Here is a 52,801-nt window from a genome sequence, read left to right on the forward strand (position 1 = left end):
GTGGGGGCACCCCGAAGCTGATTGTGACGACGGACGGCGGGTGCTTGTCAAGGCGGGAAAGATGCCTTGACAAGCACCCGCCGTCCGCGTTTTTGGCTTCGTATCGGGGTGCGGGGGAGTGTGGGTGCGCTGGCGGGTTTGGGTGCGCGGGTGCGGTTGGGCAGGTGGGGCGCGGGGCTTGGATGAGCTGGTGGGTTTGGGTGCGCGGGTGCGGTTGAGGTGGTGGGGCGCGGGGCTTGAGTGTGGTGGGGAGTTGGGGTCGCGGGCTGCGGTGGGGTGGTGGGTGCGGCGGCTTGGGTGCGCTGGCGGGGTGGGGTCGCGGGTGGCGGGTGGGTGAGGGGCGGGGCTAGCGCCCCAATGTGGCGTTGGGTGCATGTGACGCACCGAATGTGGCGTTGGGTGCGTGGGATGCACCGAATGCCACATTGGGTGCGTAGGCCGTTGGGGGCGGTGTGGCGGGCTGGGGGCGGGCCGTGAAAGGGCCCTTGAGGGAGTCCGTGCAGGGGTTCCTCACGGACTTGCGCGGGTAGTGAGGGGAACCCTGGGGGAATCAGAGTCTGTGAAGGTGGCCCTCACGGACGGTGCGCGGGTAGTGAGGGAAACAGTGGGGAATCCGGGGCCGTGAAGCTTCCCCTCGCGGGCAATCGCGGCGCGGGCTTAGCGGGGGCGGGGCAGGTCGCCGAACAGGGAGCCTTGTTCGCCCAGGGTGCGGGCACGGCCGTTCGGGCGGCCCAGGCCTGCGGCCATGGCCACGGCGTTGTCCCACTCCGGGTCGGCCAGGTATTCGGTGTGTTTGAGGACTCCGGGGGCCCAGCGGCGGCGGCCGTCGGGGGCTCGCAGGGGGTCGGGCACCCAGTGGTCGCCGCCCAGGATGAGGACTCCGGCGTCGTCTGGGGTGGCTTCCAGTGCGCCCCATTTGCCTTCGGGCAGGTAGCCCTCGCCCAGCAGGTGGCCGCCGCTCGTTTGGTGTCGCCAGGTTGTCACGCCGCCGCCGAAGATGTCGGTGCCTCGGCATAGTGCGCGCCAGCGGCCGTCTAGCGAAGCGAACAACTCTGCCAGCGACTCTTGCGGCAGGACGGCGGGGAAGGCGCGTTGATAACCCCACTGCAGGGGTGATCCGGCGGTGAGCAGGCCGACTCGGTCGCGTTCGTCCGGAGGGAGTTCGGCGCACAGTTGAGCGGCGGTGAGCACGGTGAGGATGCTGCCCAGATTCAGGCCGGACAGCACGACTCGCGTGCCGGGTTCAGCTAGGTGTTCCTTGACCCGCGCTGCCAGTTCGGGCACGACCTTCAGCGCGTAGCAGGGCGGGATGCCGGGGTGCGCTGCGCGTGGCCAGAAGGAAACGAGATCCGACAGAGCACCCAGGTGCCGGCTTCGTTGCGGGGAGCGGGCCGCGGAGTAGACCACTCGCAGGAGTCCGGCGGCTAGCGCGCCTAGGGCGAACACGCCGAGCGCGCCGACGGGGGTGAACCAGCCGGGCTGCAGGTTGAAACCGAACCGCACGACCAGCAGTGCGATCGCGCCGACGCAGAGGCCCAGCGCGACGATCAAGGCCAGGTGGTGCAGGTGACGGCGTTCCCAGGCGGAGCGTGCCCAGGCCCGTGCGGCGTCTTGTTCTTGCTGCTCGTCGTGTTCCATCAGTTCGACGATGGGCGGGATGCCGCGCCGGCGGCGGCGCAGCGGGATGGCGATGGCGTAACCCGCGATGGCGAGCAATGCCATCAGGCCTAGTCCGCCGCCCCACAGGACGGTGACGAGGTCGTACGTCGTGGGCAGGGAAAGCTTTTCGGCGCGGAGCAGTTTTCGGACGGCGATCGCCAGCCCGGCGCCGAAACCTCCGCCGAGCAGTCCGGCGAGTGCGAGTACCGGGGCCGCGGCCCAGCCTCCGAGCCACGGCCGGAGCCGGCGTGGGCGGTCGCGCCAGGCTGGGCGGGCCAGCAGTGCCGACGGAATCAGCGCGAGTGCGAACAGCAAAGTGACTACGAGCAGAGAGCCGCCGAGGCCTTCGACGGTGTTGTCGACGCCGGGCAACCGGTTGTCCACCGGCCTGGCCAGCACGGCGGCGAAGATGACCAGCAGCGTCGCGAAGGTGATCAGGCTCCGGCGGGCGATGGTGCCGGTGTCGCTGCCGATCGCGCCTCCGACCAGAACCGCGAGGACCAGTGCGAGGGTGCAGATCCACCCGATCAACTGCGGGATCTGGGTGGGCACGTGGAATGGTCCGCCCAGCAAGAGCAAGGAGATGCAGGCGAGTGCGGCCACCGCGTGTGTCGCGGACATCCCGGGCGCTTCCGGATCGGCGCGCAACCGCATCGGGACGCCTTTGCGGGCGGGATGTCCGGCCTGGCGCACCCGCCAGTTCGTGGACGAGATCCGGTGCAGGGCGTAGACCAGCGCCAGAAGCACTGCCACGCCTACGCCGATCCGCAGCGGTCCCTTGCGCAGTTCCGGGGTCACCCAGGTGAGGCAGGCCCGTCCGGGGGCGAGGCATTGCGTCGCGACGAGGTCCAGCACCGCGGCCGCGACCTGGCTGACCAGCAGCATGGTGAGCAGCACCGAGGCGATCCGCAGCAGGCCGCGGCACACGCCGCCGAGCCAGCGGCCGCGATGCACCGGCGGCAGCATCCAGAACGCGACGTTCGCCAGCGAGAACGGGAACAGCAGCGCCCAAACGGCCTTCGCGACGCCCCCGGACGTCATGCCGCTCCACAGGTAACCTTCGACAGTGCGCGGGATCGACCGGCCGAGCGCGGGCACCACCGGCCCCGGAGCCGGACGCCGCAGCCGGTCGGCCGGGCGCACCACGCGGCCGAGGTCGTCGCCGGCGACGTCGACGGTCTGGACCGTGTCGAGGAGCGTCTCGCCGCTCGTGCCCACGAGTCCGGACACCCTCATTTCGACGATGCGGGTGTCATGGCCGGGGAGCGGGGCGGGCACGGTGATTCTCTCCTCATCCGTTCGAGTCAGGGTCGAGCCGACAACGGTACTGTTCAGGTGCCATCAAACCTTGGAGGAACCGCACTATGACCCCCGAAAGCGTTGTCAAGCGGCACGACACCCGGGGCGGCATCGAATTCGCCGTCGCCGATCTCGAGGCCGCCGAGTTCGGCCGGAAGGAGATCCGGCTCGCCGAGCACGAGATGCCAGGGCTGATGGCGCTGCGTCGCGAATACTCTGAGGTTTACCCGCTGCGCGGGGCGCGAATCGCCGGGTCGCTGCACATGACCGTGCAGACCGCGGTGCTGATCGAGACGCTGGTGGCGCTGGGCGCGGAGGTGCGCTGGGCCTCGTGCAACATTTTCTCCACCCAGGACCACGCCGCGGCCGCGGTGGTCGTCGGACCGCACGGCACGCCCGAGGAGCCCAAGGGCGTCCCGGTGTTCGCGTGGAAGGGCGAGACGCTCGAGGAATACTGGTGGTGCACTGAGCGGATGCTCACGTGGGAGGGCGAAGGCCCGAACATGATCCTCGACGACGGCGGCGACGCCACCATGCTGGTGCACAAGGGCACCGAGTACGAGAAGGCGGGCGTGGTTCCGTCCGCCGACGACGAGGACCCCGAGGAGTGGAAGGTCTTCCTGGAGCTGCTGCGCGCTTCGGTCGCGGCGGACAAGGGCAAGTGGACCGCCATCGGGCAGAGCGTCAAGGGCGTCACCGAGGAGACCACCACCGGCGTGCTGCGGCTGTACCAGCTGGCGGCCGCGGGCGAGCTGCTGTTCCCGGCGATCAACGTGAACGACTCGGTGACCAAGTCGAAGTTCGACAACCGCTACGGCATCCGGCACTCGCTGATCGACGGCATCAACCGCGGCACCGACGTGCTGATCGGCGGCAAGGTCGCGGTGGTCTGCGGCTACGGCGACGTCGGCAAGGGCGCGGCGGAATCGCTGCGCGGCCAGGGCGCGCGGGTGATCATCACCGAGATCGACCCGATCTGCGCGCTGCAGGCGATGATGGACGGCTACGAGGTCAAGCGCCTGGAGACGGTGCTGGACGAGGGCGACATCTACGTGACCACCACCGGCAACAAGAACGTCGTGATGGTCGAGCACATGGCGCGGATGAAGCACCAGGCGATCGTCGGCAACATCGGCCACTTCGACAACGAGCTGGACATGGCGGGTCTCGCGCGCTACCCGGGCGTGCGGCGGGTGAACATCAAGCCGCAGGTCGACGAATGGGTCTTCCCGGACGGCAAGAGCATCCTCGTGCTGTCCGAGGGACGGCTGCTGAACCTGGGCAACGCGACCGGGCACCCGAGCTTCGTGATGTCGAACAGCTTCGCGAACCAGGTCATCGCGCAGGTCGAACTCTTCACCAAGACCGAGGAGTACGACAAGGAGGTCTACCGCCTCCCGAAGAAGCTGGACGAAAAGGTCGCCCGGATCCACCTGGAAGCGCTGGGCGGCGAGCTGACGAAGCTGTCGAAGGAACAGGCGGAATACATCGACGTGGACGTGGAGGGTCCGTTCAAGTCGGAGCACTACCGTTACTGATCTGCTGACATAAAAGTCGCCCCGAAATGCGTTTCGGGGTGGCTTTTGTCTGCAAATGAAAACGCGTGATAACTCTAATGGGTTACGTGTTATCTTGGCGTGGTGAAGCAATTGATCACTCGCGTCGACGAAGACGCGCTCAACAGGGAAGAGGCACCGGAGGCGTGGAAAGCTCGGCTGCTCGCGGGGTAAATGGTGACTGTCTATTACGCCGATACGAGCGCGGTCGTGCAGGTGTTCCTCGCTGATGAGCCAGAGCATCTCGAGTTGCGCGACCTGCTTGCGAGTGGCCGGAACCGGGTTCTCGCCAGTGAACTGACCCGGATCGAGTTCGTGAGCGCGATGGCGGCGGCCTAGCGGTCCGGGCGTATCCCGGATGCGTGGGAGTTTCTCGATCAGTTCGATGCGATGAGCCGTTCTTCGACGTTGGGCGTGATTCCGTTCCGGCCTGCGCGCGTTTTTTCGGCGGCGAACCCGTCACTGTGGTCACCTGTGACGCGCGTCAGGCCGATGCGGCAAAAGCCAACAGCCTCCTCGTCCGCTAACGCGGATACCGCATCGTCAACACCGCCGTAGCCTCCCCGCCAATTCCGCGGTAAACATGATCCGTTTCCGCGATAAACGTATGCGTTCCCGCCACGGAAACCGTCACCGGAGCATCGACCGGCCCCACTTCGGCCGTCCCGGTCAGCACCGTCAAAACCTCCCGCACGCCCGGGCTGTGCGCGTGCGACACCTGGACCCGTTCGTGGATCCTCAGCCGGTACACCTCGGTCACGCCTTCGGGATCCTCCCATCGGCCGAGCAGGGTCGCCGCCACGCTGTCCCCGTGTGCTTCGGCCACGCCGCCGTCGCCGAAGAGCAAGTCGCTCAGCGGGATCGACAGCGCCGTGGCGATGGCGAACAGCGTGTCCAGCGTCGGGTTGCGGCGGCCGTTTTCCAGTTCCGACAGCGTTCCCTTGCCGAGGCCGCTGTCGGCGGCGAGCGTGGTCAGGCCGACGCCCGCGCGGGTGCGCAGCGTCCGGATGCGGGTACCGACCGCCGCGGCGAGCGCGCGGCCGTCCGGGGCGGGTGACGTCGACACCTGGCCTAGTCTAGTGTTCTGTTTACAGAACAGCTGGAGGTGTACGGATGTCAGCGGTGCAGAACGTTCAGGACGCCCTCGACGCGGCGGGGGTCGAGGGCAAGGCGAGGACTTTGCCGCAGTCCACGCGGACCGCGGCCGAGGCGGCGGACGCGCTCGGCTGTCCGGTCGGCGCGATCGCGAACAGCCTGGTCTTCCTGGCCGACGACGCTCCGCTGCTGGTCTTGACCAGCGGCGCGCACCGGGTGGACGTCGAGGCGCTCGCCGCCCGGCTCGGGCGCGGCCGGATCCGCCGGGCCAAGCCGGACGAGGTGCGGGCGGCGACCGGGCAGGTGATCGGCGGGGTGTCGCCGGTCGGGCATCCGGCTCCGCTGGAGACGGTGGTGGACGAGGCGTTGCGCCAGTACTCCGAGGTGTGGGCCGCGGCGGGGACGCCGAACGCCGTCTTCCCGACGACGTTCGACGAACTGGTGCGGATCACCAAGGGCACGCCGCAGCGGGTGGACGGTTAACGCTCAGTTCCATTCCACCGCGATGCCCGCCAGCCCCGGTCCGGTGTCGCGGAAATACCCGCTCGTCACGCCGCCGGTGTCGCACGGCAATTCCTCCGCTTCGACCGGAAGGGCGTCGTCGCGGGCGCGGACCTCGCGGGTGATCCGGGCGGGCATCGCGGTGGGCGCGAACTGCAGTTGCAGCAGATAGCTCGCGCATTGGTCGCGCAGCATCCGGTAGTACCCGGGGAATGTCACGGCGGAATTGTCGTGGATTTCGAAGCAGAAAACGTGAATCTCGCCCTCGGCGAGCTTCCGGTCGAAAAGCAGTTCCGTCGCCATCGTCTCGCGCGCCGGATGCCTGCGGATCCGGCCGACCCGGCAGCCTTCCGCGGTGATCAGCTCGACGTCGTCGATCCGGCAGCCGGGGTCGCCGTTGTAGACCGCCACGTAACGGTCCGGGCCGTGCCGTCGCGCGCGGGTGACCAGCCGGGTGCGAAATTTCACCTGGTGTTTCTGCTCGTCGATGGTGATCTGGTCGTGCACCGACAGCATTTCCAGGTCGGAGTTCGACTGCCGCGACGCTGGTGCCGCGCCGAGGTCGCTCATCAGCTGCTCGACGATCGCGCCCATCTCACCCGAGCGCAGGTCGTGGAACGACGCCGCGGCCTGGTGCCCGCGCGGGCGCGCGGTGCGCGGGCCGATCAGCACCACGAGCGAGTCCGCGGGCAGTTGCAGCACCGATTCCAGCGCGCGGACCGCGGGCAGTGCCTTCGGCACCTCGGGCTGGCGCAGCCCGCGCTGCCAGTAGCTCAGCGTCGACTGTCCGATGTGGACGCCGCGGAGCGCGAGGTGCGCCCGCAGCCGGGCGAGCGACAGGCCGCGATGCGCGATCGCGAGCCGCAGCGCCTGGTGGAATTCTCCGGATCGCAGTGCTTCGCCGAGCTCGGGCGGCAGTTCACTCGCGCCGCGCCGGCCAGGTTCCATGATCAGTGGGCCATCCCCGTCTCGTGCCACCGCTGTCCCTTCAACGCCGCCCGTGCGCTGGGCGTGAATGCCGCGGAACGTTCACGTTAGCAGCGCGCGGTAACGGGTCCGGCCCCCGTTTGGTGTGCTTGGCCACGGAAGGGTAACCGTTCCGTGTTCCACCGCCGACCCGGAACACCCGCGTAGCCGGACGGGCATCTTGCTCGGAGTGACCGACCGGTTCACCGTTGTGACCACCACTGGCCACGTCTAGGCGGGAGGTGCGTCGTGGTGCTGGGGAAACCGAATCACGTGGAGAGCACTGCCGGGCGGGTCCGGCGGTCCTTGGCCACTTGCCGAAGGCGCGGTGGACGCTTGCTTCTTGTCGTGGCGTTCACGGGCCTGGCGTTGCCGGTGTCGGCTCCGGGCGCGGGCGCGGCGCAGCCCGCTGGCACCGGCAACGCCCACCTCGCGGCCTCGCCGCGCGGCGAGGTGGTGCCGAGGGACGGCCAGAGCACGCCGGCCACGCCGCACGGCGACGACTGGATTCCGCTGCTCTGTCTCGCCGGTCTGCTGGTCGCGGTGCCGGTGGGTTACTTCGGCTACGTCCGCGCGCGCCGAGAGACGGCCTGAGCACGCCACCAAGTATCTTCGACAGCGTGGGGCGACTGGTCGTAATCGAAGGTCTGGACGGCGCGGGCAAGCGCACGCTGTCCGAGGGGCTGACTGCTGCGCTGAAAGACGCCGGCGCGAGCGTCGGCAGTCTCGCCTTCCCGCGCTACGGCCGCAGCGTGCACGCCGATCTGGTGCGGGAAGCGCTGCATCGCGGGCACGGCGACCTCGCCGACTCGGTGTACGGGATGGCGATGCTCTACGCCCTCGACCGCAGTGGCGCGGCCGACGAGATCCGCGCGCTGCTCGCGGCCAACGACGTGGTCCTGCTGGATCGCTACGTCGCCTCGAACGCCGCGTACGCCGCCGCGCGGCTGCGCGAGCACGCCGATGGCGCTGTGGTGCAGTGGGTTTGGGACCTCGAGGTGACCCGGTTCGGGTTGCCGCGGCCGGACGCGCATCTGCTGCTGCGGGTGAGCCCGGAGGTCGCTGCCGAGCGGGCGGTGCGCCGGGCGGAGTCGGACGCGGCGAGGGCGCGGGACGCGTTCGAGTCGGACGATTCGCTGCAGCAGCGTTGTGCCGCGGTGTACGACGAGCTGGCCGCGGCGTCGTGGCTCGCGCCGTGGCATGTGCTGGACGGCGTGGCTGGCGTTGATCTGCCGACGCTGGCGAAATCCCTGCTCGCCTAACCCAGCGCCGCGGCCCCGGCGCGCAATTCGCCGAGCGCTTCGGCCGCGAGGGCGCCGAACTCCCGCTGATTGCCTGCCCCGACCCAGCGATGGAAGGCCGTGCCGAACGCGAGACAGCCCAGTTCGGCCGCGACGGTCGCGGCCGGCTCGTCGATTCCGCGCGCGGCGAGTGCGTCGTGCATGGCCGCGACCAGCTTGGTGCGCTTGAGCAATTCGCGTTCGAGCAGGTCGCTGTTCGCCGCCACGACCGGCTGTCGTTGCCGAGCCTGAGCCAGCCGCTCGCCGGTGAAAACCGCCGCCACGGCATCCAATGCCCCGCCCACCGCTTCGAACGGCGTCGCGCCCGCTGGTGTCCCGGCGATGCCTTCGGAGAACAGCCGGATCAGTTCCTCCTGCCCGCCGAACAGCACCTCGCGTTTGTCGGCGAAGTAGCGGAAGAACGTTCGTTTCGTGAGACCGGCGCGTTCGGCGATTTCGGCGACCGTGGTCTGGTCGTAGCCGCGTTCGGTGAACAGGTCGAGCGCGGCCTGCTCCAAGCGTTGGCGTGCGTTCGGTTCCCAGCGGCCCATGCCGTCCAGTCTAGGTGATGACACCAGATGACATCCGGCGTATGATGATGTCACCAGGTGTCATCAACTGTGGAAGGAACACTCATGCGGGTTTTCGTCACCGGGGCCAGCGGGCACGTCGGCTCGACCCTCGTCCCCGAACTTCTCGCCGCCGGGCACGAGGTGGTCGGCCTCGCCCGGTCGGACGCGTCCGCCGCGGTCCTCGCCGACCGCGGCGCGCAGGTGCGGCGCGGCGACCTCGACGATCTGGACGGCCTGCGCGAAGCCGCCGCGGAGGCGGACGGAGTCGTGCACTTGGCGTTCAAGCACGACCTGATGGCCAGCGGCGAGTTCGCCGGTGCGGTCGACGCGGACCTCGCCGCGCTGAAGGCGCTCGGCGAAACTCTCGCCGGCACCGGCAAACCATTGGTCTCGACCTCCGGGACGCTGATGTTCGCCGGGCTCGGCCGCACCGCGACCGAGGACGACCGTCTTCCCGGCGGCGCGCGGGTCGACGCGGAGAACTACGTGCTCGGGCTCGCCGAACGCGGCGTCCGGTCGTCAGTGGTGCGGTTGCCGCCGTCGGTGCACAGTTCGCTCGACAAACACGGTTTCGTCCCGACGATGATCCGGTTCGCTCGCGCGGCCGGGGTTTCGCCCTACGTCGGCGACGGGGCCAACCGCTGGTCCGCCGGTCATACGCTGGACGCGGCCCGGCTCTACCGGCTGGCATTGGAGAACGCCCCGGCCGGGACGGTGCTGCACGCAGTCGGCGACGAGGCCCTTTCGCTCCGGCAGATCGCCGAGACGATCGGTGCGCGGCTCGGTGTCCCGGCGAAGTCCATCACTCCGGAGGAAGCCGCGGCGCACTTCGCGTTCCTGGCGCCGATGGTGCAGTCGGACGCGCCGACCTCCGCCGCGCGCACTCGCGAACTGCTCGACTGGAAGCCGGAACACCCTGGCCTGCTTGAAGATCTGGCGGAGGAACACTACTTCGCTAGTGCGTGAACCTTGCCGGATCGAACAGCGCGATCGGGTGCCGCGTCTTGCCGTCCACGATCAACTCGGCGAGGATTTCCCCGACCACCGGTACGAATTTGAAGCCGTGCCCGGAAAATCCGCACGCCACCACCACTCGCGGGTGCTTCGGGTGCGGAGCGATCACGAAATGCTCGTCCGGGGTGTTGGTGTAGAGGCAGGTCGCCGCGCGGCGGAAGGTCGCCGGGAGCGTCGGCATCCGGGAGCCGACGACGGCCGCGACCGCGGCTACCTCGTCGTCGTGGATCCGCCGGTCGATCGTGTCGGCGGTGCACGGCGTGCCGCCGAGGTGCACGGCGACCTTGACGCCTTGCGCCGTATGCGCGGGGAAACCGTAGAACTGACCCCCTTCGGCGGTTTCCCAGATGTAGACGGGATGATCGGTGAACGCCCGCACGTCCGTTGGTTCGAACCAGTACTGGACCTGGCGGCGCACCTCGAAGCCGACGCCTAGGTCGCCGAGCAGGACCGGTGCCCACGCGCCAGGGCACAGCACGAGCCGCTCGGCGGTGTAGTAGCTCGAAGCGGTGCCGACCCGCACCCCGGATTCCGTGCTGGTCCAGGTGAAAACCTGCTCTTCGTGATGCAGTTCGGCACCGTGGCGCGCGGCGAGCTGCAGATGCGCGGCGACGCTTCCTTCGGGCGACACGAACCCGGCGCCCGGTTCCCACAGCGCTACCTCGTCCTCGGCCGGAGTGATGGTGGGGAACCGGCGCCGGATCTCGGCCGCGTCCAGGATTTCGTGCGGGATATCGAATTTCTCCGCGGAAAGGGTGCTTCCCGTGATCGTGCGCGACTCCGGCGGTCCGCCCATCACCGCACCGCAGCGGGTGAACAGCGACCGCCCGGAATCGCGTTCGAGTTCGTCCCACATCTCGTGGGCGCGCAGCAGCAGCGGTACGTAATCCGGGCCTTCGAGGTACGCCTGCCGCGTGATCCGCGAACCGCCGTGGCTCGAACCGAGATTGTGCACCGGCGCGAACTGGTCGATCCCGAGCACCTTCTGGCCCCGGCGCGCCAGCCGGTAGGCAGCCGCGCTGCCCATTCCGCCGAGACCGATCACGATCACGTCGTAATGCGTCATTCACTGCTCCTCAACGGCTCCGCGGCCACCTTCGCCGCGAGCCGTTCCCCGAAGTGTTCGATTTCGACTGGCGTGCGCGGCCGGGCGTCCTCGACCGGAAGCCAGGCGTAGGCCAGGTTTTTGTCGACGGTGTAGCCGTACGCGCCGCTCGTGACGTACCCCGCCGGACGGCCGTCGACGTACACCGGTTCCCGGCCCTGCGACACGGAATTCGCGTTGTCGATGGTCAAGCACACCAGTTTCCGGCGCACCACCGAGGGAGAACGGTGGAGAAGCGTGTCCCGGCCGAGGAAATAGCCCTTGTCCATCCGCACCGCGAACCCGAGACCGGCTTCGTACGGGTCGTGCTCGGTGGTCACGTCGACACCGCATCTTCGGTGCCCTTTCTCCATCCGGAGGCTGCGCAACGCGTCTTCGCCGGCCGCGACGATCCCGTACGGCTGCCCGGCTGCCCAAAGCGCGTCCCACAGCGACCGGCCGAGATCCGCGCTGGTGTGCAGCTCCCAGCCGGGTTCGCCCACCTCGGACACGCGCAGCACGGTGACCGGCACGTCGCCGAGGTAGGTACGCCAGACCTGGGAGTCCGATGTGGACAGTTCAGGCAGCACCTGCTCGGCGAATGGCCCCCACAAGCCGAGGCAGCAGGTGCCGCCGGTCGTTTCGCGCAGCTGGACCGAGCCGTCGCCGGGCAGATGACGGCGCAGCCAGGCGACATCCCGATGGTGCCGCGCGGCGACGTGAAACTGCTCCACGCCTAGCCGGGCGACGGTGAGATCGCTGCGGACGCCGCCGTCTTCGCCGAGCAGCAGTGTGCCGGTGACCGAGCCGGGCGGACGGTCGAGCTGGTTCGTGGTCATCGTCTGCAGAAACGGCAGCGCGCCGCGGCCGGTGACTTCCAGCCGCCGCCGCGGGGTCAGGTCGAACAACGCCACCCGCGTGCGGGCCGCGACTGCTTCCTCGCGTCCGCCGGTGGTGTACCGCTGAGGCCGCGCCCAGCCGTCTTCCTCGCGAAACTCCGCGCCCAGCGCGACTTCGCGCTCATAGCAGGGCGTGGTCCGCAGCAGTGACGTCGCTGACCTCTGATGGCCCGCCGCCGCCAAGCTCCGCTCCCGTACCCGGCCGGGCGCGAGCTGCAGCCGGTCGAACCGGGCGAGGTCGACGGAGTGCAGATCGAGGTGCGCTTGTCCTTCGATGAGCCAGCGCGCCAGCTCGCGCGCGACCCCGGCGCTCCACGCGCAGTCCACGGCTTCGGCGACCCAGAACCCGTCGAGATCCGGATGTTCGCCCAGCAACGGCAACCCGTCCGGCGTACCAGGGATCAGCTGCCGGACACCCTCCTCGACCTTCGCGTCAGCCAGCGCGGGCACCAACGCGAGCGCAGCCGTCCACGACTCCTCGAAACCGGCCGGCGCGAACGCGGCGTCGGTCTCGACCGGGCCGAGCGCGCTGATGCCCAGCCGGTCGACGTGCTCGCGCAGCGACAGCCCGGCCCCGCGCAGGATCGGCTTGTCCGCCTCGGTGAAATGGTCGTTGTCCCCGGTGAGCTGCGCCAGCGGCGTGGTGCGCGCGTGATCGACGGCGACCGGAACCACCGGCACGGCGAGATCGACCAGCTGTCCGAACCGCGGTCCGCGCACTCCGGCGCACGAGATGACCACGTCGGCGCGGAACCGGTCGGTCGCGGTCGCCACCGCGGTCACCCGGCCCGCCGTGCGCACGATCTCGACAATCTCTTGTCCGGTAAGGAATTTCGCGCCCCGCTCCTTCGCACGGCGCGCTTGGGCGAGCGCCGCGCGGATCGGTTTGACGAGCCCGTCGCCGGGAAGGTGCAGGCCGCCGAGCACCTTCGCGGAGTCGAGCAGCGGGTGCAGCTGGGCGCATTCATCCGGTTCGCGCAGGTAACCGCGGATCCCGGACGACGTCGCCCAGCCAAGCCGTTGCCGCAGCCGGCGAAGCTGCCCGGGCGTGGTCGCGAGTTCGAGGCTCCCGACCGGCTGGAAACACCAGCCGCCGTCGACGGTCAGGCCGCTGTACTTCTCCGCGGTGTGCTTGGCGAACTCCGCCGCCGTGCGGTCGGCGTGCGTGCGGAAGAGCAGCCCCGGCCCGGCCGAGGCGATCGCCGGTTCCGGTTCGAGGACGGTGACGTCCGTCCAGCCCCGTTCGGTCAGCTCGTCGGCGACCGCGCAGCCGAGGAGCCCGGCGCCGAGCACAACCACCCGCGGTCGCACTGCCATCGCGAGGTACCTCCTGCCTGCCGGCCGTCGCGGACGGCCCGGCTCGGGACGAGACAGGCATGCCGGAACGCCCCCGCGGGGGAACGGACGCGTTGCGGATGGAGATCGATGTTCCGTCTGCTGCAACTCACAAATTGCGGGATCGCGGGCGCGCTGTCAAGAGAGCCGCCGCGGCGGAGGAGGTCACGCGGAAAAGTAGCCAAGCTGAGCGGAAAGCTCCCGCGCCGCCTCGGCCATCGGCGCGACGATCTGCCGGATCCGCTGCTTGGACAGCCGGTAGGACGGACCGGACGCGCTCATCGCCGCGACGACCTCGCCGCCGGGCCCGCGCACCGGCACCGCGACCGCGTGCATGCCCAGTTCCAGCTCCTCGAACGAGGCCGCGTAGCCGTCCTCGGCGACTCGGTCCAGCTCGGCCGCCAGCTCTTCCCGGTCGACGGTGGTGCGCGGCGTGTACTGCTCCAGCTCGTGCGCGAGCATCCGCTTGCGCTCGGACTCGTCCATCGCGGCCAGCAGCACCTTGCCGCTGGAGGTGGCGTGCAGCGGCGTGCGCTGGCCGGTCCAGTTCTGCGTGGTGATCGCCGCCGAACCGCGGGCCTGGCTGATGTTGATCGCGACGCCGTCGTCGGCGATCGCGATGTTGACCGTCTCGCCCAGCTCCTCGGCGAGCGTCTGGCAGGTCTGCCTGCCGAGCTTGGCCAGGTCCATCCGGCCGGTCGCGGCGCCCGCCAGCCGGACCACGCCGAACCCGATCGCGTACTTGCCGCGTTCGCCCAGTTGCTCGACCATCCCGTGCGCCTCGAGCACGCTCAGCAGCCGGGACGCGGTGGACTTGTGCACGCCCAGCTCCCCGGCGATCTCGGTGATGCCGGTTTCGCCGTTGCGGGCGAGCAGTTCCAGGACCGTGATCGCCCGGTCGACGGACTGCACCGCGCTTCCCGTTGCGTTTCCCGAGTCCTGGTTCCGCATAGCGCAACAGTAACCGTTCGGCTGCGATCTGTTCGGCTGAGCGGGGGAATCCGGCCGGGACCGGGCGCCGGAGTGGCCCGGATGGCCCAACCGGGCCGGTGATCTTGATCTTTCCGGTGGTCAAACGCGCGGGTCGTGCGCGAGGGTGCGGGCGGTAGTGCGAACATGTGGTCATGAAGGCACGTGTCTTGGTGGTCGACGACGACCCGGCGCTGGCGGAGATGCTCACCATCGTCCTCCGCGGCGAAGGGTTCGACACCGCGGTGGTCGCGGACGGTTCGCGGGCACTGCCCGCCCTCCGGGAGCTGAAACCGGACCTGGTCCTGCTCGACCTCATGCTGCCCGGCATGAACGGCATCGACGTGTGCAAGGCGATCCGCGCCGAATCCGGCGTGCCGATCGTCATGCTCACCGCGAAGAGCGACACCGTGGACATCGTGCTCGGCCTCGAGTCCGGCGCCGACGACTACGTGGTGAAGCCGTTCAAGCCGAAGGAACTGGTCGCCCGCGTGCGCGCCCGGATGCGCCGCACCGAGGCCGAGCCCGCCGAATCGCTCACCATCGGGGATCTCGCGATCGACGTTCCCGGACACGAGGTCACCCGCGACGGCAAGGCGATCCCGCTGACGCCGCTCGAATTCGACCTGCTCGTGGCGCTGGCCCGCAAGCCGCGCCAGGTGTTCACCCGCGAGGTGCTGCTCGAACAGGTGTGGGGCTACCGGCACGCGGCCGACACCCGGCTGGTGAACGTGCACGTCCAGCGTCTTCGCTCGAAGGTGGAGAAGGATCCGGAGCACCCGGAGGTGGTGCTGACGGTGCGCGGGGTCGGGTACAAGGCCGGCCCGCCGTGATCCGCCGATGACCGCTTTCGCGGGGCGGCTTCGTGCCGCCGCCCGCGCCACGGCCCGGCTCGCCGGCCGGGTCGTGGTTTTCGCACGCCGCCGCGCGGTGGCGTTCAACGAGCTGTGGAAGCACTCGCTGCAGTTCCGCGTCACGATCTCGACGCTCGCGCTGTCCTCGGCCGTGGTGTTCGTGCTGGGCATGGTCCTGCAGAACCAGATCACCGAACGGCTGCTGGACACCAAGCGCCGCGCCGCGATCGAGCAGACCCAAGCGCTGGCCGACACCGCCGCGCGGGAGCTGGTCGGCGTCGGCGGCGAGTCGACGGACGCGCTGCACACGCGTCTGCAGAACGCGCTCAAGAAGATCTCGACCACGTCCTCGTCGCGCGCGGGTTCCACCGCGGGCACCTTCGAGCCGGTGCTGGCCAGCGTCGGGCGCGGCCAGTCGGACGCCGACCCGGTGTATGTCGGGCCGTTCGGCTCGGTGCCGGAACGGCTGCGCCAGTTCGTCGAGGCCGATCACCTCGCGCGGCTCGAGCACACCGTCGACGAGGGCGGCGTACGGACCACCTACCTGATCGTCGGCACTCCGCTGCTGTCCGGGCCCAACCCGCTGCAGCTGTACTTGCTGTTCCCGCTCACCAGCGAGCAGACCACCGTCTCGACGGTGCAGAACACCTTGTTCGTCGCCGGGATCGTGCTGCTGCTGTTGCTCGCGGGCATCACGAACCTGGTGGTCCGGCAGGTGGTGCGGCCGGTCCGGCAAGCCGTCGCGGCGGCCGAACAGTTCGCGGGCGGCGACCTCGACCAGCGGCTCGCCGTCGTGGGCGAGGACGACCTCGCCAAGCTCGCGGTCTCCTACAACAGCATGGCGGCCAGCATTCAGAACCAGATCCGCCAGCTCGAGGAATTCGGCGGCTTGCAGCGCCGGTTCACCTCCGACGTCTCGCACGAGCTGCGCACCCCGCTCACCACCGTGCGGATGGCCGCCGACGTGCTGCACGCGTCCCGCGAGCAGTTCCCTCCCGGCCTCGCCCGCTCCACCGAACTGCTGGTCGACGAGCTGGACCGGTTCGAGGCGCTGCTCGGCGACCTGCTGGAGATCAGCAGGCTCGACGCGGGCGTCGAGGAGCTTTCCGCTGAGTACATCGACGTGCGGCCGATCGCGACGCGTGCGGTCGAGCAGGTGCGGGTGCTCGCCGGGACCGCGGGCAGCGCGGTCGAACTGGTGCTGCCGGACGAGGACACCTCGGCCGAGGTGGACGCGCGGCGGATCGAACGGATCCTGCGCAATCTGCTGGCCAACGCCGTCGACCACAGCGAGGGCAAACCGGTGGTGCTGACGGTCGCGGTGAACGAGAGCGCGGTCGCGATCACCGTCCGGGACTACGGCGTCGGCCTGCGGGCGGGGGAGGCCGAGCTGGTGTTCAACCGGTTCTGGCGCGCCGACCCGTCGCGCAACCGGCGCACCGGCGGCACCGGGCTCGGGCTCGCGATCAGCCAGGAGGACGCGCGGCTGCACGGCGGCGTCCTCGACGCGTGGGGCGAGCCGGGACACGGCGCGTGCTTCCGGCTCGTGGTGCCGCGCCGGCAAGGCGTGCCGATCGCGGACAGCCCGCTGGTGCTGCCGCCGCCCGACGCGGTTTCGGAGATCACGCTGTCGCCGTCGTCGGTCGCCGAACTGCAGCCCGCGCCGGAAGCGATCCTCGCCGATCCGGCCCCGGACCGGGAGGAGGTCGGTCAGTGAGGCGAGCGTTTCTCCTTCTCGCCTGCGCGCTGGTGCTCGTGAGCTGCGCGAACGTCCCGCAGGAATCGCTGCCGGTCGTGGTGTCCGCCGAGAAGGCTCCGCAGCAGGCCAACAACGCGCCGGAGCCGCCGGCCAACGCCGAGCCGCTCGACATCGTGCGGCTGTTCATCAAGGCCAACGCCGACCCGCGGTCGAGCAACGCGGCCTCGCGGGCGTTCCTCGACGACAAACAGCGCGGCGCGTGGCGGCCGAACCGCTCGTTCACGATCATCGACAAGACCTTCAGCACGGTTTACGACACCGGCGCGAGCACCAGCCCCACCGCCACGTCCCCGCCGCCTTCGACGGCGCCGGATCCGAACGTCCGCACGGTTTCGGTGCGCGGTTCGGTGCTCGGCACGCTGAGCGCGGATTCCGCGTTCATCCCCGGCAGCGGCCCGGCCGAGCAGACCTTCCAGGTGCGCAAGCAGGCCGACGGGCAATGGCGGATCTCCAGCCCGCCCCCGCCGGTGCTGCTGGTGACCGACGACGAGTTCGACGGCAACTACAACCCGGTCTCGGTGAGCTTCTACTCGCCCGACTCCGGCGCCTTCGTGCCGGATCTGCGCTATGTCCCGGCGAAACCGCAGTCGGGCATGCCGGGCCGGGTCATGGACCTGATCCTGCAGGGCCCGTCCGCCGGGCTCACCGGCGCGGTGAAGAACCTGTTCGGCGACGGGGTGTCGCTCGAAAACAACGTGAAGAACAACGACGACGGCTCGCTCACCGTCTCGTTGACCGGGCTCACCGGAGCCGGACCGGAGACGCGGTCGCTGATCGCCGCGCAGATCGTGCTGTCGATGCAGACCGTCACCTCGACCCGGATCCGGCTGCTCGCCGACGGCGCGCCGCTCGTGCGCGACCACGAGTACTGGCGCAGCAGCGACGTGCCCGCGTACAACGCTGCCTCGTCGCAGAGTCTGGATTCGCGGGGCCTGATGACGATCGGCGGCCGGGTCCGTTCGCTCGGCGACGGCACTCCGGTCGCGGGCGCGGTGGGCAACGGCGCGTACCCGGTGGTGAGCGCGGCCCAGTCGATCGACGGCAAACGCCTTGCGGTGGTCGAGCAGGACGGCGACCGGGTACGGCTGCGCATCGGCGATCTCGGCCGCGACCTGCCGACGGTGGAGCTCGGCGGCGGTTCGCTGAGCCGCCCGACCTGGCGTCCTGCGCAGGCCGGAGCCGGGCCGTCGAACGAGGCGTGGACGGTCGTCGATCATTCGATCATCGCGCGGGTAGTCCTCGACCCGAACGGCCGCTGGCTGCGCCAAAGCGTCAACGCGAACGACCTGCTGGCGCTGGGGCCGATCGGCGTCCTCCGGCTTTCCCGGGACGGTGCGCGCGTGGCCGCGACGGTGAACGGCCAGCTGGTGGTGGCGTCGGTGGTGCGCAGCGGGGACACGGTCACCTTGCGCGAGCCGCGGGTCCTGCAGCCGGGTGTTCTCACGGATGTCTTGGACGTGGACTGGGGCTCGACGCCGGACACCCTCGTGGCTGCGACGTCTTCGCCGTCGCAGCCGGTCCAGCGGCTTTCGGTGGACGGACGGCGGATGGACGCTTACAACAGCTCGAACCTCACCGCTCCGGTGCGGGCGGTCGCGGCGGCCCCGAGCCAGCCGATCGTCGTCGCGGACGCCGGGGGACTGTGGACGGCGACCGAACTGGGCGAGGTGTGGCGGCCGCAGGCGCACTCGATGCAGAACGCGGATCCGTTCTATCCGGGGTGATCCCGGTGCTCGCCTGAGGCGGATTTCGGGTTCTGGTGCTCGCGCGGCCCGAAACTGTCGGTGGTCGGGTGCACACTCGGAGTCATGGTGCTGAGACTGCTTCTGAACCTGCTCCTGCCGACCTACTGCGCAGGCTGTGAAACCCGCGGCGCGCCCGTGTGCGCCGGATGCTCCACGACGTGGGGGTCCCCCACTGCGGTGCTTCGCGCGCCGTTGGCGGCGTTGTCCCCGGCCTATGCCCTGGCGCGCTACGCGGGGGTCGCCAAGCGAATCCTGATCGCCTGCAAGGAACGCCGCCGTCGGGACGTGGCCCCGTTTCTCGGCCGGGTGCTGGCGGCTGGCCTGATGGCGTTGCCGTCCGCTCGGGCCAGTCCGTGGTGTCTTGTCCCGGCTCCGAGCAGACGGACCGCGTCGCGGGTTCGCGGCGGCCCGCACGTCCAGCGAATCGCTGCGGAAGCCGCCCGGTTGACGGGGGCTTGTGTCGCGCCTGCCCTGGTGGTGAAGGGCGGCCGGGACGCGGTCGGCCTGAGCCGGGCCGAGCGGATGGCCAACCTGGAGGACCGCCTGCGCTTCGCCGCGGCTGGCCGTCCGCCGCCGGGGACGCGGGTCGTGGTGGTGGACGACGTGATCACCACAGGCGCAACGTCCGCCGCATGCGTCACAGCGTTGAAAAACGCGGGCGTGCCGGTGGTGGCGGTACTTGCCCTGCTGGCGACAGTCTGAGAGGCAGCCTGTCCCCCGTCCGAAAACCTGAACGCGCCCTGGTCCAGTCCGTCTCCGCGAATCCGCCGCGCCGGAAGCGGTGGCATCCGAAACCGAATTCCGGTTGCGCGGAAACCGGTCGCTCGCTTCGTCCGCGACCCGAAATCCGTCCGCGGCCGAAACCGGAATGATTCCAAAAACCGTCCGCCCGAAAATCTTCGCCCGCTTTATCGCCAGGGAGGCAACTCACGTTCGAACGCCCACTACCGCCAGGTGTCACCTACACGAGTGATGTCAAGAGGGAACCTCCTGACGTCGTCGCCCGTTGTCGGGATATGAGGGCCAAGGCCGGAATCACCCCCGTGACGGGGCAGTCCACCGAGGTGGCGGCTGTGTCCGGAGGGCCGGTCACCCTCGGCGTCCGAGGTGCCGCCGGGTTGCGCCGTCCGCGTGAAAATCAGGTATGCGCGATCGGCCTTCCGAGCGGTGGTTCCAGGCCGCGCACGCATGATTCACTGCGCCCCGTGACTGGTTCCCGGATCGTGACATCCCCCGGCTCGGGGGCTGTTGCGGACGGCGTGATGAAGCTAACGTGCTCCGCTATCAGCAATACCCGCAGGCAGGGAGGTGTGCAGCCCATGTCCCTGGCGCCGGCGGCCCGCTGAGTCCGCGTTCGAGCTTCCGCCACGAGACGTCGTGATCCGGTCGCCGAATTCTTTTCAGCCCGCCGAACCCGTGCAGTAGCCGTGCAGTACCGGTGCCGTGAGAACACAACAGCTCGCAGTTTCCTCAGCGAGGGAGGTCGTGTATGGACATCGTCGTTAAGGGCCGCAACGTGGAGGTGCCCGAGCATTACCGGGCGCTTGTCAGCGAAAAGCTGGCCCGCCTTGAGCGCTACGACAAGAAGGTCATCCGCTACGACGTGGAGCTCTTCCACGAGCCCAACCGCAGGCAGGCCAAGAGCTGCCAGCGCGTCGAGATCACCGGGAAGGGCCGCGGTCCGGCTGTTCGCGCCGAAGCGAGCGCAGCCGACTTCTACGCAGCGCTCGACTCCGCCGTCACCAAGCTGGAAAACCGGCTCCGGCGGACACACGACCGCAGGCGCGTGCATTACGGACGCAGCCGCCCGGAATCGGTCGCCGAGGCGACGTCGATGGTCGGCGGATCCGATGCGGTCGCCGGGCCCGCGATGGGCACGGCCGTACTGGACGCACCCGACGCGACCGAATCCATGGTGAACGGTTTCGCGGCGACGAGTGCGGGCGACATTCCCCGGCAGGGGCGCTGGGAAGACGAGGACCTGGGCCATCAGCCCGGCCGCGTCGTCCGCGAGAAGCAACACGACGCGGACCCCATGACGGTGGACCAGGCTCTCTACGAGATGGAGCTGGTCGGCCACGACTTCTATCTGTACAACGACTCCGAGGCCGGCCGGCCGAGTGTCGTCTACCGGCGAAAGGGCTTCGACTACGGCGTGATCCGGCTGGGCTGACTCCCGCCCGGAACGATCTCGCCGGCGGCCCCCACCCTACCGCGTCCGGGCCGTCGGCGTGCCCGGAGCACGACCCGCGGCACGACCTTCGTCGGGACCTGTGCAAACCTGTCGTGACCTTCTGCGACGACGTGCGTGCGCGGACCAGTCCGCGTTCCCTACGATGGGGGAGACGGCGGCGGCGCACACGGGCGCCAGCCGTGGCGATTTACTGCCCGGGAACGGCCTGGGCGCGATCATGATCAGCTAGTGAGGTCGACCGGATGGTGCTGAACCGCCTGCTCCGCGCGGGCGAGGGCAAGATGGTGAAGCGGCTGCGCAACATCGCCGATCACATCAACACCCTCGAAGACGACGTGAAGGACCTGTCGGACGCCGAACTGCGGGCCAAGACCGACGAGTTCCGCGAGCGGTACGGCAAGGGCGAGTCCCTGGACGAGCTGCTGCCGGAGGCGTTCGCCGTCGCCAGGGAAGCGGCGCACCGGGTGCTCGGCCAGCGGCCGTACGACGTCCAGCTCATGGGCGGGGCGGCGCTGCACCTCGGCCAGGTCGCCGAGATGAAGACCGGCGAGGGCAAGACGCTCACCTGCGTCCTCGCGGCCTATCTGAACGCCATCCCCGGGGACGGCGTTCACGTCGTCACCACCAACGACTACCTTGCCAAGCGCGACGCCGAGTGGATGGGCCGCATCCACCGCTTCCTCGGCCTCGAGGTCGGCGTCATCATCGCCGAGCAGGACCCGCAGGAGCGCCGCAAGCACTACAACGCCGACGTCACCTACGGCACGAACAACGAGTTCGGCTTCGACTACCTGCGCGACAACATGACCTGGTCGCTCGACGAATGCGTGCAGCGCGGGCACAACTTCGCGATTGTCGACGAGGTCGACTCGATCCTCATCGACGAGGCGCGCACCCCGCTGATCATCTCCGGCCCGGCGGACCAGTCGTCGCGGTGGTACGTCGAGTTCGCCCGGCTCGCGCCGCTGATGCAGGGCATCGACACCACCACCATGGGCACGCGCGAGCGGGTCGAGAAGGCCAACCTGATCAACTCGAAGTACCACTACGAAACCGACGTCCGCAAGCGCACCGTGGCGGTCACCGAAAAGGGCGTCCGGTTCGTCGAGGACCAGCTCGGCATCGAGAACCTGTACGAGGCGGCGAACACCCCGCTGGTCGGCTACTTGAACAACGCCTTGAAGGTCAAGGAGCTCTACCACAAGGACAAGGACTACATCGTCCGCGACGGCGAGGTCATGATCGTCGACGAGTTCACCGGGCGCATCCTCGTCGGCCGCCGCTACAACGAGGGCATGCACCAGGCGATCGAGGCCAAGGAAGGCGTCGAGATCAAGGCGGAGAACCAGACGCTCGCCACGATCACGCTGCAGAACTACTTCCGGCTGTACAAGAAGCTGGCCGGCATGACCGGTACCGCCGAGACCGAGGCGGCGGAGTTCCACCAGACCTACAAGCTCGGCGTGGTGCCGATCCCCACGAACCGGCCGATGGTCCGCGCGGACCGTGCCGACCTGATCTACAAGAACGAGCAGGCGAAATTCGAGGCCGTCGCCGAGGACATCGCCGAGCGGCACGAAAAGGGCCAGCCGGTGCTGGTCGGCACCACGAGCGTGGAGAAGTCCGAGCACCTGTCGAAGCTGCTGCTCAAGCTGGGCGTGCCGCACGAGGTGCTGAACGCCAAGTACCACAACAAGGAAGCGCTGATCGTCGCGCGCGCCGGCCGGAAGGGCGCGGTCACCGTCGCCACGAACATGGCGGGCCGCGGTACCGACATCGTGCTCGGCGGCAACCCGGACATCATCGCCGACGAAGTGCTGCGCGAACGCGGTCTCGACCCGGTCGAGAACTCCGAGGAGTACGAGGCCGCGTGGCCGAAGGTGCTCGAGGAGATCAAGGAAGAGGCGCGCGCCGAGGCCGAGGAAGTACGCGAGGCGGGCGGGCTCTACGTGCTCGGCACCGAACGGCACGAATCGCGGCGCATCGACAACCAGCTGCGCGGTCGTTCCGGACGGCAGGGCGACCCCGGCGAATCGCGGTTCTACCTGTCGCTGGGCGACGACCTGATGCGCCGGTTCAACGCGGTGCTGGTCGAACGCATCATGACCACCATGCGGCTGCCGGACGACGTGCCGATCGAGCACAAGATGGTCTCCAAGGCGATCAAGAGCGCGCAGACCCAGGTCGAGCAGCTCAACATGGAGACCCGCAAGAACGTCCTCAAGTACGACGAGGTCATGAACGAGCAGCGCAAGGTGATCTACGCCGAGCGCCACCGCGTGCTCGAAGGCGAGGACCTGCGCGAGCAGATCGAGCACATGATCATCGACGTGGTGAAGGCCTACGTCACGGGCGCGACGTCCCAGGGCTACGCCGAGGACTGGGACCACGAGCAGCTGTGGACCGCGCTGAAGACGCTGTACCCGGTGAGCCTGGACTGGGACGACCTGATCGAGGACGGCGACCTCGACTCGGAATCGCTCACCCAGGCGCTGGTCGACGACGCGCTCGCGGCGTACGCCAAGCGCGAGGCCGAGATCGACGAGCTGGTCGGCGAGGAAGGCTCGATGCGCCGCCTCGAGCGCCAGGTCATGCTCACCGTGCTGGACCGCAAGTGGCGCGAGCACCTCTACGAGATGGACTATCTCAAGGAGGGCATCGGGATGCGGGCGCTCGCGCAGCGCGACCCGCTGATCGAGTACCAGCGCGAGGGCTTCGACATGTTCCGCGCGATGCTCGACTCGCTCAAGGAGGAGGCCGTCGGCTTCCTGTTCAACCTGCAGGTCGAGCGCGCCGAGCCGGAAACCGCGCAGCAGCCGGAACCGTCGGCGCTCCCGGGCGGCGTCACGTCCGCCACCGCCGCGGCGGCCGGGGCGTTCGGCAACAAGGACGAGGACGAGGGCAAGCACGCCCGTCCGGCTCCGCCGCAACCGCCGGCCACCGACTCCGATTCGGTCCCGTCCGCCTTGCGCGGCAAGGGACTCGGCGGCGGTGTCCAATCCGGACTGACGATGTCCGGCCCTTCCGAGGGCGGCGGTGTCGAGTCCCATTCGGACAGTGCGAACGACTCGGACGCGGGTTCCGCGGGCGGCACCCGGCGCGAGCGTCGGGCCGCTGAGCGGGCGCAGGCGAAGAAGGGCAAGAAGGGACCGCGTCGCTGACGCGCCCCTGATCCGTCCACTGTGGATGGATGAGCACGACTAAGAACGGCAGCACGAGAACGCTCGTGCTGCCGTTCTGTCGTTTCCATGCTGGCCTGCTCAGGTCCAACACTGGTACGCCAATCTCGGCCGGTGCGGGACGCTTGCCCCAATTATCGGGACAACTGTCCCAATTCGCTAGGCGACCGAAGGCCGACCAGGCTGCGCGCTCTCGGTTCGCGGTGCGAGCACGTGAAACCGTGTGCACACCCAGCCCGTCCGCGTCCGCTCGAACCGCGCCGCCAGTGCCAGCACTCGCGGTCCGGAATGGATGATCGTGCTGGTTTCGAGCGCGGTCTCGGTCGGACGGCAGACACGCAGATCCCCGGCGACGTGGTGGCGGATGCCCGGCATCAGTTCCTGGCTGCTGAGCCGGGAAAACAACGCCTCGTCCACGAGCGGCCGGATCTGTCCCGCCGCGCGCCGTCCGGCGAGGACTTCGAGGATGGCGTTGAGCCGCTGGGTGAGCCGTCGTCCGGTGGGCGGGTCGGTGAGCCGCAGCAGCCGGTGCCCCGCGGGCGGCAGGTCGTACGGCGAGGGCCAAGCGGTGCGGCGGTGCGTGCGGCGGCCTTTGACCTCCGGGGCAGCCGACAGCGGCCGGAGGCTGTGGTTCGTCATCGAGTTTCCTCCCCGAAACATGGATATCCACCCGCGGTTTAGTGCGGGTCCTCGCCGGGCTACGGGACATCGCGTGCCTGATCCGGCGAAAAGGGAAGAACGGGACGCACTGAAACGGCCTGATGCGCTAATGCGAGTTCCGCGGTGGAGTGGGGCGGCGAGGGTGCCCACGCTGCGTGGTGCAGGGCGATAACTGGGCTCAGGTATCGGTGTTTGAGCGATACTCACGACGTTGGTTTCGCTCCGGGGCGTCGTTCGACGTGCGCGACGGGCAGATCAATGCGCCTCGCCCCGCTGAACAGCGGATAGGCTGACGGAGTGCTGAAAGGCTTGCTCGTCGACTACGCCGGAGTGCTCACCGACCCGGACGCCGCGCTGCTCTACGACTACCTCCGCGACGTCCGCGCCAACGGCACCCGCACCGCGCTCGTGTCGAACGCGCCGGGGGCCGCGCCCGGAGTGAAAACCGAGCTGTCGCACTACTTCGACGCGCTGGTCTTCTCCGGCGAGGTCGGGGTGGCCAAGCCGGATCGCGAGATCTACCTCGTCGCGGCTGAGCGGATCGGGCTGGCCGCTCCCCGGTGTGTGTTCGTGGACGACGCCGAGCGGAACGTGCGCGGGGCTGTCGCCGCGGGCATGGTCGGCGTGCACCACCGCACCGTCGCCGGCACCCTCGACGAACTGGCGGCGTTGTTCAGCTGACCCCGCGCCGCACGAGTTCGAACGACAGGACCGCGGCCGCGGCGGAGACGTTCAGCGACTCGACGTCGCCGGGCATCGGGATCGACAGCCACTCCGTGACCAGTTCGGCGACCGCCTCGCCGACGCCTTCGGTTTCGCCGCCCAGCACGAACGCGGAACGCTGCGGCAGTTCGACGTCGAACACCGACGTCGGCGCGGAGGCTCCCAGGGCGTACAGGCTGTAACCGGCTTCCACCAGCATTTCCGCCGCCTCGCGTGCCGACCCGCAACGCAGCACCGGTGCCCGGAAGGCAACGCCCGCCGAGGATTTCACCACCATCGGATCCAGCGCGGCGACGCCTCGGCGCGGCACGATCACGCCGGAAAGCCCGGCGGCTGTCGCGGTGCGCAGGATCATCCCGACGTTGGCCGGCGTGGTGATGCCGTCGAGGAGCAGCAGCCGCGCGGGAGGGCGGCGGTCGTCCAGGGCGGCGGCGAGGGCGCGCATCCGCGGCGCGACGACGTCGGCCAGTACGCCCTGGTCCTGTTTTCCGTTGCCCGCCAGCACTTTCACCCGGTGCGCACTCGCGCGCTGCACGGGCACCCCGGCGGCTTTCGCGGCGCGCTGGATCTCCGCGGCGGCGGGGCCGCGCGCGGTGTCGGCGAGGATCACCTTGTCCACGCGCAGGTCCGGATCGCCCAGCGCCTCCAGCACGGGCTTGCGCCCGTAAACGGTCAGGAAGCGGTCTTTCGGCGAACCCGCCAGCTCATCACCCACACCGGCCAGTCTCGCATTGTGTAAGGATCGGCTCATGCCCGACCGCCTGTCCGCGCTGGACGCCTCGTTCCTGTACGTCGAGGACCAGACGACGCCGATGCACGTCGGGGGCGTGGCGATCTTCGAGCGGCCGTCGTCCGGATTCACCTACGAGCAGGTGCTCGACCTCGTCGGCGCGAGGCTGGCGTTCCTGCCCCGCTACCGCCAGCGCGTGCTCGCCGTGCCGGGGCATCTCGCGCGCCCGGTGTGGGTGGACGACGTCGACTTCGACCTCAACTACCACGTCCGCCGCTCCGCGCTGCCCCAGCCGGGCAGCGACGACCAGCTGTTCGACCTGGTCGCGCGGCTGATGTCGCGGCGGCTCGCGCCGGAACGGCCGTTGTGGGAGACGTATTTCGTCGAGGGGCTGGCCGGCGACCGGGTCGCCATGGTGACGAAAACGCACCAGTCCGTTGTGGACGGTGTCGGCACGATCGACCTCGGCCAGCTGATCCTCGACGAGACCCCGGAACCGCCCGAGCCGTTCGAGGATCTGTGGACGCCGCGGCACGAGCCGAGCCGGGCGCAGCTGGTCCTCGACGCGGTGAGCGAGACCGTGCAACGGCCCGGTGAACTGATCGAAAACGTCCGCTCGATCGCCGGCGACGCGGTGACCACGGTGAGCAAGGCCGTCGAGACGCTCGGTGGCGTCGCGGCGACGATCACCCGGCCCGCACCGCCCGGGCCGTTGAACGTGCGGGTGTCCGGCGGCCGGGTGTTCTCGGTCGTGCGCACCCGGCTGGAGGATTTCCGCAAGATCCGCGCGGACCACGGCGGAACGGTCAACGACGTCATCCTGGCTGCGATCACCGGCGCGCTGCGGGAATGGCTGCTGTCGCGCGGCGAGAACCTCACGCCGACCGAGACCGTGCGCGCGCTCGTGCCGATGGCGGTCACCGACGCCGAAACCGCCGAGTTCGCCACGCCCGCGCTGGTCGGCAACGAGGTCGCGGCGTATCTGATCGACCTGCCGGTCGGCGAGCCGAGCGCGGTGCTGCGGCTGCAGCACATCGGCCACGCGATGGCCGAGCACCTGAATTCGGGAAGATCCGTGGCCGCGCGCGGGTTGCTGAAGGTGAGCGGGTTCGCGCCGGCGACGCTGCATTCGCTCGGCGCGCGGGCGGGCGGATCGCTGTCCGGGCGGATTTTCAACCTGATGATCACGAATTCGCCGGGGCCGCAGGTGCCGGTGTACGCCGGAGAGGCGAGACTGGTGGAGATGTTCCCCGTGATGCCGCTGATGCGCACGCAGGCGCTGGCGATCGGGGTCACCTCCTACCACGGCGGTGTCTACTTCGGACTCAACGGCGACCGAAAGGCCGCGTTCGACGTCGGGCTGCTCGGCGGGATGATCGAAGAAGCACTGGAAGAGCTGAAGGGTGCGCACTGGTGAGGGTTTATCTGCCCGCGACGATCGCGATGCTGCGAGACCTGGAGGCAGGCGGCGAATTCCGTGCTCGCAGCGGCACCGGGTTCGCGCTGACGCCCGCGCTGCGCGAGGCGTACGCGAGCGGTTCCGACGAGGAACTGGAATACGCGGCTTTGCTGGACGCGGCCCGTGCTTCGCTGCGCCTGATCGCCGCTGAGGAAAAGGCCGAACCGCGCCGGGCGGTGGTCTCGGTGGACGTCGACGACGCGACCCTGCGCCCGGACCTGGACGCGGCCGTCGTGCGCCTCGCCGGGCCGGTGCCGAAGTCCCAGATCGCGGCGATCCACGTGGACACCGCCGAGGCGGAGGAGGCGGTGGCCGCCGCGGCGGCGGTGATCGACGCGGCGGACCTCGGCGACGAGGACGCCGAGTTCACCCTCGGCGACGCCGAGGACCACGAGCTGGCCTGGTACGCGCTGCAGGAACTGCCTTTCCTGCTGGATCTGCTCTAGCGGTCCGTGAAGGACTCCTTGAGGGAATTAGATTCCCTCAAGGAGTCCTTCACGGCACGTCAGCCGCCGGTGAGGGTGCCGATGTCGGCCGGGGCGGGGGCGTCGATCGTGACCGGGGAGTTCCAGTCCGTGTAGCGCGCCTTGACCGTGGCGACGCCGGTTTGCCCGGTGGCCTGCATGACCGGCGTCAGGTCCAGGACCAGCTGCATCGGCCGGTGCTGGGCGTCCAGCCAGAGGTCGAACGGGACCGTCTTGCCGCGGTCGCCGAGGCGGGTCAGCGCTTCGGCGGGCAGGCCGCCGGGCAGTTCGGAACCGAGTTTCGCCAGGTCGACGGTCAGGTGGTAGTGCTCGGCCGCGGCACCGTCGAGGGTGGTTTCCTCGCTTGAGGCCACTGTCCCCGCCGTGCGGACCTGCGCCAGGGTGCGCGCCGGGTCGTTCTGCTCGGCCAGTTGCGCCAGGCTGCCGCCCAGCACCTGCGAGAGCGGGTCGGTGCCGTCCGGAGACACCTTCACCCACGCCTTGTGGTCGCTGACCTGGTCCCGCGCGCTTTCCGGGACCTTCGCGTACAGAGTCTTGCCGACCAGGCGCAGTTCGAGCGGCTCTCCGACGTAGTCCGTCGTCATCGACAGCGCCGTTCCGGAAGGGTCGAATTTCGCCTGACCCTTCCCGTGGGACACGAAGGTGCCGGTCGTCACGTCCGCGGTGAACTTAGCGGTGTGCCCGGCGACGGTCGCGGCCGAGGCGGCGTCCGCGAGCGCGCGGGCGTCGGTGAAGCGCTGGGATTCCGGGGCGCTGGAACAGCCCGCCGAGGCGATCGCCAGCAGCGCGGCGGCACCCGCCACGGCCGTCCTGCGCATCCGAAAACCCTCTCTGACCGGCCGAAAGTGTTTCCAGCCAAGCACAGCGGGCGAGGCCGACCCGTTCGGGGGAACGCGTGCTACCGGCAGTAGCGCACAAAAAACGGGCCCCGAGCCGGAGTGGCTCGGGGCCCGCGAAAAGCAGCGGGGATCAGCGCCCCATCTTCTTCATCATCTCGCCGAAGTCGGTGACCTGGTCGGCGGGCGGCGCGGCCACGTCGACCGGCTTGCCCCAGTCGCTGTACTTGACGGTGATCTTGCCGCCGGCCGCGGCCGCGGCACCCGAGCCGGTCGACGCGCCGAGCTGCTTCATCATCTCCGACTGGTCCATCGTGACCTGCACCGGAAGCTGGTCCTTGTCGATCCAGATCTCGGCGGGGATCTTGATGTTCTTGCCCTCGAGCATCTTCTTCATCTGGGTCTGCACCTCGGCGGGCATGCCCTTGGCGTAGGTCTCCATGGACTTGCTGACGTCCAGCTCCACCTTGTAGTGGTTGACCTTCTCGCCGTTCAGTTCGACCTGGTCGGCCCCGGTGATCTGGCCGGCCTTCGAGACCTGGTCGAGGATCTGGGTCGGGTCGCTCTGCTGGGTCGACTGCGACATCGTCTTGCTGAACGACTGCGACAGCGGGTCGGTGGCGTCCGGCGAGATCTTCAGCCACGGCTTGTCGGAGCCGAACTGCTTGGCCTGCGAGGCCGGGACCTTCATGTAGAGGGTCTTGTCCACGTAGCGCATCTCGGTGGCGCCCTGCGGGCTGTCCATCGTCATGGTCATGGCGGAGTTCTCGCCGTCGAAGCGCATCGAGCCCTCGGCCTTGCCCTGGCCGGCCATGTCCATCGACATCTTCGCCGACTTGGCCTTCTCGGTGCCCTGCTTGGCCGCGTCGGCCAGCTTCAGCGCGTCGCTGAACGGCGAGGCGAGGCCGGAGCCGCCGTCCTTGGCCTGCCCGGCCGGGGCGGCGGTGCCGTTCTCGGCGCTCGAACCGCAGCCGGTCAGCACCAGTGCCAGCGCCGCACCGGCGGCGACGGCGAACGTCGTGGTCTTGCGCATGCTTCTCCCCCTAGGAAGGAATCGGTCTTTCACCCGCGTTGTCGCCGGTCGACCGTGCGGTCGCGGCAGTGCGTTCCGGCGCGCGGGCCACTGGCGGGGTGACTCCGCGAGGTTGCTTCTGTGACGCCGTTCGGAGGGAAAAGGTTCCCTCCGCCGGACAGATTTTCTTCCGGTTCGTCCCCCGTCGCCTGCCTATCGCCGGCGACCGCGCGAGGTTACCGTTTCCAGGTCACGATTCGGTGCGAATTTCCGCGCCGCCCGCCCGCGACACCAGCAGCCTGCGCAGCGACGCCAGCCGCTCCGCCCCGGCGTTCCCGTCGGCGACCACGTCGTCCAGCGCGCAGTCCGGGTCCTCGGGCGGGCCGAGGTGGCCGCAGTTCGGCGGGCACTCCTCGGCGGCCTCGGCGAACTCCTCGAAGGCGTCGACGATGTCGTCCGCGGTCACGTGCGCGAGGCCGAACGACCGGACGCCGGGGGTGTCGACCACCCAGCCCCCGCCCGCCAGCGGCAACGCCACCGCGGCCACCGAGGTGTGCCGCCCCTTGCCGACCGAGCTGACGTCGCCGGTCGCCAGTTCGGCGGCGGGCACCAGCCGGTTGACCAATGTCGATTTGCCGACTCCGGAGTGCCCGACGAGGGCGGTGATCCGGCCGCCGAGGCGTTCGCGCAGGCCCTCGGGTTCCTCGTCGTGCCGGGTGACGATGGCCGGGACGTCCAGGCCCGCGTAGCCGGCGAGCAGCGAATCCGGGCTGGCGAGGTCGGCTTTCGTCAGGCACAGCACGGGTTCCAGGCCGCCCGCGTAGCACGCGACGAGGCAGCGGTCGATGAATCCGGGGCGGGGAAGGGGGTCGGCCAGCGAGGTGACGATCAGCAGCTGCGCGGCGTTCGCGACGACCACGCGCTCGTACGGGTCGGTGTCGTCGGCGGTGCGGCGCAGCACGCTGGTGCGCTCGTCGACGCGGACGATGCGGGCCAGCGTGTCCGGCCGTCCGGAGACGTCGCCGACCAGCGCGACGATGTCTCCGACGACCACCGAGACCCGGCCCATTTCGCGCGCCCGCATGGCCATCACGACGCGGCCGGGATCGGCGTCCACCGCGCACGTCCAGCGCCCGCGGTCCTTGCCGATCACCATCGCGGTGACCGCGTCGGCGTGCTCGGGCCTGCGCTTGCTGCGGGGCCTGGTGCCCTTGCCGGGACGCACCCGCACGTCGGATTCGTCCAGCCGCTTCCAGTCGCCTCGCCCCAAGCCGTCCACGTCCTCCCGGTCGCCCTTTGCCTGGTCGAATGATCCCATGCCGGTCGCGCCGGGCCCGGTTTGCGTGCGACGATGGCCGTTGAGGCACTCCGAGGAGGTTGGCATGTGCGGCCGTTACGCCGCGACGAAAGACCCGGCGAAGCTGGTCGAGGAGTTCGCCGCGGTCGACCTGACCGAGGGCCGGGCGCGAGTGGACCACAACGTCGCGCCGACCAAGAACGTCGTGACGGTGGTGCAGCGGCATCCCCGTGACGCCGAGGGCCTTGTCCTCGAAGACGAGCCCGCGGAGCGCTCGCTGCGGATCATGCGGTGGGGGCTGGTTCCGTTCTGGGCCAAGGATCCTTCGGCCGGTTCGCGGATGATCAACACCCGCGCGGAGACCGCGAAGGAAAAGCCCGCGTTCAAGCGCGCGCTGGCCTCGCGGCGCTGCCTGGTCCCGGCCGACGGCTGGTTCGAGTGGCGGCGCACGGGCAAGGAGAAGGAGCCGTTCTACATGACGGATCCCTCCGGGAAATCGCTCGCGTTCGGCGGAATCTGGGAAAGCTGGCGGCCGAAGGACGACGCGGACGCCGAACCGCTGATCACCTTCTCGATCCTGACGACGGACGCCGCCGGCCAGCTGACCGACGTCCACCACCGGATGCCGCTGATCGTGCCGCGCGACCACTGGGCGGGCTGGCTCGACCCGGACCGGTCCGAAGTGGACGAACTGATGACGCCGACGCCGCCCTCGATCGTCGAATCGCTGGAGCTGCGGCCGGTGTCGACCCTGGTGAACAACGTCCGCAACAACGGCCCGGAGCTGGTGAAGCGGGCGGAAACCGAGCAGTCCGTCGACGCGCTGTTCGACGTGCCATGACCAAGCTCGAGATCGACACCGAACACGGGCTCGCGCGGGTCGAACTGCATTGCGCCCCCGACGGCGACGCGGTGCTGATGCTCGGCCACGGGGCGGGCGGCGGGATCGGAGCGAAGGATCTCGTGGCGGTCGCCCAGGCGGCGAAGGCGGCCGGGATGCACGTGGCGCTGGTGGAACAGCCGTATCGGGTGGCTGGCCGCCGGGCTCCGGCTCCGGCCAAACAGCTGGACACCGCGTGGCTGACGGTGGCGGACGAGGTTTCCGCCCGGTTCGACGACCTGCCGCTGGTGTTCGGCGGCCGTTCTTCCGGCGCCAGGGTGGCGTGCCGGACGGCTTCGGACGGGCAAGCGGTCGCGGTGCTGTGCTTGGCTTTTCCGGAACATCCGCCGGGGAAACCGGAGAAGTCCCGGCAGGCCGAGCTGGACGCGGTCGAGGTGCCCGCACTGGTGATCCAGGGGGAGCGGGATCCGTTCGGGCAGCCTTCGGCCGCGCCGCATCACGAGGTGGTCGTGGTGGCGGGCGACCATACGCTGGCGAGTGATCTGGACGCGGTGGCCCGGGCTGCGGCGGAGTGGCTGGGGCGGGTTGTCCGGCCGCATTTGTGACGCGGCTGGGTGGTCTTGTTGCCCGTGACGAGCGGCCTGGGGCGGCCTGCGGCTGGGTGGTCTCGTCGTCCGCGAGGAGCGCCCGGGGGAGGCCTGCGGTGGGGTGGTTTCGTCGTCCGCGACGAGTGCCCCAGGAAGCCGCGACGAGTGCCCCGGGAGGCTCGCGACGAGCTGCCCCGGGGGCCTGCGCGGAGTGGTCTTGTCGCCCGTGATGAGTACCCGGGGGGAGGCCTGCGGTGGAGTGGGCTCGTCGTCCGTGACGAGCGCCCCGGGAGGCCCGCGACGAGCGCTCTTGGACGGCCTGCGGCTGGGTGGTCTCGCCGTCCGCGACGAGCTTCCCGGGAAGCCCGCGACGAGCGCCCCTGTCCCGCGGCGGCACGGAGCTGGCTGTGGATAGCTCGAACGGACCTTTCCCCTGCTCAGCCCCAGTTCCCCGGAGTTATCCACAGCTTTGCTGGCCTGTGGGCAACTGGCGCTGAGACAGGTCTCCGGCCGGGAGCGCCGGATACGCTCGTCGTGGGCGTCCCAGCATTAGGTCTTCAAGAGCCAGTCTTCGGAAATGCGCATGATCGCGGTCGCGTCCGGGCGGTAAGCCTGCCAGCCGGGGTCGCCGCTCGTGACGTAGGAGACCCAGGCCGCGTGGGTGCGGGCGGCCAGTGCGGAATCCGGTCGTCCCTCGCCGAGCAAGCCGGACCGGCCGTAGAGGTCCGGCAGTGCGGCGTGGTCGAACACGAACGGCAGCTCGGTGCAGTGACACGCCCCCAGCGGGTGGTCCGGGCCGGGCGGGGGCCACGCGAACTCGTAGACGTGGGTGGGGTTCCCGGCTCCGCTGTGCGCGTCCGCGAGGAGCCGGTTGCTTGCCGTGTACGCCTCGGTCATCAAGCGCGCGGCCAGTTCGGCGGGGGACGAGCCGGGGTGCTGCGTCCGTGCGCGGGCGATGGCCGCGTCGGGGTCCGGGAACCGGCGGGCCGCCGCGGCGTGCAGCTGGGTGTCGTCGACGTTCGCGGTGTACAGCTTCGCCTCGTCGGCGTTGGTGCCGATCAGGAGACCGACCGGCGCCGCGCGCCCGGACGCGGGTTGGTCCGGCAGCGTTTCCTCGTCCAGTACTGGTTTGTACGGGCTGTTGCCCAGTGACGTATCGCGGAATCCGGCGATCGCCGCCGGGGGCATCGCGGCCGGTGCGGTGACCAGCCGCTCGTCGTCCAGTTCGCTCAGCGCGGCCGCGGTGGGAGCCACCCCGAGCGCGTCGGCCGTCGCTCGCGTGATCAGCTCGGCCTTCTCCACGGGGAAAGCGCATTCGCCGCTGCCACTCTGGCTGATCGCTCGGCGGAACAAGCCTTCGGCACCCGGGGCGACGAGCAGCGCGGCGACAAGCATGGCCCCGGCGGACTGTCCGGCCACGGTGACGTTGCCTGGGTCGCCGCCGAACGCCGCGATGTTTTCGGCCACCCAGCGCAGAGCCGCGAGCGCGTCGAGCAGGCCACGGTTGGCCGGGGCGTCAGGCAGCCGCAACCATCCGGCGACACCCAGGCGGTACTGCACTGTCACCAGGACGACGCCGTCGCGGGCGAAGGTGTCGCCGTCGTAGAGCTCGGCTTGCCCGGTGCCCGCGGTGAACCCGCCGCCGTGGAAGAAGACCAGCACCGGCTGGCCCGCGGTGGCCGGGTCGGGCGTGCTGACGGTGACAGACAGGTAGTCCGCGCCGGGAATCCAGCCGGAACCCAGCACTGGCCGCAGGTCGGTGCCGCCGAAATCGCGCCGCGCGGCCGGTGCGGTCGGGCCGGGCCGGGTGGCGTCGCGCACGCCATCCCAACGCGGCACCGGGGCGGGCGCGCGGAACCTCGCCGCGCCGGACATCGGTGCGGCGTAAGGGATCGCGCGAAACGTGTGCACCCCGTTCCGCACAACGCCCCGGACTCGTCCGGCGGTGGTGGAAACCACGGTCATGCTGCCGACCTCCATCGCTTCACGGCAAACGTCGACCCATCCCGGACGATCTCGACGGCCGGTCCCGCTCCGACGTGCGCGGGGAAAAGCAGGGCGCGGTCCTCGGCGGCCTGGCCGAGCAACCGGTGCCGGGTTTCCGCGGCCCGGACCGGGTCTTCGCAGAAGCAGCTGCTGAGGCCGGGCTCGGCGAACTGCAGCGGGTGGTGCAGCAGATCGCCGACGAACAGCGCCCGGTCGGAGCCGGAACGCACGGTCAGCACGCACGATCCGGGGGTATGCCCGGGCGCCGGTTCGAGCCGGAGATCGCCGTCGATCTCGTAGCTGCCCTCCCACAACCGCGCCTGTCCACTGTGGACCACCGGGGCGACGCTGTCGGCGAAGACGTTTTCGTTGATGTGGGCCAGTTTCGGCTGGTGCGAGCCAGCCGGGTCCCAGTAGTCGTGATCGGCGCGCGGCAGCAAGTAGGTCGCGTTCGGGAACGTCGGGCGCCACTCGCCGTTGTCGAGGCGGGTGTTCCAGCCGACGTGATCGGCGTGCAGGTGCGTGTTCACGACGAGGTCGACGTCCTCGGGTGCGACGCCCACCGCGGCCAGCCGGTCGAGAAACCCGGTGCGCAGCTGGTGGAATGCCGGGGTGCCGGGCCGGTCCTTGCCGTCGCCAGCACCGGTGTCGACCAGGATCGTGGCGCCCCCGCTGCGCAGCACCCACGTCTGCACGCAGGTGCGCAGAAGTCCGGACTCGCGGTCCCAGGAGTCCGGCGGAAACCCGGATTCGTGCGCTCGCCACGTGTCTTGCGCGAGGCCGGGGAACATCGCTTCGGGCGGGCGGGTGGTTCCTTCGTACTCGACGACGCGGGTCGCGGTCACCGAGCCCAAGACGATCGTGTCGGTCATGCGGTCACTTTCTCCGTCCGGGACAAGCTCGACACCTCTGTTTGGCCTGTTTCCTGCACTAGATTTCCATGAAGTGCCGCATCCAGGCAATCAGGAGTGATATTCGCCTGATTCAGTCAGGATCTGGCTTGGGTAGGCTGCGCTGCACGAACCCGAAGGAGGGCACCCGGTGGCCGACGACGGCGTACTGGACGACATCGACCTCGACCTGGTCGCCGCGCTGCAGCACGCGCCCCGCGCGCCCTTCGACGTGCTGGCCCGCGTCCTGGACAGCTCTGCGCGCACGGTCGGGCGGCGCTACGGCCGGATGCTGGAAGACGGCCTGCTCCGCGTCATCTGCGAGGTCGACTGGTCGCTGCTCGCCGAGGCCCCGCCAGTGCACGTGTGGATCGGCGCCGAGCCCGGCCGGACGCGCGGGGTGGCGGAGGCGCTGGTGCGGCGCGACGACACCACACACGTCGCGCTCGCGGCGGGCCGCGGAGAGGTTTACGCCGTGGTCCACGGGATGACCCGCGCCGCGACCGCGCACGCGCTGGTCGACGAGATCCCCGCCGTCGCGGGCATCCGCTCGGTGCGCGCGGAGTGGGCGTTGCGCCGGCTCACCAGCTCCGCGGCCTGGCGGTTGCGGCGGCTGACCCGAGAACAGGAGGAGATGCTCGCCGCGCACGCCGGGACGGCGGGGGAAGAACCCGGGGCGGAACTCGGCCCGCTGGAACGCGAAGTCGCGGCGGTCCTGCGCGACGACGCGCGGACGCCGTACTCGGACGTCGCTCGCGTGCTCGACATCTCCGAGTCCCGGGCCCGCCGCGTCGCGACCGCGATGTTCGGTTCCGGGCTGCTGCGTCCTCGCGTCGAGATCGAGCCGGGAAAGCTCGGCTACCGGGTCGAGGCCGTCCTCGGAATTTCCTGTCCGCCGACCGCGACGACCCGGCTCGGCGCCGCGATCGCGGCGCACCCGACCACTCGGTTCCTCGCGCTCACCTCGGCGTCGTCCACCTTCGTCTACGACGGCGTCTTCCGCGGCGAAGACGAGCTGGCCGATTTCGTCAGCGGCGGTTTTCCCGGCAGCGACGACATCACTGCTGTCGAGTGCACCCTGCAGCTGGAGGTCCTGAAACGCTACTGGCGCGCGCCGGCCGCCTGACTGAAGGCCGTGCCAAGGTGGATCCCATGACTGCCAACGATTACGACACTTTCGGCGAGGCCTACGCGATCGAAACCGAACACAGTCTCATCAACGCCTACTACACGCGCCCCGCGATTCTGGACCTCGCCGGAGACGTAACGGGCAGACGGATTCTCGACGCGGGCTGCGGTGCCGGGCCGTTGTTCGCCTCGCTGAGGGACCGCGGCGCGAAAATGAGCGGCTTCGATTTCAGCGCCACCATGGTCGAGCTGGCCCGGAAACGGCTCGGCGAAGACGCGGATCTCCAGGTCGCCGACCTCAGCCGGCCGCTTCCCTACGACGACCAGGCATTCGACGACGTCATCGTGGCGTTGGTGCTCCACTACCTGGAGGACTGGAACGCCCCGCTGGCCGAGCTGCGGCGGATCATCCGGCCCGGCGGCAGACTGATCCTGGCGGTCAACCACCCGCACATCTACAAATTCGTCCGCCCCGAAGGCAATTACTTCGCCGTCGAACGATGGTCCGAGGAATACACCTTCAACGGCCAAAAAGGCGTGCTCGCGTACTGGCACCGCCCGCTGCACGCGATGACCGACGCCTTCACCGAGGCCGGTTTCCGTACCTCAGTGATCAGCGAGCCGTATCCGGCGGAGGGCGCCCGGGAGAAGTTCCCCGAGGAGTTCGGGGACAAGGAAGCCTTCCTCTGCTTCCTGTTCTTCGTCCTCGAAGTACCCGAAGTACCCGAAGCCGCTTAACTCGCCGCGATCCCGGCCACCACCGCGCCGGTCAGCCGGACCAGTTCGGCCGGGTCCAGTTCCACCTCGAGACCGCGTCGGCCGCCGGAGCAGAACATCGTCGGGTAATTCAAAGCCGTGTTGTCCAGCACCACGGGCAGGCGGCTCCGGTGGCCGAGCGGCGAGATCCCGCCGAGCACGTACCCGGTGGCCCGCTGGGCAGCGGCCGGATCGGCCATTTTCGCCTTCTTGCCGCCCGCCGCCGCGGCGAGCGCTTTCAGGTCCAGCTGGCCGGTGACCGGCACCACGCCGACGACCAGTTTCCCGTCCACGTCCGCGACCAGCGTTTTGAACACCCGCCCCGGCTCCAGGCCCAGCGCTTCCACCGCTTCCAGGCCGAACGACTCCGCCCGCGGGTCGTGGTCGTAGGTGTGCACGGTGTGCGGCACGTTCTGCTTCTGCAGCAGCGCCGTCGCCGGAGTGCCCTTGCCCGCCATGCGGGCGAGTCTACGAAACCAGCCGGGAATGCCTCGTCGGCACGTTCCGTTACAGACAGCGTGACCACCACGCTCGCCACTCCCCGCCCCGGCAGGAGCCGTCCCGGGACCGGCTTCCCGAACCCCCGCGTAAACTCGGTGCTGCCGTATGCGCAGACGCGCATCGACGCCGAACGGGAAGGGAACGGTTTGCCGAGCACCCCCAACTCCGCGCCGGAGACGGCGGCCGACGAACTGGAGCTCGCCGAGCGCTTCGAGCGCGACGCGATGCCCCTGCTCGACCAGCTATACGCGGCCGCGATGCGGATGACCCGCAACCCGTCCGACGCCGAGGACCTGGTCCAGGAGACCTACCTGAAGGCGTACGCGGCGTTCGCGTCCTTCAAGGCAGGTACGAACCTGAAGGCGTGGATGTACCGCATCCTCACCAACACCTACATCAACGGCTACCGCAAACGCCAGCGGCAGCCGGTGCAGCAGCCCACGGACGAGATCAGCGACTGGCAGATCGCCCGGGCGGAAAGCCACACCTCGAGCGGCCTTCGCTCGGCCGAGGTCGAGGCGATGGACAATCTCCCGGACACCGATGTCAAGGCGGCCTTGCAGAAGCTGCCCGAGGAGTTCCGGCTCGCGGTCTACCTCGCCGACGTCGAGGGCTTCGCGTACAAGGAGATCGCCGAGATCATGGACACTCCGATCGGCACCGTGATGTCCAGGCTGCACCGCGGCCGCGCCCAGCTGCGCGACCTGCTGGCCGACGTCGCGCAAGAGCGCGGCTTCATCCGGGGGAACCGCGAGGAGGTGGCGAAACGATGAGCTCGGAAGACGTGCCCGCGGAGAAGATGCCCTGCGAGGACGCGCTCGCGGAGATCTACCTGCTGCTGGACCGCGAATGCAGTCCAGAGCGCGACGCGGAACTGCGCAGGCACATCGAGGACTGCCCGCCGTGCCTCGAGGAATACGGCATCGACGAGCAGCTCAAGCACCTGCTGGCCCGCAAATGCGGCGGCGACCTCGCCCCGGCGGAGCTGAAGAGCAGGCTGCGCGCCTCCATCCGGCAGACCGTCGCCACGCAGGGCGGCGTCACCGTGGAACGCACCGAGATCACCGTGGAACAGCGCACCACCAGCGACTGACCGCTCCACGCCGGACATGAGAAGGCCCCCGTACCGAATCGGTGCGGGGGCCTTCTCAGGTCCGGGCGCGGACTCAGGCGTTGGGCTTCTTGCCGTGGTTGGCGCCGTTCTTCTTGCGGTCGCGACGCTTGCGGGCGCGCTTCGACATGTTTTCTCCTCGGGTGTCCGCTGAATGTCCCGGGGCGGGGTTCGACACACCGACCGGGAACGGGTCAACCGTTCCAGTGTGTCATGCGGCCCCCGCGCTCCTCGGCGGCACCCGCGCCTACGCTCTGGTTGGATGAACTCAGGAGGTGCGCAGGCATGAACGAACACACCGCATCCGAGGGCGGCCGGTAGCCGTGTCGACCCTCTCCGACCTGCTCGCCGAGAACACCGGCCTCCCCGGCGAAGCGGCCGACCACCTGCAGACCGTCGTCGCGGAGTGGCAGCTGCTGGCCGACCTGTCGTTCGCCGACTTCCTGCTCTGGGTCCCGGTCTCCGCGGAGCACCAGCCCGACGGCGGCGATTTCGTGTGCGTCGCGCACGCCCGGCCGACCACCGCGCCCACCGCGCATCCCGAGGACGTCGTCGGCACCCGGTTCACCGTGGAAGAACATCCGCAGCTGGCCAAGGCCATGCGCGAGGTGAAGATCTGCCGCGAGGAGGACCCGCACTGGTACCGCGACCTGCCGATGCGCCGCGAAGCGGTGCCGGTGAGCTTCGGCGGCGAGGTGATCGCCGTGCTGAGCCGCGAGACCAACCTCGCCGCGCCGCGCGTGCCGAGCCCGCTGGAGATCGCGTACCTGGGCAGCGCGGGCGACCTGTGCCAGATGATCGTCGACGGCACCTTCCCGCCCGCCGGCGGCAACCAGACCGACACGCACACCAGCCCGCGCGTCGGCGACGGTCTCGTCCGGCTCGACCAGGCCGGCACCGTCGTGTTCGCCAGCCCCAACGGCCTGTCCGCCTACCACCGGATGGGCCACGAATCGGATCTCGTCGGACAGCGGCTGGCCCCGCTCACCCGGTCGCTGATCCGCGACCCGTTCGACGCCACCGAGGTGTCGCACCGCATCATCGAGGCCCTCGACGGCAAGCCGTCCACCCGCACCGAGGCCGATTCGAAGCGTGGTGCCGTCGTCCTGTTCCGTGCCCTGCCGTTGCGCCCGGCCGGGCAGCCCGCGGGCGCGTTGGTGCTGGTCCGCGACGTCACCGAGGTCAAACGCCGCGATCGCGCGCTGATGTCGAAGGACGCCACGATCCGCGAGATCCACCATCGAGTGAAGAACAACCTGCAGACCGTCGCCGCGCTGCTGCGGCTGCAGTCGCGGCGCACCACGAGCGAGGAGGCCCGGCTGGCGCTGGGCGAATCGGTGCGGCGGGTGTCGTCGATCGCGATGGTGCACGAGGCGCTGTCGATCTCCGTCGACGAGCGCGTGGACCTGGACAAGCTGCTCGACAACGTGCTGCCGATGGTCGGCGAGGTCGCGACCGCGGAATCGCAGGTCGGGCTCACCCGCAAGGGGTCGTTCGGCGTGGTCGTGGCCGAGATCGCGACGCCGCTGGTGATGGTGCTGGCCGAACTCGTGCAGAACGCGATCGAGCACGCCTTCCCGCAGGGACGGCCGGGCAAGGTCGAGCTGATCGTGGAGCGGTCGGCGCGCTGGCTGGACATCCTGATCCGCGACAACGGCCGGGGCCTGCCGTCCGGGTTCTCGCTGGAGCGCAGCGACGGGCTGGGGTTGCAGATCGTGCGGACGCTGGTCGAATCGGAGCTGCGCGGGTCGCTTTCGCTGCGCCAGGTCCGCACCGACGAGGAGGGCAACCGGGTGCCGGGCACCGAGGCGGCGCTGCGGATCCCGCTGTCGCGGCGGCTCTAGAAAACCCGGCGACAGCCTGGGCGCGCCGGATTACTGTCCGGCGCATGCCTGACCTCACGTGGCGGCCCCTCGCGAAGGCGGACGCCCAGTCCTCGGCCGACCTGCTCAACGCCATCGAAACGGTCGACCGGATCGGCGAGAACTACACCGCGGAAGACACGCTCCAGGAGCTGATCGACCCGTTCTCCGACCTCGAACGCGCGAGTCTCGCGGCGTTCGACGGCGACCGGATGGTCGGCTACATGAAGGCCCGGTACAAGCAGTACCCCGAGAAGATCCATCGGGTCTTCCTCGACGGCGGCGTCCATCCGGACTATCGCCGCCGCGGAATCGGCACCACGCTGGTGAAAGCGGGGATCGCCGGAGCGAAAGCGGTGCACGAACTGCACCACCCGAAGCTGAAGCTCGCCGTCGACATCCACAAGGCCGAGCACATCGCCGGGACGAAAGAACTCTTTGGCGCGCAAGGCTTTTCGCCCGCACGCTACTTCCAGTACCTGGAGCATCCGCTCGGGACCGCCGGGGAGGCGGCGATCCCGGACGGATTCCGGATCGAACAGTGGACGCGGGACCTCGACGAGGATTTCCGGCTCGTCCGCAACGAGTCCTTTCAGGACCAATGGGGTGCGACCCCGCTGGCCGCGAACGCGTGGCAGAACAAGTTCTCCAACCACACGCTCCAGCCCGAGGTCAGTTTCCTGCTGCGGGACAAGGCATCCGGCACTCCGGTGAGTATCGTGCTGACCCTGTCCTGGGTGGCCGACACCGAGACGACCGGAATTCGCGACGCGCACTTCATGGTGATCGGCACGGTTCCCGGCTACCGGAACCGCGGGCTCGCCAGCGCTGTCGTCGGGCACGCGCTACGGGCCGCGGCCGAACACGGCTACGACCAAGCCAGCCTGTCCGTCGATTCGGCGAACGCGTCCGGAGCGCCCGGGATTTTCGAGCGCGCCGGATTCACGCCCAAGGCGCGTTATGTGCGCTGGGCGTACGAAGTCTGAGGTTGTCCACATCGGACCCCGGACGCGTTGAAGGGCCGGTACCAGTAGAGCGTGGTGGTACCGGCCCGTTCAACGTTCCGCGGGAGGACGTGGATAGTCCTGGGCGAGGCGGCACCCGGATGCGGGGTGGCCGACCTCGGTTGTTACGCTCGAACCGGGTATATGTCGCCATGTGCGGCACGGGCACGCGAATGCCCGCCGGGCGAAAGTCCGGTCCGAGGTGGTGCTTGCGATTCTGGGTGCTGCAGCTGAGTCGAAAAGACTCAGGCGGTGGTACGCGTGCCGATGTGCGTACGGCGGCGCTTGAGCGCGCGTCGCTCGTCTTCGCTCATTCCGCCCCAGACGCCGGCGTCCTGGCCGCTGGCCAAAGCCCAGGCCAGGCAGTCGGAAGCTGCGGGGCAGCGGTGGCACACGGCCTTCGCCTCGGAGACCTGCAACAGAGCTGGACCGCTGGTTCCCACCGGGAAGAACAGCTCGGGGTCCTCGTCTCGGCAGGCCGCGTCGTGGCGCCAGTCCATGTTCGTGAGCTCCTTCACAGTGACGCGGGAGGGCCGCGCCACAGTAGTGGCGGTCGTGTTTTTGGGTGCTTGTGAATGCTTTCACGAAGCACCGCGTTCGACAAGGGTTTCGACAAGATCGGTGAGTCAGCTCACCCGGCCGAGCTATGCCTCTGACCTGCGGTTTCGTTCTGAAAAGCTCCGCTCGCCGGAAGGCCGGTGCGGTGAACGGAGGGTTTGCGTCGCCGAGCGGCAGAACGCACTTTGCCGCGGACGATCAGTGGTCACTCGGCTATCCGACTACGGTGAGTGCATCCGGGACGCTCTGAAACTCGACCCGCGTGCGTTGTCCGACGAGGTCCCCGTCGACCTGGAAGTTGACCGGTTCAGCTGCGTCGATGCGGATCAGAGGCACATCGTCGCGGCGGAGCAGACGGCGGCCGTGCTGATCGCTCTCCGTGAGCAGAGCTTGCCGTACATGCGTGAACACGGTGGGCAATCGCAGACCGTTCAACGCGAACAGGCCCAATCCGGTCTCGAACGAGCAGCCCGAGTTGAGATGGACCGGACGTTCCCCGAGGTAGGTCCACGGATCGGTGTTCGACACGAACGCGGTCACCGCCTCGGCGGGTTCCTCGCCCGGGATCCGGACGGTCAGCGTGGGCCGGCCGAGCGGAGGGCGGAAGTAGGAGCGCACCGCGGCCCGCAAATAGAGGCTCGCGCTGGTTTGCTTGCCGCGCCGTTTCGCGACGCGGCCGACGACGTCGGCGTCCCAGCCGAGCCCCGCGTTGAAGGTGAACCAGTGCCCGTCGGCCAGCCCGAGGCCGATCCGCCGGGTCCGTTCGGTTTCCAGCGCGGTGAGCAGTTGGTGGGTCGCCTCGACCGGATCGGCGGGCAGGCCGACCGCGCGGGCGAACACGTTGGCCGAACCGCCCGGCACGACGCCGAGCATCGGGACGGACCTGGCTCGTCCGGGAGCGCCCGCGGAATCCGCGAGCAGGCCGTTGACGACCTCGTTGACCGTGCCGTCGCCGCCGTGCGCCACCACCAGGTCGAAGCCGTCGCGGGCCGCCGAACGGGCCACCGCGAGCGCGTGCCCGCGGTAGTCGGTTTCGACGACGTCGAGCTTCACCTGGCTGGCCAGCGCGTGCGCCAGCACGTCCCGGCCACCCGCGGTGGTCGAGGTGGCCTGGGGGTTCACGACGAGGATGGCGCGCACTACCGCAGAGTAAGTGCTTTTCGCCCGGCGGGCGTACCTCCAGCGCCACATGGTGACGCGAAGCTCAGCCGCTTGCGCACGCCGTCCCGGCTCGGTGACCTGTGGCAACCCTGTGGCGGGCGGTCCTCCTCTGCAGACGGCGAAAACTCCGCGCGTCGTGACAAGTGCACCCGGGCCGACCGCCCGCTCATCCACGACAACTCCGATTTTCTCTTCGGCCGCCGCCGCGGGAAAACGGCCGACCGGGTGGCATACGATCGGTAGTGCTCACGCACGGTGACTCGCGCTGGTCGGGTGGCTGTGTCCCGGCAAAGACGTCCCGCCAAGACGTTTCGCACAGTCCCGCACCGCAGCTGAAAGGGGCCGCGCCCGTGTCGCATCCCGAGAACCCGCCGCCCACCCCGTCCGAGGTCCGCCTCGCCGGCGTCCTGACCGGACTGCCTGGGCTGGGCCTGCTGGTCTTCGGCGTGGTGCTGCTGGTGCACGGGCTGCGGACCCCGCCGATCCCTGGCAACAACGTGTGGGCCGAATTCGGCACCTACGCGGTGCTCGCGCTGATCTTCCTCGCCGCTTCGGTCGGCCTGGTGCTCGGACAGACGTGGGCGCGTTCGCCCGGCGTCGTCGTGGCGCTGATGCTGATCGGCGTCGGCTGGTACCTGCTCGGGCCGTCCGGGCAGCCGCTGTGGGGCGTGCCGATCGGACTGTGCGGGCTGGCGGCCCTGGTGCTGCTGTTCCGCCGCCCGTCGCGGGCGTGGGCGCTCGGGATGCACGACGACGAGACCGAGGAAGAGGCGGCCGAGCGCGGGGGCCTGGCGGGGCGGCGCGCCGAGCGGGAGCGCAACGAGCGCGACTGAGGGCTTTTCCCGCCGGCCGAGCCGCGCATAGCGCACCACGGCCGCCGGGCGGCAGTGACATCACGTCACAGCGGGCAGGTGACGCGACGGCACTGTCCGCCACACCCCTCAGCCGATGGAATCGGGACTGCGCAACCGAATTCCGAAGAGGGGAATCCCATGAGGAGACTACGTCTCGTCGTGACCAGCTCAGCGGTCCTGTGCGGACTGCTCGCAGGAGCGGCGCCAGCTGTGGCGAGTCCCGAGGCCGCCCAGGCCCCGGCCCGCTACACCGGCCAGGCGCTGGACTGGCACGCCTGCGCGACGGGCGAGCTGGCCGACCTGCCACCGGGCACCGACATCACGGGGCTCGAATGCGCCTCGTATCGCACGCCCCGCGACTGGGACCGGCCAGCCGACGGGCAGGACCTGACCATCGCGATCAGCAGGCTCAAGGCCACCGGCCCGGCCACGGCGTCAGTGCTCACCAACCCAGGCGGACCCGGCGGTCCGGGCCGCTGGTTCCCGGTCCTGCTGCGCGGCCAGGCGAAACTGCGCGCGCACCAGGAAATCATCGGCATCGACACCCGCGGCACCGGCCGCAGCACCAACGTCACCTGCGGCGGGGCGGCCAGTACCGGCGCCGACCTCGACCCGCGCGACCGCGATCCGCGCAATCTGAACCAGATCGTCGACTCGACCCGGTACATCGCGACGGCCTGCCATCGGGCCGCGGGCGAGCTGGGGTCGCTGATCAGCACCTTCCAGAACGTCCGGGACCTGGACCTGCTGCGGACGCTGCTCGGCCGGGACCGGATCAACTGGATCGGGTATTCGGCGGGCACCTGGCTCGGCGCGCACTACGCCCAGCAGTTCCCGCAGCACACCGGCCGGTTCGTGCTGGACTCCTCGACCCAGTTCACCGGCACCTGGCAGCAGTCGTTCGACCTGCAGCCGCTGGGCTACGAACGCCGCTGGCGGCAGGATTTCCTGCCGTGGCTGGCTCGCTACGACGCGAAGTTCCACTTCGGCACCAGTGGTGAGGCGGCCCGGCAGACCTACGAGAGCGTCCGGTACGCGCTGACCCGCGAGCCGGTCGAGGTGAACGGCACGAAGATCGGGGCGGTCGCACTGGACTCCTTCCTCGTCGGCGCACTCAAGGCCAAGAGCCAGTTCCCGACGATCGCCGCGACGCTGGTCCGGGTCAAAACGCTGACCGACGCGCGGGTTTCGGCACAGGTCAAGGACGACGCCCGAGCAGCACTCGGCAAGACGTTGTCGGAGGCGAAGAAAGCCGGTCCGATGGGCGTAGCGGTTCAGGCGGGTGCGGATGACGCGATGGTGTCGACGTTGATTACGACCCTGTGCAATGACGGGCCATGGAAGGGCGACCGGCAGTCGCTGATCCGCCGGTCGCAGGAATACCTCGACCGGGGCGTGACCCTGCACAGCTCGTTGTGGATGGGGCTTCAGGTCTGTGCCTTCTGGCCGGGCCAGCCGCGGCCGATGCCGGTGCTGAACGGCAAGGGCGTGCCGCCGGTGGTGATCGTCCAGTCCGAGCACGATCCGGCCACGCCGATCGAGGGCGCCCGGAAGGCGCACGCCGCGTTCCAGAACTCGCGGTTGCTGACTGTCGCGGGGGAAGGCGACCACGGGATTTACGGGATCGGCGGGAACAAGGCGGTGGACAAGGTCGTCGACGAGTATCTGGTGGACGGGGTGGTGCCGCGCGACCAGAGTCTGCCGGGGCTGCCGTTGCCTAAGCCGTAAGGGACTCGTGAGTGCCTAGGCCGGTTCTAACCGGCCTAGGCACTCACGACATCACGCCTCTTTCGCCAGCACCTTCAACGGCTCGTCAGTCAGCCGGTACACCGACCATTCGTCCTGCGGCAGCGCGCCCAGCGCCCGGTAGAACCCGACCGCCGGGTTCCAGTTCAGCACCGACCACTCCAGCCGGTGGTAGCCCTTGTCCACGCATTCGGCGGCCAGCGTCGCCAGCAGCACCTTGCCGAGGCCCGAACCGCGCTGTTCCTCGCGCACGTACAGGTCTTCCAAGTAGATCCCGTGCGTGCCGCGCCAGGTGGAGAAATTCAAGAACCACAAGGTGAATCCGGCGATTTCGCCGTCCACTTCGGCCACGTGGCCGAACAACGCCGGAGCCTCGCCGAACAGCGCGCCGTGCAGCTGCTCGGAGGTCAGGTGGCATTCCTGCGGGGCGCGTTCGTACTCGGCCAGTGCGTAGACGAGTTCCACGACGGCGTCGACGTCCTCCGGCCGGATCCGCCGTACGCGGGGGTCGGTCACTTCATGCCTCCAGCGCGGGCAGCAGGTTCAGGTGCTCGATCTGCGGTTCGCCGCGCTCGTCGCCGAGCACCGCGAGACCGGCCGGGTCGAGTCCGAAGTGGACACCCGAGGTGCCGGGCAGCCCGAGCCAGCGCGCGACGAGCACGCGGCTGAAATGCCCGTGCCCGACCAGGACGACGTCGCCGTTCTCGATTTCGCGGCGGGCCCGGTCGAGCACCTTGTCCGCGCGCGCCTGCACTTCGTCCGCGCTTTCGCCGCCGGGGATCGGGCGAGTCCAGACGGTCCAATCCGGAACTGTCTCGCGGATCTCCGGCGTGGTGACGCCTTCGTAGTCGCCGTAGTCCCATTCGGCCAGGTCCTCGGTGACCTCGTCCACGCGCAGGCCGGCGAGTTCCGCCGTGCGCAGCGCGCGGCCGCGCGGGCTGGAAAGCACCAGCCCGGGTCCGCCGAGCAGGGTTCGCAGGGTGCCGCCCGCCGCGCGCGCCTGTTCCTCGCCCGCGGGGGTCAGCGGGATGTCGGTGCGCCCGGTGTGCTTGCCGTTCGACGACCATTCGGTCTGGCCGTGCCGGAGAAGAAAGAGCCGATGTGCCACGCGGCCGAATATAGCCGGGGCGGGTTTGCCCGGCAGGTTCGTCGTGTGCTTCGCTACTGGAGAGTAACTTCACCTCGGGAGGACTGATGGGTACGCCGTCGACGTACGGGCTGTGGCGCAAACTGGTCGCCAAACCCGGCGGCAAGCAGCTGTTTTCCGCCGCGATGTGCCTGCGCGTGCCCTACTTCGGCACCGTGCTGCCGACCATCCGGGAGATCCGCCCCGGCCACTGTTCGGTGACCGCGCCGAAGTGGTGGGGTGTCCACAACCACATCCGGACCTTCCACGCGATCGCCGCCTGCAACCTCGCCGAGATCGCGATGGGCATGCTGGCCGAGGCCACTGTCCCGGCCACGCACCGGTGGCTGCCCAAGGGCATGGAAGTGAGTTACGTCGCGAAAGCCGAAACCGGGCTGCGGGCGATCGCCGAATTGCCGGAGATTCCCGAGTTCGGCGACACCGGATTCGATCTTCCCGTTCCGGTGCGGATCGTGGACGCCCGCGGGACCGAGGTGGTCACCGCGACGATCACGGTGTGGGTCACGCCCCGGAAAGCCGCCTGACCGGCGAAACCTGTACTTCCCGTTCCCCCGGCCGAGTGAAACTTAACACCGTTTACTGGGCAAATGCGAATGGCGTTCGTTTTAGCCTTGCCAGGGTGCGCGGCGCCACGTCAGCATGCCGGGCATGGCCTCCCTCAACCGTCGCCGATTTCTCGGCCTCGCCGCGCTGAACTCCGCCGCGGCCCTCGGACTGACCAGCATTTCGGCGACGACCGCGCGTGCCGCGACCGTCGCGCCGCTGCCGGACTATTCGCCCGCGGTGGTGATCGGCACCGGGTACGGCGCGGCGGTCACCGCGCTGCGGCTCGGCGAGGCGGGCGTGCCCACGGTGATGCTCGAAATGGGCCAGCTGTGGAACGAACCCGGCCCGGACGGCAAGGTCTTCTGCGACATGCTGAAGCCCGACCGGCGGTCGATGTGGTTCAAGAAGCGCACCGAAGCGCCGCTCGCGTCGTTCCTCTGGCTGGACGTCGCGAACCACGACATCGATCCGTACGCCGGGGTGCTGGACCGCGTGAACTACGGCGGGATGTCGGTGTACGTCGGCCGGGGCGTCGGCGGCGGATCGCTGGTGAACGGCGCGATGGCGGTGCAGCCGAAGCGTTCGTACTTCGAGGAAATCCTGCCGCAGGTGGACGCCGACGAGATGTACGGCAAGTACTACCCGCGCGCCAACGCGGGACTCGGCGTCAACCACATCGACGAGGACTGGTTCGAGACCTGCAAGTCCTACCAGTTCGCGCGGGTTTCCCGGAAAGCCGCGCAGAAGACCGGGCTGAAAACCACGTTCGTGCCGAGCGTCTACGACTTCGAGTACATGAAGAAGGAAGAGGCGGGCACGGTCGAGCGCTCGGCGCTGGCGTCCGAGGTCATCTACGGCAACAACCACGGCAAACGCTCGCTGGACAAGACGTATCTCGCCGCCGCGCTCGGCACCGGGCACGTGACCATTCAGACGCTGCACCAGGTCCGCGAGATCATCCAGCAGCCGGACGGCACGTACACGCTCGTGGTGCGCGAATCCGACGCGCTCGGGAATGTGCTCTCCACCAAGCATTTGTCCACGAAGTACCTCTTCCTCGGAGCGGGCAGCCTCGGCTCCACCGAACTGCTGGTGCGCGCCCGCGACACCGGACGGCTGCCGCGGCTGTCCGAGGCCGTCGGGCAGGGCTGGGGCACCAACGGCAACGTGATGCTCGGCCGTGCCAACCACGTGTGGGACACGACCGGCAGCCTGGAAGCCGGGATGCCCGCGCTCGGCATCGACGACTGGGACAACCCGACGCATCCGGTGTTCGCCGAGATCGCGCCGGTGCCCGCCGGGCTCGAAACGTGGGCGAGCCTGTACCTGGCGATCACCAAGAACCCCGAACGCGGCCACTTCACCTACGACGCCGCCAGCGATTCGGCGAAACTGCAGTGGACGACAGACCAGGGGCAGCCCTCGATCGACGCGGCGAAGTCGCTGTTCGACCGGATCAACAAGGCGAACTCGACGATCTACCGCTACGACCTCTTCGGCGACACCCGGGCGTTCGAGAACCGCTTCACCTACCACCCGCTCGGCGGCTTGGTGCTCGGCGACGCGACCGACAACTACGGGCGGGTGAAGGGGTACCGGAACCTGTACGTCATGGACGGTTCGCTGATCCCGGGCAGCACCGGCGTGAACCCGTTCGTGACGATCACCGCGCTGGCCGAGCGCAATATCGAACGGGTCATCGCCGAGGACGGCGTGCGCGCCTAGCTGTGCGCTGACCGCAGCTTTTCGTAGTACGCCACGCAATCCGCGTAAGACGGCAGCAGGCCCTGGTCGAGTGCTTCGGCCAGGGTCGGTGCTGTTTTGTCCTTTTCGGACACAATCGGCGTCAGATCCGCGGGCCAGGGCAGGCCGAGCGCCGGGTCGAGCGGGGTGATGCCGTGCTCGCGCGCCGGGGCGTAGGGCTCCGAGCAGAGATACGACATCACGGTGTCGTCCTCCAGTGCGATGAAGGCGTGCCCGATTCCTTCGGCCACGTACACCGCGTGGAACTCGGCCGCGTCGAGCCGTACCGAATCCCATTCGCCGAACGTCGGCGAGCCGACCCGCAGGTCCACCACGACGTCCAGCAGCGAGCCGATCGGGCAGTAGACGTATTTCGCCTGTCCGGGCGGGGTGTCGGCGAAGTGCACGCCGCGGATCGTGCCCGCGCGGGAAACACTGTGGTTCGTCTGCGCGACCCGCAGCGGGTGTCCCGCCGCGCGGACGATCGCTTCCTCCTGGAACGGCGCGACGAACAACCCGCGTTCGTCGGGGAAGAGGGACGGTACGAACTCGAAAGCGCCGGAGACCTTGAGCGGGCGGAAGTCCATGTCCGTCACCTTATCGAGTGCGCATTCCCGGCCCGGAACGGAACTGCTTCCGAAACCGGACGGACGTCTTGGGAATCGCGAATCTGTGACATGAGCCGCACCGAGGGGTCGGGGCCGGACCGGGGCCTGTCATGATTGACGGACCGCAGCGTCGGCGGCCATCGCCACACCCCACGGATCGGATGGCCGCGCAGACGCCTCGCCGACAGGCCGGCGCTACCGCGCTGGGCTGCCGTCCGGAGGACGAGTTCCCACTCTCGACGGGCGCTTCTCAGGCCGTCGACCAGGTGGTCCCCCGCTCGCAGTCCCAGGAGTACGTTCGATGACCCAGACCCATCCGCCCGCTTCCGTCATTCCCACGACAGGAACCCCGATGACCGACCAGGCCAGCACCGTCGCGGCCGTGACCGACGCCGAGATCTTCACCGGGCACGAGGGCGGCAAGCTCTCCGTGGCGGCGACCCGGCCGATCTCCGACCCGCGCGACCTCTCGATCGCCTACACGCCCGGCGTGGCGAAGGTGAGCCGCGCGATCGCCGAGGACGCGGCCAAGGCGAAGCGGTACACCTGGGCGGACCGGCTCGTGGCAGTGGTCAGCGACGGCACCGCGGTGCTCGGGCTCGGGGACATCGGCGCGAGCGCTTCGCTGCCGGTCATGGAGGGCAAATCGGTCCTCTTCAAGACCTTCGGCGGGCTGGACTCGATCCCGCTGGTGCTCGACACCACCGACGTCGACGAGATCGTCGAGACCCTGGTGCGGCTGCGCCCGTCGTTCGGCGCGGTCAACCTCGAGGACATCTCCGCGCCGCGCTGCTTCGAGCTGGAAGACAAGCTCAAGGAAGCGCTGGACTGCCCGGTCATGCACGACGACCAGCACGGCACCGCGATCGTCACCCTCGCCGCCCTGCGCGGCGCGAACCTGGTTCTCGACCGCGACATCGCCGGCGAGCGGGTGGTCGTGTCCGGGGCCGGCGCGGCGGGCGTGGCCTGCGCGAAGATCCTGCTCGCGGCGGGCGTCGCGGACGTGACGGTGCTCGATTCGCGCGGCATCGTGCACGCCGGGCGCGAGGACCTGAACCCGATCAAGCGGCAGCTGGTGGAGACCACGAACAAGGCAGGGCTGACCGGCGGTCTCGCCGAGGCGCTGCGCGGGGCGGATGTGTTCCTCGGGCTGTCCGGGGCGACGATCGACCCGTCGCTGCTGTCCACGATGGCGGATGACTCGATCGTGTTCGCGCTGTCCAATCCGGATCCGGAGGTGCATCCGGCGGTCGCCGCGCAGCACGCGGCGATTGTCGCGACCGGGCGGAGCGATTTCCCGAACCAGATCAACAACGTGCTGGCGTTCCCTGGCGTGTTCCGCGGGGCGCTCGACGCAGGGGCTCGGGCGATCACGGAGAACATGAAGCTGGCTGCGGCGGAGGCGATCGTGGCGGTGGCTTCGGATGATCTGGGCCGGGATCGGATCGTGCCCAGTCCGCTGGACCCGCGGGTCGCGCCGGAGGTGGCGGCGGCGGTCGCCAAGGCGGCTGAGCAGGACGGCGTGACTGGCTGAAGGTTTTTCTTGGGACGGGCTTCCTGGCGGTTGACGCTGGGGAGCCCGTTTTTTCGTGGCTTTTTTGGACTTGCTGGTCCATTTTTTGCGCGCCACGGTGGTGGTTATGAAGATCGGATTGCGCGGGTATGGGGTGTGGCAGGTCGGGGCGTTGACTACTCCGGCGATGGCTGCCGAGATCGAGCAGCTGGGGTATTCGGGGCTGTGGCTCGGCGGGCCAGGGGTGGATCTGGCCGGGATTGACGAGTTGCTGGCGGCTACCGAGACGCTGGTGGTCGGGTCGAGCATCGTCAACGTGTGGTCGGGGGATCCGGCGGTGCTGGCGGGGGCGTATCGGCGGGTGGTTTCGCGGTTTCCTGGGCGGTTCGTGCTCGGGATCGGGGCTGGGCATCGGGAGCAGTCGGCGGGGTATGTACGGCCGATGGATGCGGTTCGGCGGTTTCTCGACGGGCTGGATGCGGGTGGGGTGCCGGTTGAGGGGCGGGTGCTGGCTGCGTTGGGGCCGAAGATGTTGGAGTTGGCTGCGGAGCGGGCTGGTGGGGTGGTGCCGTATTTGGTTCCGCCCCGGCATACCCGGATAGCGCGGGAGGCGTTGGGGTCGGACGGGTTTGTGGCTCCGGAGCAGAAGGTGGTGCTGGATTCGGATCTGGAGCGGGCGCGGGGGGTGGCTCGGCCTCGGGTGGAGCATCCTTATCTGGGGTTGGTGAATTATGTGAGCAATTTGCGGCGGTTGGGGTATGCGGAGGAGGATTTGGGCGGGTCGGATCGGTTGATTGACGAGTTGGTGGCGATGGGGGATGTTGCCGCGATTTCCGCTCGGCTGGGGGAGCATCGGGCGGCGGGGGCGGATCATGTTGTGGTGCAGGTGGTTACGGGGAAGTATCAGCTGCATCCGGAGTTGCCGGGGGTGCGGTTGCAGGTTTATGACGACGAGGTGATGAGGGTTTATCGGGAATTGGCGGAGGGGTTGTTTTAGGGGCGGGCTCGTCGCCTGGCGGCGACATTGCTGCGGTGTTGTGAGTGGGCACCCCGAAGCCGATTGTGATGACGGTTCGAGGGGGCTTGTCAAGGCGGGA

At 69.5% G+C, this 52,801-nt stretch carries 49 protein-coding genes and 1 pseudogene; 29 read left to right on the plus strand and 21 right to left on the minus strand.

From position 1 onward, the window contains the following. Positions 1 to 657: 657 nt before the first annotated feature. A complete protein-coding gene (locus ACWGIC_RS31485) occupies positions 658 to 2,895 on the minus strand; it encodes a hypothetical protein (protein ID WP_452079572.1) in 2,238 nt (745 codons plus the stop codon). Between the two features lie 128 nt (positions 2,896 to 3,023). Between ACWGIC_RS31485 and ahcY the strand changes: the two genes are divergently transcribed. Both ahcY and ACWGIC_RS31495 read left to right on the plus strand, forming a co-directional pair. Next, a complete protein-coding gene (ahcY, locus tag ACWGIC_RS31490) occupies positions 3,024 to 4,496 on the plus strand; it encodes an adenosylhomocysteinase (RefSeq protein WP_452079532.1) in 1,473 nt (490 codons plus the stop codon). A gap of 192 nt (positions 4,497 to 4,688) precedes the next feature. Next, positions 4,689 to 4,853, plus strand: a complete 165-nt coding sequence (locus ACWGIC_RS31495; RefSeq protein ID WP_452079533.1) for a PIN domain-containing protein — start codon at positions 4,689 to 4,691, stop codon at positions 4,851 to 4,853. Positions 4,854 to 5,037: 184 nt separating this feature from the next. On the opposite strand, the gene ACWGIC_RS31500 is transcribed toward ACWGIC_RS31495, so the two are convergent. Continuing rightward, entirely contained in the window at positions 5,038 to 5,580 is a 543-nt protein-coding gene (locus tag ACWGIC_RS31500) for a helix-turn-helix domain-containing protein (protein WP_452079534.1), read from the minus strand. A 47-nt stretch (positions 5,581 to 5,627) separates the two neighbouring features. Here ACWGIC_RS31500 and ACWGIC_RS31505 point away from each other — a divergent pair, with 47 nt between their 5' ends. Continuing rightward, positions 5,628 to 6,092, plus strand: a complete 465-nt coding sequence (locus ACWGIC_RS31505; protein ID WP_452079535.1) for a YbaK/EbsC family protein — start codon at positions 5,628 to 5,630, stop codon at positions 6,090 to 6,092. Positions 6,093 to 6,095: 3 nt separating this feature from the next. Here ACWGIC_RS31505 and ACWGIC_RS31510 read toward each other — a convergent pair whose 3' ends face one another. After that, complete coding sequence (locus tag ACWGIC_RS31510) at positions 6,096 to 7,058, minus strand: hypothetical protein (RefSeq protein ID WP_451997827.1); 963 nt, start codon at positions 7,056 to 7,058, stop codon at positions 6,096 to 6,098. 366 nt (positions 7,059 to 7,424) lie between these two features. On the opposite strand from ACWGIC_RS31510, the gene ACWGIC_RS31515 reads away from it, so the two are divergent. Then, positions 7,425 to 7,670 carry a hypothetical protein gene (locus ACWGIC_RS31515; RefSeq protein WP_452079536.1) on the plus strand — a complete coding sequence of 82 codons (246 nt, stop codon included), beginning with the start codon at positions 7,425 to 7,427 and terminating at the stop codon, positions 7,668 to 7,670. A 26-nt stretch (positions 7,671 to 7,696) separates the two neighbouring features. Next, the gene (locus tag ACWGIC_RS31520; RefSeq protein WP_452079537.1) at positions 7,697 to 8,338 is read left to right on the plus strand and encodes a dTMP kinase; all 642 of its coding nucleotides are present in this window, start codon (positions 7,697 to 7,699) and stop codon (positions 8,336 to 8,338) included. Here ACWGIC_RS31520 and ACWGIC_RS31525 read toward each other — a convergent pair. Further along, positions 8,335 to 8,907: a TetR family transcriptional regulator gene (locus ACWGIC_RS31525; protein ID WP_452079538.1), complete on the minus strand. Its 573-nt coding sequence runs from the start codon at positions 8,905 to 8,907 to the stop codon at positions 8,335 to 8,337. The two genes, ACWGIC_RS31520 and ACWGIC_RS31525, sit on opposite strands and share 4 nt — an antisense overlap. An 84-nt stretch (positions 8,908 to 8,991) precedes the next feature. Between ACWGIC_RS31525 and ACWGIC_RS31530 the strand changes: the two genes are divergently transcribed. Further along, the gene (locus ACWGIC_RS31530) at positions 8,992 to 9,894 is read left to right on the plus strand and encodes an SDR family oxidoreductase (RefSeq protein ID WP_452079539.1); all 903 of its coding nucleotides are present in this window, start codon (positions 8,992 to 8,994) and stop codon (positions 9,892 to 9,894) included. On the opposite strand, the gene solA is transcribed toward ACWGIC_RS31530, so the two are convergent. From solA to ACWGIC_RS31545, 3 genes are all read right to left on the minus strand, one after another. Continuing rightward, positions 9,884 to 11,008, minus strand: coding sequence for an N-methyl-L-tryptophan oxidase (gene solA / locus ACWGIC_RS31535; protein WP_452079540.1), 1,125 nt, complete (start codon positions 11,006 to 11,008; stop codon positions 9,884 to 9,886). The two genes, ACWGIC_RS31530 and solA, sit on opposite strands and share 11 nt — an antisense overlap. Next, positions 11,005 to 13,242 (minus strand): FAD-dependent oxidoreductase, encoded by a 2,238-nt coding sequence (locus ACWGIC_RS31540; RefSeq protein ID WP_452079541.1) that lies wholly within the window; start codon positions 13,240 to 13,242, stop codon positions 11,005 to 11,007. Before ACWGIC_RS31540 ends, solA begins: the two co-directional genes overlap by 4 nt. A 183-nt stretch (positions 13,243 to 13,425) precedes the next feature. Continuing rightward, positions 13,426 to 14,211, minus strand: coding sequence for an IclR family transcriptional regulator (locus tag ACWGIC_RS31545; RefSeq protein WP_452079542.1), 786 nt, complete (start codon positions 14,209 to 14,211; stop codon positions 13,426 to 13,428). Between the two features lie 173 nt (positions 14,212 to 14,384). On the opposite strand from ACWGIC_RS31545, the gene mtrA reads away from it, so the two are divergent. From mtrA to secA, 6 genes and pseudogenes are all read left to right on the plus strand, one after another. After that, entirely contained in the window at positions 14,385 to 15,062 is a 678-nt protein-coding gene (mtrA, locus tag ACWGIC_RS31550) for an MtrAB system response regulator MtrA (RefSeq protein WP_037355684.1), read from the plus strand. 7 nt (positions 15,063 to 15,069) lie between these two features. Further along, positions 15,070 to 16,800, plus strand: coding sequence for an MtrAB system histidine kinase MtrB (mtrB, locus tag ACWGIC_RS31555; RefSeq protein WP_452079543.1), 1,731 nt, complete (start codon positions 15,070 to 15,072; stop codon positions 16,798 to 16,800). Continuing rightward, positions 16,797 to 18,566 carry an LpqB family beta-propeller domain-containing protein gene (locus tag ACWGIC_RS31560; protein WP_452079544.1) on the plus strand — a complete coding sequence of 590 codons (1,770 nt, stop codon included), beginning with the start codon at positions 16,797 to 16,799 and terminating at the stop codon, positions 18,564 to 18,566. Before mtrB ends, ACWGIC_RS31560 begins: the two co-directional genes overlap by 4 nt. 84 nt (positions 18,567 to 18,650) lie before the next feature. Then, entirely contained in the window at positions 18,651 to 19,289 is a 639-nt protein-coding gene (locus ACWGIC_RS31565) for a ComF family protein (protein WP_452079545.1), read from the plus strand. 787 nt (positions 19,290 to 20,076) lie between these two features. Then, the gene (gene hpf / locus ACWGIC_RS31570; RefSeq protein ID WP_452079546.1) at positions 20,077 to 20,760 is read left to right on the plus strand and encodes a ribosome hibernation-promoting factor, HPF/YfiA family; all 684 of its coding nucleotides are present in this window, start codon (positions 20,077 to 20,079) and stop codon (positions 20,758 to 20,760) included. Between the two features lie 263 nt (positions 20,761 to 21,023). Then, positions 21,024 to 23,592 (plus strand): annotated as a pseudogene (gene secA / locus ACWGIC_RS31575) (preprotein translocase subunit SecA); the annotation flags it as partial. A 527-nt stretch (positions 23,593 to 24,119) separates the two neighbouring features. Here the strand turns inward: secA and ACWGIC_RS31580 are convergent. Continuing rightward, on the minus strand, positions 24,120 to 24,599 hold the full coding sequence (locus tag ACWGIC_RS31580; protein WP_452079547.1) for an Rv3235 family protein: 480 nt from the start codon (positions 24,597 to 24,599) through the stop codon (positions 24,120 to 24,122). A gap of 318 nt (positions 24,600 to 24,917) precedes the next feature. Here ACWGIC_RS31580 and ACWGIC_RS31585 point away from each other — a divergent pair, with 318 nt between their 5' ends. After that, positions 24,918 to 25,301: an HAD-IA family hydrolase gene (locus ACWGIC_RS31585; RefSeq protein WP_452079548.1), complete on the plus strand. Its 384-nt coding sequence runs from the start codon at positions 24,918 to 24,920 to the stop codon at positions 25,299 to 25,301. Here ACWGIC_RS31585 and ACWGIC_RS31590 read toward each other — a convergent pair. Next, complete coding sequence (locus ACWGIC_RS31590) at positions 25,294 to 26,058, minus strand: TrmH family RNA methyltransferase (protein WP_452079549.1); 765 nt, start codon at positions 26,056 to 26,058, stop codon at positions 25,294 to 25,296. The genes ACWGIC_RS31585 and ACWGIC_RS31590 overlap by 8 nt on opposite strands. A 34-nt stretch (positions 26,059 to 26,092) precedes the next feature. Here ACWGIC_RS31590 and ACWGIC_RS31595 point away from each other — a divergent pair, with 34 nt between their 5' ends. Together ACWGIC_RS31595 and ACWGIC_RS31600 are read left to right on the plus strand one after the other, a co-directional pair. Further along, a complete protein-coding gene (locus tag ACWGIC_RS31595; protein WP_452079550.1) occupies positions 26,093 to 27,490 on the plus strand; it encodes a WS/DGAT/MGAT family O-acyltransferase in 1,398 nt (465 codons plus the stop codon). Further along, a complete protein-coding gene (locus ACWGIC_RS31600) occupies positions 27,487 to 27,978 on the plus strand; it encodes a DUF6912 family protein (RefSeq protein WP_452079551.1) in 492 nt (163 codons plus the stop codon). The genes ACWGIC_RS31595 and ACWGIC_RS31600 overlap by 4 nt, the downstream gene beginning before the upstream one ends. 59 nt (positions 27,979 to 28,037) lie before the next feature. Here the strand turns inward: ACWGIC_RS31600 and ACWGIC_RS31605 are convergent, their stop codons facing one another. The 3 genes from ACWGIC_RS31605 to rsgA all read right to left on the minus strand — a co-directional run bounded on the left by ACWGIC_RS31605 (position 28,038) and on the right by rsgA (position 31,183). Beyond that, positions 28,038 to 28,835 (minus strand): hypothetical protein, encoded by a 798-nt coding sequence (locus ACWGIC_RS31605; RefSeq protein WP_452079552.1) that lies wholly within the window; start codon positions 28,833 to 28,835, stop codon positions 28,038 to 28,040. A gap of 151 nt (positions 28,836 to 28,986) precedes the next feature. Then, entirely contained in the window at positions 28,987 to 29,886 is a 900-nt protein-coding gene (locus tag ACWGIC_RS31610) for a hypothetical protein (RefSeq protein ID WP_452079553.1), read from the minus strand. Positions 29,887 to 30,115: 229 nt separating this feature from the next. Beyond that, positions 30,116 to 31,183 carry a ribosome small subunit-dependent GTPase A gene (rsgA, locus tag ACWGIC_RS31615; RefSeq protein ID WP_452079554.1) on the minus strand — a complete coding sequence of 356 codons (1,068 nt, stop codon included), beginning with the start codon at positions 31,181 to 31,183 and terminating at the stop codon, positions 30,116 to 30,118. Between the two features lie 64 nt (positions 31,184 to 31,247). Here rsgA and ACWGIC_RS31620 point away from each other — a divergent pair, with 64 nt between their 5' ends. Together ACWGIC_RS31620 and ACWGIC_RS31625 are read left to right on the plus strand one after the other, a co-directional pair. Next, positions 31,248 to 32,003, plus strand: a complete 756-nt coding sequence (locus ACWGIC_RS31620) for an SOS response-associated peptidase (RefSeq protein ID WP_452079555.1) — start codon at positions 31,248 to 31,250, stop codon at positions 32,001 to 32,003. Next, a complete protein-coding gene (locus ACWGIC_RS31625; RefSeq protein ID WP_452079556.1) occupies positions 32,000 to 32,608 on the plus strand; it encodes an alpha/beta hydrolase family protein in 609 nt (202 codons plus the stop codon). The genes ACWGIC_RS31620 and ACWGIC_RS31625 overlap by 4 nt, the downstream gene beginning before the upstream one ends. Before the next feature lie 531 nt (positions 32,609 to 33,139). Here the strand turns inward: ACWGIC_RS31625 and ACWGIC_RS31630 are convergent. Together ACWGIC_RS31630 and ACWGIC_RS31635 are read right to left on the minus strand one after the other, a co-directional pair. Next, a complete protein-coding gene (locus ACWGIC_RS31630; RefSeq protein ID WP_452079557.1) occupies positions 33,140 to 34,555 on the minus strand; it encodes a carboxylesterase/lipase family protein in 1,416 nt (471 codons plus the stop codon). Then, a complete protein-coding gene (locus tag ACWGIC_RS31635; protein ID WP_452079558.1) occupies positions 34,552 to 35,448 on the minus strand; it encodes an MBL fold metallo-hydrolase in 897 nt (298 codons plus the stop codon). The genes ACWGIC_RS31630 and ACWGIC_RS31635 overlap by 4 nt, the downstream gene beginning before the upstream one ends. Before the next feature lie 169 nt (positions 35,449 to 35,617). Here ACWGIC_RS31635 and ACWGIC_RS31640 point away from each other — a divergent pair, with 169 nt between their 5' ends. Both ACWGIC_RS31640 and ACWGIC_RS31645 read left to right on the plus strand, forming a co-directional pair. Then, positions 35,618 to 36,592 (plus strand): Lrp/AsnC family transcriptional regulator, encoded by a 975-nt coding sequence (locus ACWGIC_RS31640; protein ID WP_452079559.1) that lies wholly within the window; start codon positions 35,618 to 35,620, stop codon positions 36,590 to 36,592. 26 nt (positions 36,593 to 36,618) lie between these two features. After that, on the plus strand, positions 36,619 to 37,332 hold the full coding sequence (locus ACWGIC_RS31645; protein WP_452079560.1) for a class I SAM-dependent methyltransferase: 714 nt from the start codon (positions 36,619 to 36,621) through the stop codon (positions 37,330 to 37,332). Here the strand turns inward: ACWGIC_RS31645 and ybaK are convergent. Continuing rightward, positions 37,329 to 37,808 (minus strand): Cys-tRNA(Pro) deacylase, encoded by a 480-nt coding sequence (ybaK, locus tag ACWGIC_RS31650; protein ID WP_452079561.1) that lies wholly within the window; start codon positions 37,806 to 37,808, stop codon positions 37,329 to 37,331. The two genes, ACWGIC_RS31645 and ybaK, sit on opposite strands and share 4 nt — an antisense overlap. A gap of 189 nt (positions 37,809 to 37,997) precedes the next feature. Between ybaK and ACWGIC_RS31655 the strand changes: the two genes are divergently transcribed. Both ACWGIC_RS31655 and rsrA read left to right on the plus strand, forming a co-directional pair. Beyond that, complete coding sequence (locus tag ACWGIC_RS31655) at positions 37,998 to 38,624, plus strand: sigma-70 family RNA polymerase sigma factor (RefSeq protein WP_451997833.1); 627 nt, start codon at positions 37,998 to 38,000, stop codon at positions 38,622 to 38,624. Then, positions 38,621 to 38,944: a mycothiol system anti-sigma-R factor gene (gene rsrA / locus ACWGIC_RS31660; RefSeq protein WP_406638071.1), complete on the plus strand. Its 324-nt coding sequence runs from the start codon at positions 38,621 to 38,623 to the stop codon at positions 38,942 to 38,944. Before ACWGIC_RS31655 ends, rsrA begins: the two co-directional genes overlap by 4 nt. A gap of 73 nt (positions 38,945 to 39,017) precedes the next feature. On the opposite strand, the gene ACWGIC_RS31665 is transcribed toward rsrA, so the two are convergent. After that, complete coding sequence (locus ACWGIC_RS31665; protein ID WP_098515123.1) at positions 39,018 to 39,092, minus strand: 50S ribosomal protein bL37; 75 nt, start codon at positions 39,090 to 39,092, stop codon at positions 39,018 to 39,020. Between the two features lie 193 nt (positions 39,093 to 39,285). On the opposite strand from ACWGIC_RS31665, the gene ACWGIC_RS31670 reads away from it, so the two are divergent. After that, positions 39,286 to 40,806: a sensor histidine kinase gene (locus ACWGIC_RS31670; protein ID WP_452079562.1), complete on the plus strand. Its 1,521-nt coding sequence runs from the start codon at positions 39,286 to 39,288 to the stop codon at positions 40,804 to 40,806. Positions 40,807 to 40,850: 44 nt separating this feature from the next. Next, positions 40,851 to 41,810 (plus strand): GNAT family N-acetyltransferase, encoded by a 960-nt coding sequence (locus ACWGIC_RS31675; RefSeq protein WP_452079563.1) that lies wholly within the window; start codon positions 40,851 to 40,853, stop codon positions 41,808 to 41,810. A gap of 263 nt (positions 41,811 to 42,073) precedes the next feature. Here ACWGIC_RS31675 and ACWGIC_RS31680 read toward each other — a convergent pair whose 3' ends face one another. Both ACWGIC_RS31680 and ACWGIC_RS31685 read right to left on the minus strand, forming a co-directional pair. Further along, positions 42,074 to 42,328, minus strand: coding sequence for a WhiB family transcriptional regulator (locus ACWGIC_RS31680; RefSeq protein ID WP_009082948.1), 255 nt, complete (start codon positions 42,326 to 42,328; stop codon positions 42,074 to 42,076). A gap of 271 nt (positions 42,329 to 42,599) precedes the next feature. Continuing rightward, the gene (locus tag ACWGIC_RS31685; RefSeq protein ID WP_452079564.1) at positions 42,600 to 43,526 is read right to left on the minus strand and encodes a diacylglycerol/lipid kinase family protein; all 927 of its coding nucleotides are present in this window, start codon (positions 43,524 to 43,526) and stop codon (positions 42,600 to 42,602) included. A gap of 371 nt (positions 43,527 to 43,897) precedes the next feature. Here ACWGIC_RS31685 and ACWGIC_RS31690 point away from each other — a divergent pair, with 371 nt between their 5' ends. Together ACWGIC_RS31690 and ACWGIC_RS31695 are read left to right on the plus strand one after the other, a co-directional pair. Continuing rightward, complete coding sequence (locus tag ACWGIC_RS31690) at positions 43,898 to 44,380, plus strand: hypothetical protein (protein ID WP_452079565.1); 483 nt, start codon at positions 43,898 to 43,900, stop codon at positions 44,378 to 44,380. A 159-nt stretch (positions 44,381 to 44,539) separates the two neighbouring features. Next, the gene (locus tag ACWGIC_RS31695) at positions 44,540 to 46,129 is read left to right on the plus strand and encodes an alpha/beta hydrolase (RefSeq protein ID WP_452079566.1); all 1,590 of its coding nucleotides are present in this window, start codon (positions 44,540 to 44,542) and stop codon (positions 46,127 to 46,129) included. 51 nt (positions 46,130 to 46,180) lie between these two features. Here ACWGIC_RS31695 and ACWGIC_RS31700 read toward each other — a convergent pair whose 3' ends face one another. Beyond that, positions 46,181 to 46,663, minus strand: a complete 483-nt coding sequence (locus ACWGIC_RS31700) for a GNAT family N-acetyltransferase (RefSeq protein WP_009082938.1) — start codon at positions 46,661 to 46,663, stop codon at positions 46,181 to 46,183. A gap of 1 nt (position 46,664) precedes the next feature. Beyond that, complete coding sequence (locus ACWGIC_RS31705; RefSeq protein ID WP_452079567.1) at positions 46,665 to 47,255, minus strand: acid phosphatase; 591 nt, start codon at positions 47,253 to 47,255, stop codon at positions 46,665 to 46,667. A gap of 86 nt (positions 47,256 to 47,341) precedes the next feature. Here ACWGIC_RS31705 and ACWGIC_RS31710 point away from each other — a divergent pair, with 86 nt between their 5' ends. Continuing rightward, positions 47,342 to 47,818 carry a hotdog fold domain-containing protein gene (locus ACWGIC_RS31710; protein ID WP_452079568.1) on the plus strand — a complete coding sequence of 159 codons (477 nt, stop codon included), beginning with the start codon at positions 47,342 to 47,344 and terminating at the stop codon, positions 47,816 to 47,818. A gap of 124 nt (positions 47,819 to 47,942) precedes the next feature. Further along, positions 47,943 to 49,565, plus strand: a complete 1,623-nt coding sequence (locus ACWGIC_RS31715; protein ID WP_452079569.1) for a GMC oxidoreductase — start codon at positions 47,943 to 47,945, stop codon at positions 49,563 to 49,565. Here the strand turns inward: ACWGIC_RS31715 and ACWGIC_RS31720 are convergent. After that, entirely contained in the window at positions 49,562 to 50,170 is a 609-nt protein-coding gene (locus ACWGIC_RS31720) for a dTDP-4-dehydrorhamnose 3,5-epimerase family protein (protein ID WP_452079570.1), read from the minus strand. The genes ACWGIC_RS31715 and ACWGIC_RS31720 overlap by 4 nt on opposite strands. A 373-nt stretch (positions 50,171 to 50,543) precedes the next feature. Between ACWGIC_RS31720 and ACWGIC_RS31725 the strand changes: the two genes are divergently transcribed. Together ACWGIC_RS31725 and ACWGIC_RS31730 are read left to right on the plus strand one after the other, a co-directional pair. Beyond that, complete coding sequence (locus tag ACWGIC_RS31725) at positions 50,544 to 51,725, plus strand: NAD(P)-dependent malic enzyme (RefSeq protein ID WP_116202557.1); 1,182 nt, start codon at positions 50,544 to 50,546, stop codon at positions 51,723 to 51,725. 55 nt (positions 51,726 to 51,780) lie between these two features. After that, positions 51,781 to 52,701 (plus strand): TIGR03620 family F420-dependent LLM class oxidoreductase, encoded by a 921-nt coding sequence (locus tag ACWGIC_RS31730; protein ID WP_452079571.1) that lies wholly within the window; start codon positions 51,781 to 51,783, stop codon positions 52,699 to 52,701. Positions 52,702 to 52,801 lie beyond the last annotated feature (100 nt).

The sequence above is a fragment of the Amycolatopsis sp. NPDC054798 genome (assembly GCF_053611505.1).

What these genes read in the sequence shown, in the direction of transcription:
- ACWGIC_RS31545 (WP_452079542.1), bottom strand. Translation starts at nt 14,211, where the DNA reads ATGCGGAACCAGGACTCGGGAAACGCAACGGGAAGCGCGGTGCAGTCC.
- ACWGIC_RS31695 (WP_452079566.1), top strand. Translation starts at nt 44,540, where the DNA reads ATGAGGAGACTACGTCTCGTCGTGACCAGCTCAGCGGTCCTGTGCGGA.
- ACWGIC_RS31495 (WP_452079533.1), top strand. Translation starts at nt 4,689, where the DNA reads ATGGTGACTGTCTATTACGCCGATACGAGCGCGGTCGTGCAGGTGTTC.
- ACWGIC_RS31565 (WP_452079545.1), top strand. Translation starts at nt 18,651, where the DNA reads ATGGTGCTGAGACTGCTTCTGAACCTGCTCCTGCCGACCTACTGCGCA.
- ACWGIC_RS31635 (WP_452079558.1), bottom strand. Translation starts at nt 35,448, where the DNA reads ATGACCGACACGATCGTCTTGGGCTCGGTGACCGCGACCCGCGTCGTC.
- ACWGIC_RS31675 (WP_452079563.1), top strand. Translation starts at nt 40,851, where the DNA reads ATGCCTGACCTCACGTGGCGGCCCCTCGCGAAGGCGGACGCCCAGTCC.
- ACWGIC_RS31715 (WP_452079569.1), top strand. Translation starts at nt 47,943, where the DNA reads ATGGCCTCCCTCAACCGTCGCCGATTTCTCGGCCTCGCCGCGCTGAAC.
- ACWGIC_RS31710 (WP_452079568.1), top strand. Translation starts at nt 47,342, where the DNA reads ATGGGTACGCCGTCGACGTACGGGCTGTGGCGCAAACTGGTCGCCAAA.
- ACWGIC_RS31540 (WP_452079541.1), bottom strand. Translation starts at nt 13,242, where the DNA reads ATGGCAGTGCGACCGCGGGTGGTTGTGCTCGGCGCCGGGCTCCTCGGC.
- rsgA (WP_452079554.1), bottom strand. Translation starts at nt 31,183, where the DNA reads ATGGGATCATTCGACCAGGCAAAGGGCGACCGGGAGGACGTGGACGGC.
- ACWGIC_RS31525 (WP_452079538.1), bottom strand. Translation starts at nt 8,907, where the DNA reads ATGGGCCGCTGGGAACCGAACGCACGCCAACGCTTGGAGCAGGCCGCG.
- mtrB (WP_452079543.1), top strand. Translation starts at nt 15,070, where the DNA reads ATGACCGCTTTCGCGGGGCGGCTTCGTGCCGCCGCCCGCGCCACGGCC.
- solA (WP_452079540.1), bottom strand. Translation starts at nt 11,008, where the DNA reads ATGACGCATTACGACGTGATCGTGATCGGTCTCGGCGGAATGGGCAGC.
- ACWGIC_RS31485 (WP_452079572.1), bottom strand. Translation starts at nt 2,895, where the DNA reads ATGAGGGTGTCCGGACTCGTGGGCACGAGCGGCGAGACGCTCCTCGAC.
- ACWGIC_RS31510 (WP_451997827.1), bottom strand. Translation starts at nt 7,058, where the DNA reads ATGGAACCTGGCCGGCGCGGCGCGAGTGAACTGCCGCCCGAGCTCGGC.
- ybaK (WP_452079561.1), bottom strand. Translation starts at nt 37,808, where the DNA reads ATGGCGGGCAAGGGCACTCCGGCGACGGCGCTGCTGCAGAAGCAGAAC.
- mtrA (WP_037355684.1), top strand. Translation starts at nt 14,385, where the DNA reads ATGAAGGCACGTGTCTTGGTGGTCGACGACGACCCGGCGCTGGCGGAG.
- ACWGIC_RS31625 (WP_452079556.1), top strand. Translation starts at nt 32,000, where the DNA reads ATGACCAAGCTCGAGATCGACACCGAACACGGGCTCGCGCGGGTCGAA.
- ACWGIC_RS31630 (WP_452079557.1), bottom strand. Translation starts at nt 34,555, where the DNA reads ATGACCGTGGTTTCCACCACCGCCGGACGAGTCCGGGGCGTTGTGCGG.
- ACWGIC_RS31605 (WP_452079552.1), bottom strand. Translation starts at nt 28,835, where the DNA reads ATGCGCAGGACGGCCGTGGCGGGTGCCGCCGCGCTGCTGGCGATCGCC.
- ACWGIC_RS31505 (WP_452079535.1), top strand. Translation starts at nt 5,628, where the DNA reads ATGTCAGCGGTGCAGAACGTTCAGGACGCCCTCGACGCGGCGGGGGTC.
- ACWGIC_RS31595 (WP_452079550.1), top strand. Translation starts at nt 26,093, where the DNA reads ATGCCCGACCGCCTGTCCGCGCTGGACGCCTCGTTCCTGTACGTCGAG.
- ACWGIC_RS31720 (WP_452079570.1), bottom strand. Translation starts at nt 50,170, where the DNA reads ATGGACTTCCGCCCGCTCAAGGTCTCCGGCGCTTTCGAGTTCGTACCG.
- ACWGIC_RS31580 (WP_452079547.1), bottom strand. Translation starts at nt 24,599, where the DNA reads ATGACGAACCACAGCCTCCGGCCGCTGTCGGCTGCCCCGGAGGTCAAA.
- hpf (WP_452079546.1), top strand. Translation starts at nt 20,077, where the DNA reads ATGGACATCGTCGTTAAGGGCCGCAACGTGGAGGTGCCCGAGCATTAC.
- rsrA (WP_406638071.1), top strand. Translation starts at nt 38,621, where the DNA reads ATGAGCTCGGAAGACGTGCCCGCGGAGAAGATGCCCTGCGAGGACGCG.
- ACWGIC_RS31645 (WP_452079560.1), top strand. Translation starts at nt 36,619, where the DNA reads ATGACTGCCAACGATTACGACACTTTCGGCGAGGCCTACGCGATCGAA.
- ahcY (WP_452079532.1), top strand. Translation starts at nt 3,024, where the DNA reads ATGACCCCCGAAAGCGTTGTCAAGCGGCACGACACCCGGGGCGGCATC.
- ACWGIC_RS31725 (WP_116202557.1), top strand. Translation starts at nt 50,544, where the DNA reads ATGACCGACCAGGCCAGCACCGTCGCGGCCGTGACCGACGCCGAGATC.
- ACWGIC_RS31610 (WP_452079553.1), bottom strand. Translation starts at nt 29,886, where the DNA reads ATGCGCAAGACCACGACGTTCGCCGTCGCCGCCGGTGCGGCGCTGGCA.
- ACWGIC_RS31620 (WP_452079555.1), top strand. Translation starts at nt 31,248, where the DNA reads ATGTGCGGCCGTTACGCCGCGACGAAAGACCCGGCGAAGCTGGTCGAG.
- ACWGIC_RS31680 (WP_009082948.1), bottom strand. Translation starts at nt 42,328, where the DNA reads ATGGACTGGCGCCACGACGCGGCCTGCCGAGACGAGGACCCCGAGCTG.
- ACWGIC_RS31530 (WP_452079539.1), top strand. Translation starts at nt 8,992, where the DNA reads ATGCGGGTTTTCGTCACCGGGGCCAGCGGGCACGTCGGCTCGACCCTC.